Origin of the sequence: Alteraurantiacibacter lauratis (assembly GCF_037154155.1) — a bacterium.
GTDB lineage: Bacteria > Pseudomonadota > Alphaproteobacteria > Sphingomonadales > Sphingomonadaceae > Alteraurantiacibacter > Alteraurantiacibacter lauratis.
Genome location: NZ_JBANRN010000011.1, coordinates 1 through 55,531 on the forward strand (window position 1 = coordinate 1; position 55,531 = coordinate 55,531).

Here is a 55,531-nt window from a genome sequence, read left to right on the forward strand (position 1 = left end):
GTCTCCTGCTTCAGCGGAGACACTCTGAATCAATACACGCACTGAATTTCAAGAGGCTGATTGGGTTTAGACCCTAGAGGAGTTTCTTAGCCCTTGAGACTCGTCCTGAACCAGAGTGTCATGTAGATCTGCGAGCAGATCAGAGAAAATATCTCTGCTTCTTACGGCAGGTATGTAATGAAATCGGATTTTATTCAGAAACCTGCCCATCGTTGTACTTGGGATATCTTCTGAATAGCTGTCTTGAGGTTTGTCCTCGTATCTATTCCATGTGCGCTTGAGCGCAAATTGAGGAGGAAGGGATCGCCATCCTAGAAAATTATTGAAATGGACTTTTATCCAGATGGTCATGCGGCCCTTGGCAGATCGAGCCTCATTTTCACGATCACGATTTAGGTCTCTCAAAAATTCAAAATCGCTATGAGGTTCGACCTCATCATTGAAAAAAAGATTTAGAGCTTTGAGGAGATTCGATTTACCTGAGTCATTTGATCCAGTGATTACATTTACATCTTGACAATTCGTCAAAGATATTGAGTAAATTGATCGAAAATAATTTATATCTACCCGATCAATGATCTGCATCTGAATTCCTCCGCGTGTGAACGACAATCTTCGTGGTTTGATATGTGCTGTTGGTCAAGGGGATGGGGTTTGTTACCCCCTTTCCTACACCCCCCAATCCATACCTCTCTCGCAGCCAAACCCCTTTGCGCTGCGAGGCCATCCATGTCCGTTTCCCCCTATTCCCTCCCCGTCACGCCGGTCGCTTCCCAAGAGCATGTCACCTTTCACCGCGCCTGGGTGGGCCATGTCGACGCTGGCCGCATCGGCGCTGCGATAAACCGGCCTGCCGCTCCGCTGCTTGAGGCCGAGACGCCCGCATCCAACCCCCTTACGCCTGCCGAGGATACGCTCACCCGCGTTGCGCGGATGGAGATCGCGGTTTTGGGGCGGCTTTCGCCTGCGGTGCGCGCTCTGGTGGAGGAGCGGGCGCAGGCGGCGCGGATGGCGGCGCGGCGCGCGGAGCAGGTGGCCATGCTGCGGCAGGCAGCGGCGGCAGGGTAGGGGCTGCTCCCTCACTTGGCCCTCAAGCGCCCCTACCGCCCGCTCGATAACCCCCCCCTAACTGCTGTCCCTGCGGGACGTCTGCGACTCCCCCGCACGGGGAGGGGGACTTGGTGGTGCCTCACTCCCTCTGTGCCTCTGCGCCCCTGTGAGCGCCCACTCCCGAAAAAAGGATCACCCTCCATGCCGACCGAATCCGAAACCCCCGCCACCAAACTCCCCGCCAAGGCCCGGCCTGTGCGCCGCAACGAATGGACACGCGGCAAGATGGTGACTTTCCTGCGCGAACTGGCCGCCACGCAGAGCGTCTCACACGCCGCGCGCGCGGTGGGGATGAGCCGGGCGAGCGCCTATGCCTTGCGCAACCGGCTGAAGAAGACGCCGTTTGACCTCGGCTGGGAAGTCGCGCTGGAAATGGGCTTTGGCCAATTGGCGCAGGCGGTGATGGACCGCGCGCTGAACGGGGTGGAGGAGCAGCGCTTCTACCACGGCGAGCTGGTGGGCACGGTGCGCCGGTTCGACAATCGGCTGGCGCAATGGGTGCTGGCCAATCCGTGGCGTGTGGGGCGCAACCAGATGGCGCGCGAATACACCTCCGATGCGTTCGAACGGCTGCTGGAGCGGATCGAGAGCGCGGGTCTTGCGTGGGAACCGGAGGAGCCGGTGCCGGGGCGCGAGGTCGATCTGTTTGCCGACCGCGACGCGGCGGAGGAGGCCGAGGCGCGCTTTGCCCGGTCAGAAAGCTGGTATGCCGCGCAGGCGGAGGAGGAAATGAAGCGCGGCAGCCGTGGATGATTGTGGCGCATGATTGTTGCGCGAAGGTGTAAGAAGATTTTTGCTTTTTCGCTGTGTCGTCTGTGCGGGAATTGCTGAAAAAGGGGATGAAAATCAGCCGGTTACACCTTGTTGCGAAGTGGACGCAGAGTCCAGCGTGTCAAGGTCGTGTTGGATTTGGGGGAGGGCGGGAAGGGCGATCAGTCTTCCAGCAGCTCCAGCTCCACCGTGCCGTGGCCTGCGCGGACAAGGCCCAGCTCCTCGGCGGCGGCGCGGCTGACATCGATCAGGCGGCCACGCGTGAACGGTCCGCGGTCGGTGATGCGCACCACGACAGAGGCGCCGTTGGCGGGGTTGGTCACCCGCACGCGCGAGCCGAAGGGCAGGGTGCGGTGCGCGGCGGTGAGCGCGCGGTTGTCGAAGCGCTCCCCGCTGGCGGTGCGCTGGCCGTGGAACCGGTCGGCGTAGAAGCTGGCAATGCCAGAGCCGAGCGGGGTGCCGAGCGGGGTGGCGGCGGGGGCTTCGGCAACGGGCAGGTCAGCTTGCGGGATGGCGAGGGCTGCCTGCTCGGAGGGCTGGAAGGTCGGGCCATGCTCCGCCGTGGTGGGCTGGCTGGCGGCGACAGGCACAGCCATCGCGCTGGCAGCGACCGCATCGGGCGCGGTCTGCGCCCGGCCCGCATCGGCCAGCGTCAGGCCCAGCGCCAAGCTGGCGGCAAGGCCAAGGGCGATGCGCGTGATCGCGCGGCCACTGGCAAGGGAGGGTTTGAGGCCCGTCATGGGGGTGCCTTTAGGCGGCGGAGGTGCAGGATGCCATAAGGCGCGCTTCATCCTGCCCCTTTCCGGCCACAATTGGCCGCATTCCGGGGGAGAATCGGGGCTGTGTGTTGGGCTTCGACAAGGGAGAGTGCCGAAACGGAAATGGGGCCGGCATTGCTGCCGACCCCACTCTCACCGGCGTGTGGGCCTCGCTGCTGCGAAACACTTCACGCCCGGCCTTCGCGGCTTGGCAAGCCATGCCGCATCATCGCCCGGCGCTCGCGCCGGTGCCGGATTGACCTTTAGGCCGGGTATGGTCGGCGGACCTTTCCCTTGCCCTTGGGGCTCTCCGCGACCGGTGCCTTGCGGTCCTGCCACCTTGGCGTGGCCTTCACCCTGGCGGTGGTGGCCTTTGCATCGGGGGCCGGGGCTTCAACTCCGGTCGTTGTCAAGGGTAAGCGCGGTTACGAAGCTTGCAGAATGCCGGTATGTCCCTCTCAGGCGCATCCCTGCTGTCCTACAGGCGCCGCAATGTGCTTTGCCCTTGTCTCGTCAGCTGTTGCGGGCGCCGGTTCCTTCCGATTGCCGGAGCAATCTTTCGGTCGGCGTACCGTTTCGGCTTCCGATATGTGGAGAATGCGCCTGCGATCTGAGTCGAGCAAGGTGGCAGCGTTGCACTTATCCACTTTTGCCAAAATGGCCAGTGGACAAGGGTGGATAAGTCAACGCTTCACCGCAAGGCAGGGCAATTCAGCGCTTGCGGTCGCGGCTGGCGAGCAGCCGCAGGCGCAAGGCGTTCAGCTTGATGAAGCCCGCCGCATCCTTCTGGTCATAGGCGCCGGCATCGTCTTCGAAGGTGACATGCGCCTCGGAATACAGCGAATGGGGCGACTTGCGGCCGACCACGCTGGCAAGGCCCTTGTAAAGCTTCAGGCGCACCGTTCCGGTGACCTTGGCTTGGCTGTGGTCGATCGCGGCCTGCAGCATCTCGCGCTCCGGGCTGAACCAGAAGCCGTTGTAGATGAGTTCGGCATAGCGCGGCATCAGCTCGTCCTTGAGATGGGCGGCGCCGCGGTCGAGCGTGATCTGTTCGATGCCGCGATGGGCGCGGGCATAGATCTCGCCGCCGGGGGTCTCGTACATCCCCCGGCTCTTCATGCCGACGAAGCGATTCTCGACAAGGTCCAGCCGGCCAATGCCGTGCTTGCGGCCAAGGTCGTTGAGGGCAGCCAGCAGGGTCGCCGGACTCATCGCCTCGCCGTTCAGCGCCACGCCATCGCCGCGTTCAAATTCGATGGTGATGTATTCGGGCTGGTCTGGCGCGTCTTCCGGGTTGACCGTGCGCGAGTAGACATAGTCGGGTGTCTCTTCCCACGGATCTTCCAGCACCTTGCCTTCGGACGAGGTGTGGAGCAGGTTCGCATCGGTGGAGAAGGGGCTTTCGCCGCGCTTGTCTTTGGGCACCATGATCTGGTGCGCTTCGGCCCAGGCGATCAGCGCGGTGCGGCTGGTCAGATCCCATTCGCGCCACGGGGCGATCACCTTGATATCGGGATCGAGCGCATAGGCCGACAGTTCGAAGCGCACCTGATCGTTGCCTTTGCCGGTTGCGCCGTGGGCAATGGCATCGGCGCCGGTTGCGTGCGCGATTTCGACCAGCCGTTTGGAGATCAGCGGGCGGGCGATGGAGGTGCCCAGCAAGTAGTCGCCTTCATAGCGGGCATTGGCGCGCATCATCGGAAAGACGAAGTCGCGCACGAACTCCTCGCGCAGGTCTTCGATGAAGATGTGCTCATCCGGAATGCCCATCGCGCGCGCCTTGGTGCGGGCGGGTTCAATCTCCTCGCCCTGGCCCAGATCGGCGGTGAAGGTCACGACCTCCAACCCGCGCTCCACGGAGAGCCACTTGGCGATGACGCTGGTGTCGAGGCCGCCGGAATAGGCAAGGACAACACGCTTGATATCGGACATGGCAGCAGGCACTCCGCTAGGGTATCAACAGTCGGGCGGGCGGCTAGCAGGCGCAAGCCTCGCGTGCAACGGTTGCTAGCAGTGCGAAAGCAGACTTGCCTCCGACTCCTCGATGTAGCCCCGCGTCAGCGGCAAGGCATGACGGTTCCTCACATATTGGATCTGGTAATTGCACATCGCGCCGCATTCAAAACTGGTTGCGGCTCCCGCCAGATAGAAGGTCCAGAGCCGGAAGAACCGCTCGTCGAACAGCGCCACGATCTCGTCGCGATGGGCCAGCGTCCGGGTATACCAGTGACGGATGGTCTTGGCGTAATGCAGCCGCAGCATCTCCACATCGGCCGCGATCAGCCGCACTTTCTCGCTCGCCGCCACGGTTTCCGACAGCGCCGGGATATAGCCGCCGGGGAAGATCCACTTGTCGGTGAACGCATCGGTGCGCCCCGGCCCGCCCATCCGGCCAATCGTGTGGAGCAGCATCACGCCGTCATCCTTGAGCATCGTGGCGCAGGCGCGGAAGAAGGTTTCGAACTGCGGCACGCCGACATGCTCGAACATGCCGACCGACACGATCCGGTCGTATTGCACTTCGCGGGCGGCCAGATCGCGGTAATCGACCAGCTCGAAAGTGACCTTGTCGGCCACACCTGCCGCTGTCGCCCTCTCGTGGGCGAGGGCGAGCTGTTCCTGCGACAGCGTAATACCGTGCACGGTCACGCCGGCGCGGCTCGCCAGGAAAATCGCCATCCCGCCCCAGCCACAGCCAATATCGAGCACGCGAAGGCCCGGCTCCAGCTTCAGCTTGGCGGCGATATGCGCCAGCTTGGCCTCCTGCGCCTGCTCCAGCGTCATGTTGTCGCGCGGGAAGTAGGCACAGGAATATTGCATGTGATCGGCATCGAGCATCAGCCGGTAAAGCGCATTGCCGATATCATAGTGGTGCGCGACATTGCGACGCGACGAACCTGGCTTGTTCACCGCACGGATCGCGGCCTTCACCTTGCCGGTCAGCGCGCGCAAGGGGCTGGGCGGGGCGAGGCGGCCCTTCTTCTCCCACGGGTTGTTGGCCCGCACGAGCGACAGGAAATCCATGATGTCGCCGCCCTCCACGCTGAAGCGGCCATCCATATAGGCCTCCCCCAGGCCCAGCCGCGGATCGAGCAGCACATCGCGCGCGACGCGGGTATCGGCAAGGCGCAAGGCAAGGTCAGGAAAGCCCGGTGTAGGTGTGCCATGCGTGGTGCTGGTGCCACTGGCATGGTGCAGCGTGATTGTGCCCTGGGTGAGCAGGCGGGCAACGAGCTTGTCGAGCAGCTTTTCGGACGAAGTCATCCTGCCAGCCTAGGGCAGAGCGCGGTGGGTTTCTACCCGCATACTGAGCGGCGAGCTGATCGCACCATGGGGGTGTCTGGTCGATTGGTCCTCTCACCATTGCAGCAGCGCGGCCTGTATGCGTTCAGCACTGGTGGCCTGTTGAACGGGCAGCCACCGGCATTCTCGCACTTGCAGCATTGCCCATGCACTGCTAATCGCCGCGCCATTCCACCGGACCCGGCCAAGCCGGGTGGCTCGGCCCGGCGCCTATCCCCGGGACAACCTTTCCTGACCGGCATTCATGCATCACATCGTTATCGCCGCGCCGTTCCGGCGCCGATACGGGCAGGCCGGTCGTGCATTGTGCAGTCAGGTTTTTTGCATGTTCGATCTTTCCGTGCTGCGGCGCGAATGGTTTTCCAATCCCCGGCGGGACATCCTTGCCGGGATCGTTGTGGCGCTGGCGTTGATTCCCGAGGCGATTGGCTTCTCGATCATCGCGGGGGTCGATCCGCGCGTGGGGCTGTATGCCTCATTCTCTATCGCTGTGATTATATCGCTGGTGGGTGGGCGGCCCGGCATGATTTCAGCCGCGACGGCTGCCATTGCTGTCCTTATTCTGCCTCTCGTGCGCGATCACGGGGTTGAGTACCTTTTTGCCGCCACCGTGTTGATGGGCTTGATCCAGTTAATCGCAGGCTTCCTGCGGCTCCATCTGCTGATGCAATATGTCTCGCGCTCGGTTATCACCGGCTTTGTCAACGCGCTGGCGATCCTGATCTTCATGGCGCAATTACCTGAATTGATTGGCGTCCCGGTGCTGACCTATGCGCTGGTCGCCGGCGGCCTCGCGATCATTTATCTGTTTCCCTACCTGACACGGGCTGTGCCTTCGCCATTGGTCGCGATCGCCGTGCTGACGGCGTTGGCCTTCTATGCCGGGTTCGATGTGCGCACGGTGGGCGATATGGGGCAATTGCCGGACTCGCTGCCCAGCTTTCTGATCCCCGACGTCCCCTTCACGCTGGAAACCTTGCAGATTATCCTGCCCTATTCGGCAACGATGGCGGCCGTCGGCCTGCTCGAATCGATGATGACCGCACAGATCGTGGACGACTTGACCGACACGCCTTCAAACAAGCAGCGCGAGATGAAGGGGCAGGGGATTGCCAATTTCGTTACAGGCTTCTTCGGCGGCATGGGCGGCTGCGCGATGATCGGGCAATCGGTTATCAACGTGAAATCGGGCGGCGAGACGCGCCTGTCGACCTTTGTGTCGGGCGTTTTCTTGCTGTTCCTTATTGTCGTCTTGGGGCCAGTCGTGGCCATTATTCCGATGGCGGCGCTGGTGGCGGTGATGGTCATGGTGTCGATCGGCACTTTCTCGTGGCGCTCGATCCGCGACATCCGCCATCATCCGTGGCAGTCCTCGGTGGTGATGATTGCGACGGTGATCATCACAGTCTGGACGCACGACCTGGCGCAAGGCGTGGGTGCAGGGGTGATCTTGTCCGGCCTGTTCTTTGCCAGCAAGGTCAAGCGCATCTTCAGCGTGGAATCGCAGCTGTCGCAGGATGGGCTGACGCGCCACTACCGCGTATCGGGGCAGGTGTTCTTCGCCAGTTCAGAAAGCTTTGTGGATGCCTTCGATTTCAAGGAAGTGCTCGACCGGGTGGTGATCGACGTGTCCCAAGCGCATTTCTGGGATATTTCGGCGGTCGGAACGCTCGACAAGGCGATTATGAAATTCCGGCGCGAAGGCACCGACGTCAAGGTGGTCGGCCTCAACGAAGCCAGCGCCTCCATGATTGATCGCTATGCCCTACACGACAAGCCGGGCGCCCAAGAGCAGCTTGGCGCGCATTGAGAGGAGCAAGCCAATGGAACACGTCCTCGCCTGTATCGACGCATCGAGCTACGCTGACAGCGTCTGTGATCTGGCCGCCTGGGCTTCGAAGCGCCTCGCCATGCCGGTTGAACTTCTCCATGTGGTCCAGCGCAGCGATGCGGTGGCCGCGCGCGGCGACCTATCCGGGGCTATTGGCCTCGGGGTCAAATCCAGCCTGATGGAGGAACTCGTCAATCTGGAAGCGGCGGACGCACGGCTCAAGATCGAAAGGGGCCGCCTTTTGCTGGCAGCGGGCGAAAAGCGACTGCGCGAGAAGGGCGCCTTCGATGTGCGCACCTTGCACCGCCACGGTGGTATCGTCGAAACCATTCTTGAGCGCGAGCAAGATGCGCGAGTTGTCGTGATCGGCAAGCGCGGCGCCGGCCATGAATATGCGACCGGCCATATCGGATCGAAACTGGAACGGGTGGTACGCGGCAGCGCCAAGCCGGTGCTGGTCGCCCCGCGCGAATATGCCGAGCCGCGCCGCATCGTCTTTGCCTATGACGCCAGCCCCGCTGCGCAGCGGGCGCTTGGCCGCCTGGTGGAATCGCCGTTGTTTGCGGCAATTCCTGTTAACATCGTGATGGCTGACAGCGACAACGAGGCCCACCGACGCGCGCTGAGCGACGCCGCCGCGCAGCTGGACGACGGGCGTGAGGTCACGATGACGCTGGAAAGCGGCAAACCCGAAAACATCATCACTCGCGTTGTCGGGCAGACCCAGGGGGCGATGCTGGTAATGGGCGCTTATGGCCACTCACCCATCCGCACGCTGATAGTTGGCAGCACGACCACCGCCATGATCCGCACAACGCACGTGCCGGTGCTGCTGGTGCGCTGACATGGCGATCGATTGTGCCGCGTTTCGCGAACTGTTGGAGCGCAGGCTCGCAGAGATCGCGGAGGAGGATCGCCTGAGTGCGGGCGATCGCGGCCCGGTCGCCCTCGATCAGGAGAGCGTCGGCCGACTTTCACGGATCGACGCCATGCAAATGCAGGCGATGGCGCTTGCCCAGCAACGCCGTCGCGCAACCGAGCGCATTGCCATTCATTCAGCCCTTGAGCGAATTGAAGGCGGCGAATTTGGCTTTTGCCTGTCCTGCGGAGACGCAATTGCCGAAGCGCGGCTGCGGCTCAATCCGACTGTGGTTAAATGCCTGGGGTGCGCTTCGAGCCCCGATTAAGCCAGACCTGCTGCTCTATTCCGCCGCCTGTTTCAGCGCGGGGTCAAGGTGCCAGACGGGCGGTTCCTCCGCCGCGCGCAGGCGGGCGCTTTCCTCGTAGACATATTCGCCCGTCATTGGGATTGCGGCGCGATCCTTCACATACTGGATCTGCCAATTGACCAGCGTGCCGTTGCGGAAAGACTGCTCCGCCCCCGCCAGATAGAACAGCCACATCTTGTAGAACTGTTCGTCATACATTTCGGTGATTTCCTCGCGGTGCATCACGGTGCGCTTGTACCATTCTTCCAGCGTGTAGGAGTAGTGGAAGCGCATCGCCTCCACATCCATCACTTGCCAGCCATAGCGTTCGGACTGGGTCACCAGCTCGCTCAGCGCCGGGATATAGCCGCCGGGGAAGATGTATTTTCGCGTCCAGGCATCGGTAAAGCCGGGAGGGCCAGCACGCCCGCAGCAATGGCTGAACATCACCCCATCAGGGGCGAGCAGCTTGTTCGTGTGCTCGAAGAATTGCGGATAATGCGGCGTGCCCACATGTTCCAGCAGGCCGACCGAGCTGATCCGGTCGAACGTGCCTTCGACATCGCGGTAATCCATCAGCGCGAACTTGACCTTGTCGTCCACCCCGGCGGCTTTCGCGCGTTCCTTGCAGAAGGCGATCTGATCGGGCGCCAGCGCCACGCCCAGCACTTCGCAGCCGTAATGCTTGTTGAGGTAGAGCGCAAAGCCGCCCCAGCCGCAGCCGATATCGAGCACGCGCATCGGCCGGTCCATTTCGCGCGCCTTCTGCATATACAGCTTGGCCGCCATATGCGCCTTCTTGTCGCGCTGCGCCTGTTCCAGGCTGGTCTTGGCCGGGTCCGCATCGCGGTAATAGGCCATGGTGTATTGCCGGTCCTCGTCGAGGAACAGCTCGTACAGGCGGCGGGTGAGGTTATAGGTATGTTCGGCGTTTTTGCGCGCCTTGCCTTTCAGATTGATCGAATCCGCCTTGGCTGCGGCCTTCTGAATCAGGCGCTTTACCGGCCCCTGCGGTTGCAACGCCTTGTCCCCGATCGCCTTGGACTGGGCGGTGACGAACAGGATCATGTCGCGGATATCGTGCGGCGGCTCCACTTCCAGCCAGCCCCACATGAATGCCTCGCCAGCGCCCACCTGCGGATAGCGGGCGATGTGGTTGGCGGCTTTAGAATTGGTCAGACGGATGCGAATGGGCGCGTCGCCGCTTTCCGCAGTGCCGCCGCCGGGGCCATATTGGTAGACCTTGCCATCATGGTCGGTGATGATCAGCTGCCCTGCGCGGATCAGCTTGCGCAGCATCTTGTCCAAAAGCCACATGGCCGGTTCCGTCTCCCTCCTGTTGGTTCCGGCTGCAAGGTTTGCAGGGTGACGGGAACGAGTCAATGCAGGGGCGGGTGCGGGTGCCGGTCAGATTCCTGCATACCATTGGTAGCCGTTGTGATCCTCCCAATAGCCGCCTTTGCCAAGTCCGATGCCGTCGAGACTGGCGACCAATTCGATGCCGGTCAGATATTTGGGATGCTTGTAACCCAATTGCCGTTCGATCCGCATACGCAGGGGCGCGCCATTGCGTTCAGGAAGCGGCCGGCCATTCAACAGATGCGCGATAATTGTCTGCGGGTGCATGGCATCATCCATGTCGCAGCTTTCGTAATAGGGGCCGCTGCGCAGGGCATCGGCGCAGCGAAAGACGGCAAAGCGCGCCCCGGACTTCACGCCTGCCAGTGCGAGGACTTCGGACAATTGCGGCCCGGTCCATTCGCCGATCGCGCTCCACCCCTCTACACAATCGTGCCGGGTGATCTGCGTGCGCTGCGGCAGGGCGCGCAGATCGTCGAGCGAGAGCGACAGCGGGGTTTCGACAAGGCCCGTTATGGCAAGACGCCAATCGACAAAGCCGGTGTCGCGTGCGGCGTTGTATTCGGGCGTGCCGACTTGGGTTGTGCCATTGCCGCGAAAGAAAGGGCTGATATCGGCGCTGGTGTATTCGGGCGCCATGGTAATCCGGCCCATGCCAAGTGCGCGATGGATGCCGCGGTGCCAGTTTTCCGCTCCGTCCACCAGCGCACCGAACAGGCGGCTTTCGTCCACCTTGTTGCACCCGGCGAGGAAGGCCGCGCCCGCCGCGACCAGAAAGTTACGCCGCCGCATCGTCTTGCCCTCCGAAAATCATGTCGCGCAAGTGTTTTGCGGGGCCGGACAGCAGCACCAGCGCCACATGCAGCAGCAGGAACGCCATCAGCGCCCATGCGCAGATAAAGTGGATCGACCGCGCACTCTGCCGCCCGCCGAATATGTCGAGCAGCCACGGTGCCGCCGCGTTCATGCCGGGGCTGATTGCCATGCCGGTGAAGATCATCAGCGGAAGGAGCAGGAAGATCACCTTGGAATAGGCGACCTTTTGCAAGAAATTGAAATTGGCCCCGGCGTGATCGAATTGCAGGCGCAGATGGGCGGCAATGTCTGCGCGAATATTGGTAATCCGCCATTCCGAAATGCGCGTGAACAGGTCGCGCACGAAATGCCCGTTTGCCAGCGACACCGCCATGTAAAGCGTCAGGTTCAGCGCGAACACCCAGGCGAACAGCACGTGCCAGTCGCGCGCAATCGCCAGGCTGTAGTAATCGGGAATCGTCATCCATCCCGGAAAGCGCGGCACCGCCAGCCAGGCCTGATCGGGCGAAAATCCCCACTTGCCCCAATAAAGATAGCGGTGCGCGTTCGAGATGTTCAGGCCGGACATGAACAGGATCACCACGCTGGCAAGGTTCACCCAGTGCCAGATGCGCGTTGCAAGCGCGTGCCGCTTGCGCGGTTTCCGGCCGGTCGAGGCATTTTCGTCTTCGGAAACAGCGGCTTGATCCCGAATTGCAGATGCATCCGTGGCCATTTCAACCCCTTCTGGCCTTTTCAGCGGCAGCCCGATAGCGGCACGCACCGCCAACTATACTTATTCATGCCGCGAAGATAAGCTGGCAGATGCGAATAAAACCTATTCGATGGGCGCATCAATGATCGCCGAATGGATGCAAACCTTTGTGGCCGTGGCCGAAGCCGGCAGTTTCTCCGCCGCAGCCCACAGCCTGGGCGTGACGCAATCGACCGTGTCCAAGCAGGTGGCCGCGCTCGAAAGCCATCTCGAAGCCCGCCTTTTCCAGCGCACTACCCGGTCGCTGACGCTGACCGAGGAAGGGCAGAGATTCTACGATGCTGCCAAACAGGCGCTGGCGGCGATTGACGAGGCCAAGGCGCTGATCAGCGCTGCGCCGCAGGCCAAGGGACTCGTGCACGTGACCTGTCCGCAATCCCTGGCGGAGCGCAAGGTGGCGGCGATGGTCAAGCAGTTCCTCGATTGCCACCCCGGCATTTCCGTCGAACTGGTCATTTCCGACCGGGCGCTCAATCTTGTGTCCGACAATCTGGATATGGGCATCCGCGTAGGGCAATTGGTGGATTCGCAATTGATCGCGCGGCGTATCGGCGTGGCCCGGCGGATGCTGGCCGCATCGCCGGACTATCTGGCGCGTGCGGGGGTGCCTGTTATCCCGGCTGACCTGAAAGATCATGATTGTGTGCTGTTTTCGTTGCTGGGCGCAGGCAATGAATGGCACTTCACCGGCGGGCGCAGCGTTCGCGTGAACGGGCGCCTGCGCGCCAATTGCCCCAGCACGCTGCGCGCCGCCGCGCTGGCGGGGGCGGGCATTGTGCAAAGCGCACGCTGGCTGTTCGAGGACGATCTTGCGACAGGTCGCTTGCTGCCGGTCCTGCCGGATTTTGAACCTGAACCCATGCCCATCCATGCCGTGCTTCCCAGCGGGCACCATATCTCGGCTCGCACACGGTAATTTCTGGATTTCCTCGCTGCGTGCTTTGCGCAAGACCCCCTGTGCCGGCCCGGTTGATCCGGAAAGCGATCATTTCCCGCCCGTATCAGCCCGCACCGGCATCTCCCGACCGGGCCAGATACAGCACATCGCGCGGCTGCGACAGCAGGTGCTGGCCGGAATCGATGTAGAGTGCCTGTCCGCTTGCGAGCGGAGCGGTAGCGAGGAACAGCGCGGCATTGGCAATTTCGTCCGCGCCGGTGCGGCGGGCGAGCGGGTTCATGCGATGCGAAATCTCGGCTTCCGCGTCGGTCTGGTCATGGCTGGGCAGGATCGCGCCGGGAGCAAGGCGATATACCCTGTCCGCGCCCCTGCACGACATCCCCAGCATGACCGCGGCCGCATCGGCGGCGTGCTTGCTCATCGTATAGCTGAAGAAGTCCGGATTGGGATTGCGCAGCTTCTGGTCGGTTAGCTGAATCACGCGCCGACCCGCCTTGCTGCGTGCCTGGGCAAGAAAGGCCTGCGCCATGCGCACCGGGGTAACCGCGTTCACCGCCATCGCTTCGGCATTCACAAGCGGGTCGAGCGCGTCGAAGCGGTCTTCGGCAAAGGTGGAGGCGTTGTTCACCAGCACGCGCCAATCGGGCAGGCGGGCGGCTAGCGCCTCCACCATCGCCACTGCCGCATCGCCATCGGCCAGATCGCATTGCACCGTCTCGGCCGAAGGAAGCGCCCGTGCCAGCCCCTTTGCCGCTGCACCCGACGCGCGGTAATGCAGCACCACATGCCAGCCCGCCTCGCCAAAGGCACGGGCGATGGCAGCCCCCAATCGGTGGGCAGCGCCGGTGACCAATACCGATTTTTCGTGGGGCTCCAGAGACATATGTCTTTCCGTCATAGCCTCCAGACACGCGCTGGCGACAGCTCAACCAAATTTCGGACAAAGTCATTGTGCGATGACTGACCCGGCAATAGGATAGGGCAAAAGGGCGGCGCGACCATACAGTCTTTGTGTGGCGGCGCGGCTTTGGGGAGAAAGGGACTTTCATCATGAAGCTTTTGCCGTTGGTGTCCGCTGTGGCGGCGCTGGCCCTGTGCAACCTGTCTGCAGCCGCACCGGCGCTGGCGCAGAATGCAGCCCCGCCGCCGCCGACACGCCCGGCCATGGCCCCGCCATTTCAGGGCGGGCCGCTTGCCGAAGGGCCGTGGGATTTGGCCACGCAGCATGGGCCAATCCGCGCCGAAGTGGTCGCGCGCGGCCTTGCCAATCCGTGGGGCTTCGTCTTCACGCCCGATGGCGACATGCTGGTCACCGAACGGCCCGGCCGCCTGCGCGTGATCCGGGATGGCGTGCTCGATCCCAATCCGATTGGCGGCCTGCCCGCAATGTATACGCTGGGCATTGCGGGCCTAAACGACATTGCGCTGCATCCCGATTTTGCCAGCAACCGGCTGATCTATTTTGCCTATTCGGGCAATAATCCGGCGAACGAGAATGAACAGGCGCTGATGGTCGCCCGTGCGCGCTGGGATGGCGGAGCGAGCCTGACCGGCTGGGAAATAATTTTTACCGCCGCGCCGTGGTATGGCGCGATGACGCAGCCTGAGCGGTGCTGCGGGCAGGGCCCGGCCTTTGGCAGCTTTGGCGGGCGCATCCTGTTCGATGCCGATGGCTATCTGTTCATTACCAGCGGGGATCGCAATTACGGCGAATTGGTGACCGATACGGCCAGCCATTTCGGCAAGATCCTGCGGCTGAACGATGATGGAAGCGTTCCGCCAGGCAATCCGTGGGTGGGGCGTGAGGGCCATGCGCCCGAAGTGTGGTCAACCGGCCACCGCAACCCGCTCGGCCTCACCATCAACCCCTTCACCGGCGAGATGTGGGAAAGCGAATTCGGCCCGCGCGGCGGGGACGAAGTCAACCGCATCATGCGCGGGGGCGATTACGGCTGGATGGCCGTGACGCAGGGCTTCCATTACAACGGGCAGCAACAGGAAGCGATTCGCGGCGTGGCGGGAAAGGTTGATCCGGTGCTTGCCTTCGGCCCGCCCTCGCTCAATCCCGGCAACCTTACCTTCTACAGCGGCGATCTGTTCCCAGAATGGCGCGGCGATATGTTCCTCGCCAGCTTTACCCAAGGCGTGCTGCGCTATGAAACCGATGCGACCGGGCATCCGATCGGGCGGCCGGAACATCTGCTGCGCGAACTGGGCCAGCGCTGGCGCGATGTGCGCACGGGGCCGGACGGTGCGCTCTATCTGCTCACCGATCAGGCTGATGGCGCGGTCATCCGGGTGACGCCGGGGGGCTGAGCTTCCCGCTCAGTCTATCCTTGTGCTTTCGGGCACATTCGCGCGCAGTTCCTCCAGCCATACGGTGGCTACCGCGTCGCTGGGCGCGCGCCAGTCCCCGCGCGGGGACAGCGCGCCGCCGCCCGACACTTTGGGCCCGTTGGGGATCGCGCTGCGCTTGAACTGCGTGGTCTGGAAGAAGCGCCAGAGGAATTTCTCCAGCCAGTGCCGGATCGTCGGCAGGTCATATTCGGTGCGCGCGTTTTCGGGGAAGAAGGGCGGCCATTCACCTGCCGCCGCATCGCGCCAGGCGTGCCAGGCAAGGAACGCGACCTTGGACGGCTTCTGGCCCCAGCGCATGATGTGGTGCAGGAAAAAGTCGTTGAGCGCATAGGGGCCAACCGTGCCTTCAGTGCTCTGTACCGCGCCGTCTGCGCCCACCGGCACCAGTTCGGGGCTGATTTCGGTATCGACGATGGCTTGCAGCACTTCGTCGGTATCGTGGCTGAACTGTTCGGACCGGATCGCCCAGCGAATGAGGTGCTGGATCAGCGTCTTGGGAACGCCGGCATTCACCGCGTAATGGCTCATATGGTCGCCCACGCCATAGGTGCACCAGCCCAGCGCCAATTCGGACAGGTCGCCCGTGCCGATCACAAAGCCCTTGTGCTGGCTGGCAAGGCGGAACAGGTAATCGGTGCGAAGGCCCGCCTGCACATTCTCGAAAGTCAGGTCATATACCGGCTCGCCATCAGCAAAGGCGTGGCCGATATCGCGCAGCATCAGCGTGGCGGCGGGGCGGATATCGATTTCCTCGGCCGTGATGCCAAAGGCCTGCATCAGCTTCCACGCATTGCCCCTGGTGTGATCGGTCGTGCCGAATCCGGGCATGGTGTAACCACGGATCATCGTGCGCGGCAGGCCCAGCCGGTCGCAGCATTTGGCCGCCACGATCAGCGCGTGGGTGGAATCGAGCCCGCCCGATATGCCGATCACCAGGCTTTCGGGCCGCGTTGCTTCCATCCGGCGCATCAGTCCGTCGACCTGGATGTTGAAGCCTTCGTAACAATCCTCGTCCAGCTTGTGCAGCCGGTCGGGCACGAAGGGGAAGCGCGCGAGCGGGCGGATCAGGCCGATATCGCCACGCGCCGGATGGTGGATCAGCGGCACGGTGCGGAACCGGTCAGCCGGACGGCCTGCGGCCTCTATCGCATCGTCAAAGGTCTTGTTGCGGATGCGGTCGCCCATGATCGCGGTGCAATCTACATCGGCCACCGCCAGTTCGGGGTGCAGGGCAAAGCGTTCGCTTTCAGCCAGCAGGGTGCCCATTTCATAGATGAAGCCTTGCCCGTCCCACGCATGGTCGGTGGTGCTCTCGCCGTGCCCGGCGGCGGAATAGACATAGGCGCAAGAGGTGCGCGCCGAATGGCTGCGCGCCAGCAGGTGCCGCTTGTCCGCCTTGCCGATGACGATGTTCGAGGCGGACAGATTGGCGCAGACCGTGGCGCCTGCCAGCGTGCCTTCGATCGAGGGCGGGGCAGGGCTCCACATGTCCTCGCAAATCTCGATATGCAGGCGAAAATCGGCAATCGCGCTGCTTTGAAAGATCAGGTCGGTGCCGAAGGGAAAGCTGCGACCTGCCGCCTGCATCATCGCGCCCCTGACATGGCGGCCGTGCGCGAACCAGCGCTTTTCATAGAATTCGCGGTAATTGGGGAGGTAACTTTTGGGCACTGCGCCCGCAATTTCGCCCGCGGCGATCACAATCGCGCAATTGTACAGCTGCCCCTGCGCCATCAGCGGCGCGCCGATCACCAGAATCGGCGTCAGATCGCGGCTCGCCTCAGCAATGTCGGCCAGCGCGCTGTGCACCATTTCCAGAAAGGCGGTCTGCATCACCAGATCATCGAGGATGTAAGAGGTGAGGCACATTTCCGGATAGACGAGCAGATCGACATGGGCGTCGTGCGCCCGGCGCGCCTCGGCCAGGATCGCGTCGCGGTTGAAGGCGATATCGGCCGTGCGCACATCAGGCGTGCTGGTCGCGACGCGGACAAAGCCGTGCGTGTGCGCTGCGAAAAAGGGGTGCGTGGCGGTCTGTTCGGCGGCGGTGTTCATCGCGGGATCGTCATCCAGAAAGGGGGGAGTGGCGGGCGGGGCGGGCTCCAGCCAGTCGGCCGGATCGCAAATGCCCAATTCGGCAAGGCGGCGTTGAACAGGCGGGCGGGGGATCTTGCCTTTGACTTCCCAGCCATAGACAGTGCGGCTGGGCCAGCCATCGGGCGCGCCGTAGACCGCGCCAAATTCCTCCGCTGAAAGGGGGGGCACCTGACGCTCGCGCCAGGCGCGGATTTTCTGACCAGCCTTGTGCATGGACAGCAAGGTATCCCAAAAGGATACTTGGCACAAGCAATCAATCGCGCTTGCCTTGCCGATGGCGCGGGCGCAGATCGGCGGCGATGACTGCCCCTTGGCCCCGCAGCTTTGCCCCGCTTCGCCACGGCGCCTTCGCGCTGATGATGGGCGGCGTGCTGCTGACCAATCTGGGCCATTCGGTGCAAGGCGTTGGCGCAGCCTGGCACCTGACCGCCAGCGGCGCACCTGCGGATGTTGTGGCGCTGGTGCAGACCGCGCTCAACCTGCCGATCCTGCTGTTGGCGCTGCCCGCCGGCGCGTGGGCGGATATGTATGACAAGCGGCGCATCATCATCGGTGCCCATCTCACCATGCTGGCGGGATGCGCCTTGTTGATCGCCTTGACAGGCCTGGGCATGGCGAGCGCAGCCCCGGTGATCGTGCTGACCGGAGCAATCGCCTGCGCAGCAGCCTGTTTTGGCCCGGCAATGGGCGCGTCGATCCGCAGCGCCGTTCCGGCAGGAGAGCTTGCGGTGGCTGTGGCGCTCAACATCCTGATATTCAACGCCGCGCGCGCCATTGGCCCCGCGCTGGGCGGCGGAATCGTGAGCGCGGGCGGGGCGCAGACGGCCTTTGTCGGGGCGGCAGTCTTTTATGCCACCGCCTTGGCGATCTACACCAAATGGCGCGGCGCTTCCCCTCCGCCCGAAGCGCGGCTCAGGCTGGCGGCGATGATCACACAGGGGCTGCGCGCCGCCGCGCTATCGCGCGAGCTTCGCACGATCCTGTCTCGCGCCTTTCTGTTCACCCTTGCGGGCGCTGCCGCCTGGGCGCTGATGCCGCTGGTGTCGGCGCAGATGCTGGGGCGGGGCGCATCGACCTATGGCCTGCTTCTCGGCGCACTGGGGCTGGGTGCGGTGATCGGCGCAGCCAGCGCGACATGGCTGCGCCAACGCCTGAGCGCCGAAGCGATCACCGGCGGCGCAGGTCTTGTTTACGGGGCAGCTTGCCTTGGCGTCGCCGCCGCGCCCGGCCTTGTCCCCATGCTGGCGTTGCTGGTGGTGGCGGGCGCGGGCTGGGTGCAGGCGTTGTCGGGCTTTTCGGTGTCGAGCCAGCTGTGGGCGCCGCGCCACGCCGTGGGCCGCATCGTCGCCATGGCGAGCGCGCTGACCTTTGGCGGTCTGGCGCTGGGGAGCTGGCTGTGGGGCCATGTCGCGCAGGATTTCGGCGTCGCGACCGCATTGGCCGCATCGGGTGCGGCGATGCTGCTTCTGCCGCTGCTCGGCCGGGTGCTGCCCATGCCCGCGCATGAACAGGATTAGGCCGCCGCGCGATTCCCGCCGATGGGCAGCTTGGCCCGAACAGTCGCCTTCGCCAGATCCAACCCATAGAGCTTGGCGGCATTGCCGCCGACAATCCCGCGCACCTGATCGGCTTGCATATGGCCCATATGCTCGGCGATCTTGGCAACCGAATTGGGCCAGATCGAATCGGGATGCGGATAGTCGCTGGCCCACAGCAGGTTTTCCGGGCCCCAGAAATCGGTCAGCGCCATCGTCGTCGCGCTTTGCTGGAAGGTGCCGTAAACCTGCCGCTTGAACAATTCGGACGGCTTCATCTGGTGCGGGATGCCGCCCTTGTCGTCCCAGTAGTCGGCGCATTCCCACAGGCGGTGGTGACGGTAATCCAGCTCCTCCACCACCCACGGAACCCAGCCTGCGCCGCATTCGGCAATCACGATTTTCAGGCCCGGATGCTTTTCCAGGATGCCCCAGGCGAACAGGTCGACGAACGGGTCGAGGAACTGTTCGATGAACATCTTGGCGTGGAGGAAGGTCGCGCCGGGCGATCCCTTGTACTTGTCGAACGCCTTGGTCACGCCGGGGAATACGGTGACATGGAAGGACAGGACAATCCCGCATTCTTCCAGCAAACGCCACAGCCGGTTCCAGCGTGCATCTTCCAACCGAGGTTCGCACACCGCGATTTGGAGGTTCGCCTGCCGGCATTTGCCGCCCTTCGCCAGCCTTTCCAGCTCGGCCAGCGCCGCTTCGGGATGCGGGGGCAGCATGGCCACGCCCAGCAGGCGGTCGGGCGCGGCGGTGCAAAAATCCTCATACAGCCAGTCGTTATAGGCGGCATAGCAGGCGCGCATGAATGCCTCGTCCGGCGTAACGATGGAGGTGACCGGGCCGAAGATCACATGCGCCCACACCTGGTCGCGGTCCATATCGGCAAGTCGCAGATGCGGGTGGCCGGCGCGCAGTTCGGAAAGGTCCTCGATCCCACCGCGATCATAGGCGGTATGGATCGGCTTCGGCCCCTTGAAGGGCAAGGGGCGGCCCGACCAGAAGCCCCAGCTTTGCCCGTCCGCCATCCACAGCGCGCTGCCGTTTTCCTGTTCCACCGGGCGCGGGGTGCGCTCGCCCCAGCTGGATGCCATGCGCTGCGTCCACACATCGGCGGGCAGCATGTTGAGGTCGAGATGGTCGTCGCAGGAAACCAGCGCGGTTTCGATCATGGGGCTCTCCCGGATGGCAGAAAGGGGCGCTGCGGCCCGTTGACTTTGTCCATAACGAATCGGGCAGGGATTGGCCATGCCTTACAAAGGCTGTTGTGCCCCAAACAACAATGCCGCCCTTCCGCTGCCAGGAAGGACGGCATCGCTTGTCCCGCGAAGGGGGAGCGGGACGGTGGCTGTCGCGCCATCCGGGTATTTGTGCCCCGGAATTGCAGCGATTTTGTGGCCTTTGGGGGCAGATTTGCCCGCGCGGTCGCACTTTGCCTTAGCGGCAGCGCGCTTCACCGCGATCGATCTCGCGTCCCAGCAGGCCGCCCAGCGCTGCGCCGAGAATCGTGCCCGTGGCGCGTTCGCCGCGCGTGTCAATTGCCCGGCCGACCAGCGCGCCGCCGGCCGCACCCACGATCAGGCCGGTGGTGCCGTTGCTGCGCTGGCAGTAATAGCGGCCGTCATTCCCGCGCCAGACGCGGTCCTGCCGGGTGATGCGGCGCGGCTCGATGTAACGGCCGCGGTCGTCGTAGATGCGGCGGTTGTCGCGGCGGTAATCGCGGCGATCGGCGACATGGTAATACTGCGCCTGCGGATGGTTGTCGCGATAACCGTGCGCCGGGGCCCAGCTGGGCGGACCAGCCATGGCAGGCGCAGCCGGAATCGCCAGCATCGCGGCGGCGAATGTGAGAATGGTCTTGCGCATTGTTCGGTCCTTTCGTTTCCGTCTGGATATGAGTGGCAATGACCGTTCTCGTTCATTGTTCCCCAACCGGGGATGAACGGATTGTTGTCTTTTCAAAGGCAGGACAGGCCGTTGTGTGGGCGCGACGAAGCGTCAGCGGCCTGCCAGAATATCTGCGACCTGCCCGCGCAACTTGTCTGCCAGCGCAGGCACGGCGACGATGGCGCGCAGCGTGTCGGCGCGGTCCTGTCGCGGGTGGCCCCAGATGGCGCCAAAGCAGCGTGCAACTGTCATGCTGCCCTGTCCCTGCTCGACGAGATGCAGCACATCGCCCGCTTGCGCCGTGCCTTCTTCCAGCACGCGAAAATACCAGCCACACCGTGCGGTCTGCACGATCCGGCGCACCATTTTGGGGTCGCCAAAGCGGTGAGCAATCTTCCAGCAGGGCTGGCGCGGCTGGCTCACCTCGATCAGCGCGGTGCCAAGGCGGAAACGGTCGCCGATATGCACCTGCATTTCGTCCTGTCCGTGGACGGCGATATTGCTGCCAAAGCTGCCGGGTTCGGCCAGCAGGGGATGATCGCCCAGCTCGCCGCGCCAGAAGGCCATGTGGTCGAGGGGGTAGAGATGCAGCGCCATGTCCGGCCCGCCATGATGCTTGCGGTCGGCCTGCGCATCGCCTGCAACACCTGTCTGCGTGATCCGCACCGGGCCAGCCAGCGGCTGTTTGGCAATCGCGCTCGCCTCCTCGCCGCGAAAGGGAACCGGCTGCCCGGCACAGATCGCGCGGACGACAGGGTTCATGCGGGATCCTTCTGCATCGTCACCGCCATCCAGTCGCGCAGCACCTTGTCGAGCCCGCCATCCTGATAGGTGCGCGCCTCCACGATTCGCCAGCCGGGCACGGCGAGGTATGCTGCGCGCAAGGCGTCTGCGGTTGGGAAATTGTAGAGGCGGCCGAACATGTCGCGCGCGTCGCCCTCTCCCAGCTTGAAATTCGCAAAGTGCCAGCCGCCGGGCTTCAGCGCACGGGCAATGCGCGCCAGAACATCGGGCAGGCCTGCGCCCGGCTGGTGGTGGATTGAGGCATGGCACCACACGGCGTCATATTCGGCCTCGGCCTCCAGCTCGTCAAAGGTCATCACCGCAACCGGCATATCCAACCGTTCCTGCGCGCGCCGGGCCATGCTGGCAGAACCATCGGTGGGCACCACCGCAAAGCCCCGCCGGATCATATGCTCGGCATCGCGCCCTGCGCCGCATCCCAGTTCCAGTATCCGGGCACCGGGCAAGAGCCTGTTCAAGAAGGTATCGAGATCGCGCGAGGGTCCGTCGCGCCCGCTGATCGTGTAGCGCGGGGCTTCCCGGTTGTAGAAGGCGAGGGTATCGGGGTCGCTCATGCTGCCGCAGGATGAAGCCTGCGCGGGGCAGGTGCAAGCAGCTTAGGACAAGCGCGCAATGAAACTCGATCTGGTGGATGTGTTCGGCAGTGGCCCGCTTGGCGGCAATCCGCTGGCGGTGGTCCATGGCGCGGACGCTTTGGGCGATGCGGCCATGCTGCGGCTGACGCAGTGGCTTGGCTTTTCGGAAACCACCTTTCTCCTGCCGCCCTCCGATCCGGCGGCCGATTACCGCGTGCGCATCTTCTACCCAGCAGGTGAATTGCCCTTTGCCGGGCATCCGACTTTGGGAAGCGCCTTTGCGTGGCTGATGGCAGGAGGGCAGACTCGGCGCGAGGGTATGGTAGTGCAGCAATGCGGGGCCGGACTGGTTGAGGTGCGGGTGGATGGAAACACTCTCGCCTTCGCGGCACCGCCTTTCACCCGATACGGCCCGTTGGCATCCGACGAATTGGCCGCAGCAGCACAGATTGCCGGGGTCGAAACGGGCAACGTGGTGGAGGCTGTTCACATCGCCAACGGGCCCAACTGGCAATTGCTGCGGCTCGCCTCGGCCGAGGAATTGCTAGTCGCCAAGCCCGCCGCACGCGCACCGGCAGGCACCGATATCGGCCTTGCCGCACCGGGCGCGCCGGGATCGGGGGTGGATTGGGAGGTGCGGGCCTTCTTCGCCAATCAACACGGGCAGGTGGTCGAAGATCCGGTAACCGGCAGTTTCAACGCGGGTCTGGCGATGCACTTGTTTGCCAGCGGACTGACTCAAGGCCGCTATGTCGCGGGGCAAGGGCGGATGACCGGCGCGGACGGGCGGGTGCTGTGTGAACAGGACGCCAGCGGGAAGGTATGGATCGGCGGCCGATGCCGCATGGTCGCCGCAGGCGCGCAATTATCCTAAAGCGGCCTGCTTTTCCTCGGCCAGCCGGTCCAGCTCGGCGCGGCTTTTGCGTTCGGCGGTGGTCTTTAGCTGCCCGCATGCCGCATCGATGTCGCGCCCGCGTGGGGTGCGCACGGGCGCGGAAATGCCCGCTTCGAACACGATATCGGAAAAGCGCTTTATCCGTTCGGGGGTCGAACATTCATAGGGTGCGCCGGGCCAGGGGTTGAACGGGATAAGATTGACCTTGGCGGGCAGCTTGTATTTGCGGATCAGGCGGACCAGTTCGCGCGCGTCTTCGTCGCTGTCGTTCTTGTCCTTCAGCATCACATATTCAAAGGTGATGCGCCGCGCGTTGGAGGCACCCGGATAGGCGGCGCAGGCGGCGAGCAGTTCCTCGATGCCGTATTTGCGGTTGATCGGCACGATCTCGTCGCGGATTTCCTTGGTCACCGCGTGCAGCGACACGGCAAGATTGACGCCGATTTCCTCGCCGCAGCGCGCCATCATCGGCACAACGCCGCTGGTGGACAAGGTGATGCGCCGCTTGGATAGGGCAAGGCCATCGCCGTCCATCACCAGTTGCAGCGCGCCTTTCACATTGTCGAAATTGTAGAGCGGCTCGCCCATGCCCATCATCACGATATTGGTGAGCAGGCGGCCATCGGAGGTGTATTCCGCCTCGCTCTCCTCATCGGGCATGTCCATCCGACCGCGCGGCCATTCGCCCAGCGCGTCGCGCGCCAGCATCACCTGGCCCACAATTTCGCCCGGCGTCAGATTGCGGACAAGCCGCATCGTGCCCGTGTGGCAGAACCGGCAATTGAGCGTGCAGCCAACCTGGCTGGAGACGCACAAAGTGCCACGATCGGCATCGGGGATGAACACCATCTCGTAATCATGGCCATCATCGGTGCGCAGCAGCCATTTGCGCGTGCCATCGACCGAATCCTGCGCCTCGACAATCTGCGGGCGGCCAATCACAAAGCGTTCGGCCAGCCACGGGCGCATGGGTTTGGCGATATCGGTCATCGCCTCGAAATCGGTCACGCCGCGGTGATACAGCCAGTGGAACACCTGCTTGGCACGCAGCTTGGCAGCCCTTGCATCCAGCCCGGCGGCTTCGAACAGTTCGGCGATGCGCTTTTTCGGCAGGCCGATAAGGTCAATGCGGCCATCTTCGCGCGGCGTGATATCGCGCGCGACGGGAACCGGATCGATCTGTCCGGGGATCGGCATGAGGGCGGTGTCTGTCATGATTGCGGCGGCCTATAGCGTAAAGGCAGAGGCTTATCCAGAGCGGGCGCAGCCGACCGTGGCCGCGTCGATAGCGGTAGCCGCACCTGCCAGCACATAGCGGTCAGTGAACAGCCGCCCCTGCCGGTCGCGCCCGCTCACCGTCATGCTGCCCGCTGAACGCATCGCCGCCACGATGCGCGCATCCATCTGCCGGTCGGCGGCAAAGACATCGCGGCCTTGTCCCGCAAGTTGAAACCGCTCACCACTCACCACCAGTCGCGCCCCGTCTTGCCCGGCGATGGCACGCGAAAGGCGGATATGGACCTGCCCGCGCACCTGCCGGTCGGGCCAATGGCTGACGGTGGCAAACCCCGCCGCAGATGCGCTTCCCTCGGCCTGCGCAATGGCATAGCAGCGTGGCACCTGCGGATCGCGAAACGCGCCCCATTGGCCGAATACGCCAAGGCTGTCACGCGCCAGAACCGGCGCAGAGAGGAGGCAGGACCCGATCACGGGAAGGGCGAGGCGGCGCAGGTTCAATCCTGCTCTCCGATAAAATCGATCCATGCCACCACATCATTGTCCGTCGCCAGGAACAGGCCCGCCTGCACCTCTTGCGGTTGCTGCTCGGCCCAACGCACGGCTTCCGACAGGGGGCCATAGAACAGCGTCTGCGCGCCGCCGCCTTCAGCCTCGCTGTCGAGGAAATACAGGCGCACGCTCGCCTCGGCATAGGTGCCGCGCATCAGTCGCGCTCCCGCTTCGCGCTGTCGAGTAGCGCGGCAGCGCGCTTTGCATCCGCCTGCCGCGCCGCTTTCGCGGCTTTGCCTTCGCCGTAAGCCGCACGGTTGCCATCCGCAATGCGAGCCTTGTCGGCGCGGGCCTTTGCCTTGCGGGCGAGGCGCAGATTGACCACTTCGGCCATCAGGCGGACACCCTTTCAGGATAGGTGATGGCGATCACTTCCCATTCCTTCTCCCCACCCGGCAGGCGCACCGTGCGCACATCGCCCACGCTGGCGCCGCGCAATGCGCGTGCAATCGGCGCGCTCCACCCGATGCGACCGGCGCTGGCATCCTGTTCGTGGTCGCCCACAATGGTCAGGGTGCGCTCCTGATCGTCCTCGTCGGCAATGGTGACGACCGCGCCAAAGAACACCCGGCTTTTGTCCGGCTGCTGCGCGGGATCGACCACCTTGGCGTGCTTCATCACCTTGGCGAGAAAAGCCAGCTCCCGGTCAATCTCGCGCATCCGTTTGCGCCCATAAAGGTAATCGCCGTTCTCGCTGCGGTCACCATTGCCCGCCGCCCAGCTGACGATTTCGACAATTGCCGGGCGTTCGGTGCCCAGCAAATGGTCATACCGCGCTTTAAGCGCCGCCAGCCCTGCGGGCGTGATCGGGTTGGTTTGCCCCCTGTCCATGCCGGATCAACGCAGAAACTGGCTGATCCGGCGGCTGCGGTTGTTCGATTGATCGGGATAGAGATGCTCATACACCACCGCGTTTTCCAGCACGCGGTGGACGTAGGTGCGCGTTTCGGAAAAGCCGATCTTCTCGATCCATTCGACCCAGCTGATCGCGCCGGTGCGCGGATCGCCGTTTTCGCGCAGCCAGCGGTTCACATTGCCCGGCCCGGCATTATAGGCGGCTGCCGCCAGCGGATAGGAGCCATTATAGGTGCGCAGCAGCCGTTCGATATGGTTCGATCCGATCTGCATCGAATAGGTCGGATCGTCGATCAGCCGGCTTGCGGAATAGGAGAGGTTCGCGCGGCGCGATTCTTCCTGCGCGGTGGCGGGCATGAACTGCATCAGGCCCCGCGCGCCGGCATGGCTGATCGCGTTCTGGGCGAATTGGCTTTCCTGCCGCGCGATCGCGTGGATCATCGTGAAATAGGTGCCGGGCGGATGTTGCAGGCGGGGGAATCCGATCGCGGTGAAGCCGTCCAGCCCGTCTGCCCCGGCGGCATCGGCCAGGTTCACCGCCAGGTCGCGGCGGCCGATCTCGCGCGCCAGCTCGGCCACCAGCAGGTGGCCTTCCACGCCTTCGGCCTGTTCGGCAATCGCGCGGTAGAAGCGAATGCCCACGCTCCACGGCGCATCGCGCGCCACTTCGGATACGGCGCGGGTAATCGGCTGGGCGCGGAAGGCGGCGCGCGCCTCCTCCGAGATTTCGGCCTGCGGCATGGCGGCAAAGCTCGGCATGGGGCGGCCCAGCGCTTCCAGCGCCAACTGGCCATAGAACCGGTCGGCATATTGCGCCGCCATTTCGTAATACCGGTTGGCCCCTGCCGTATCGCCGGCGCGCGCCGCGGCGTGGCCTGCCCACCAGAAGCCCTTGGAGCGCGTCTGCGGCGTGCGTGCGGCCGCGCCATAACGGTAGAACAGCGGCGCAGCGGCGGCGGCATCGCCCTGTTCCCACAAGGCCTTGGTGCCGCCCAGCCACATCAACGAGGTGTAATCGTCGCGCAAGCGGAACGAGCCTTGCGAAATGTCTTCGTCCGGCGCGAAGGCATCGTCAACGCTGGCCGCGATGCGCACGGCATTGCGGTTGTCGGCCAACCGCGCCACGGCGAGGAGTTCGCCTATCCAGGCGGCAGGATCGCGCGGGCGCGCAGCCAGCGGCGCGCGGTTGGCCAGCATCGCAATCGCTTCGCCCTGCCGGCCCTTCTGCCGCAATTCGCGGCTGCGGTTGTAGAGGTATCCGGGATCGGTCAGCGCAGCCGGATCGCCTGTCGCCCCGTCACCGCCCTGCAGGATCGACAGCCTGGCCTGAAACACCGGCCGCCGTGCCTCGCTGGTGCGTGCGATTTGGCGCGCGGCAGCAGCAGCATCGCGTTGCCACAGCAAGGCGTCCATCCGCACATCGTGATCATCCTGCGTGAAATTCGCCCCGTAAGTTGCCGCGATCGTGGCCTCTGCCACTTCGCTCATTTCCCCGCCGCGCCAAGCCTCGTGCGCCAGCGCAGCCGCGCCTGCCGCATCGCGCCCGGCCAGGGCCAGCGCGTAATGCGCGCGCGCGAAATTGCCGAGCGGGGGGAAACGGTCGAAATAGGCCAGCACGGCCTCATTGCTCACGAATTCGCGCGTCAGCCGCTGTTCGGCGCGGGTGCGCAGCGTGATTTCATCGGGAAAACCGGGATTGGCGAGGAGGAAGCTGGAATAGCGTTCGAACGGCAACTGCGCATTGCGATCTTCGTATAGTGCCTGCCAGCGATTGATCTCCCCCGCCATCGGCCCCGGCCCCTGCGCCACCAGGCTGGCGCGGGCATTGTCCCATTCGGCCGCATCCTGCGCGCCTGCTGCTGCGGGCAGCGCGACTGCGCCAGCCAGGACAAGAACGGGTGCAAAAGCAAGGAAAGAGGCACGAGTCATGCTGGACATTCTGGCGGCCTCCTCCTTATCAGGCCCTGAACGCGGTGGGCGGCAATCGCACCGGCCCGCCATGAGTCCCGTTTTTGCCGGGACATTGCAAGAGGTATGACCATGTTCTCAGGCTCGATTCCCGCTTTGGCGACTCCTTTTCGCGACGGAGCGTTTGACGAGGAAGCCTTCCGCCGTTTTGTCGACTGGCAGATCGAAAACGGTTCCTCCGCACTGGTGCCCTGCGGCACGACGGGCGAATCCGCCACGATCGACAATGATGAACATCACGCGATCATCCGCGCTTGCGCCGAACAGGCTGCCGGCCGCGTGCCGGTGATTGCCGGCGCGGGCAGCAACGATACGCAAACCGCGCTGTGGCACATCAAGGAAGCGCAGATTGCCGGGGCGGATGCGGTGCTGCTGGTTGCGCCTTATTATAACAGGCCCAGTCAGGCGGGGCTGCTGGCGCATTACAGCTATCTGGCCGAACGCAGCGAATTGCCCATCGTGCTCTATAACGTGCCCGGCCGCACGGTGACTGATCTTCTGCCCGATACGGTGATCGAACTGCACCGCCGTTTCCCGGACAAGATCGTCAGCATCAAGGATGCGAGCGGCGATCTGAGCCGCGTGGTCACGCACCGCATGGGGGCGGGGCCGGATTTCAACCAATTGTCGGGCGATGATCCCTTGGCGCTGGCGGGCTATGTCTTGGGGCAGCGCGGCTGCATCTCTGTCACCGCCAATGTCGCGCCGCGCCTGTGCGCCGATTTCCACGCCGCCGCATTGGCGGGCGATTACGATACCGCGCGCGCGCTGAATGAACGGCTCTATCCGCTGCACCGCGCGATGTTCGCCGATGCCAGCCCCGCGCCGGCCAAATATGCGCTCAGCCGCCTGCACGACTGGTTTTCGCCCGAAGTGCGCTTGCCTTTGGTCGCCTGTTCGGATGCGGCGAAGGCGGCGGTGGACGCGGCGATGGAAGCGCTGGGGCTGGTCTAGTCACCGCGATTTGCATTTGCGCGCAGAACGCCTACATCGCCCGCCACCATGGCCCGTCCCAAACCCGTCACCTTCGACAAGAAGAAGATCGTCGCCGAGAACCGCAAGGCGCGGTTCAATTACACGATCGAGGATGTGTTCGAAGCGGGGCTCGCGCTGACTGGCACCGAGGTGAAGTCCTTGCGCGGCGGCGAAGGCACGATTGCCGAAAGCTATGCCGAGGTGCGCGACGGGCAGGTGTGGCTGATCAATGCCAACATCCCCGAATTCAGCCACGGCAACCGGTTCAACCATGAACCGAAGCGGATGCGCAAACTGCTGCTCCACGCGCGCGAGATCGACAAGATGGTCGGCGCGGTGGAGCGCAAGGGCATGACGCTGGTGCCGCTGTCGGTTTATTTCAACTCGCGCGGGCGGGCCAAGGTGGAGCTGGCGCTGGCCAAGGGCAAGCAGACGCATGACAAGCGCGCCGCGATAAAGGAGCGCGACTGGAAGCGCGACAAGGCGCGCCTGATGCGCGAAAAGTCCTGAAGCCTGCAAATCTGCCGGAACGATGCAGGCGGCAAAATCACTCTGGCCGCTGTTAAGCGCCTGTTCGTCGTTCTGACGCTATTCGTCACTATATTGGCTGCGCAAAAGGTGTATGGCACGGCCGCGAGGTGGCAACAGCGTTAATGGCGACAGGCAAGCTCAAGACATGGCTGAAGGGCCAGCGGCCGAAGATGCCGACGCGCGAGGAGATGGTGCGCAACAAATATCTTGCGCCCATCGCTCACCGCTTTGGTCATTCGGAACTGTGGCGTTTCACCCGTCGCTCGGTGCCGCGCGGGGTGGCGCTGGGCCTGTTTGCCGGGTTTATCATTCCGCTGGGGCAGATTTTTCTTGCCGCCTTTCTGGCGCTGCCGTTGCGGGCCAATGTGCCGGTGGCAGCGCTCATCACCTTTGTGACCAACCCCTTCACCCTGCCTTTCTGGCTGGTGATTGCCAACAAGGTCGGACGCTTCATGCTCAAACTGGATGCGGCGGCGGGCGGCACCGCCACGGCAGAGATTTCCAGCGGAAGGTGGAGCGATTTCGGCTGGTTTCAGGTGCTGGAAGGCGTGGGCGCCACCGCATTCGGCTTTGTCGTGCTGTCTATCGTCAGCGCAGCTCTCGGCTACTTCCTGTCCGGCGTGCTGTGGCGTTTTCTGGTGGCGCGCAAATGGACCAGGCGACCGGGCCGGACGAAAGTGCTAAAGCCCGCTGAATGAGCGGCTGGCAGCGAATGCACAATCACCAAAGGGCGGCGCGATGAACGGCCCGAAATCCGCAAACCGCGCGCGGCCTCGCTCCAGCGTGCTGACCGATTCGCTGTCGGTTGCCGCTGCCGTGCTTGCCAGCATTGCCGCGATTCAACTCGTCAGCGGCAGTTCGGTAGTGACGCTGGCCTTTGCCGGCGGGTTGACCGTGCTGGGGCTGATCGTCTTTGCCGCCTCGCGCTTTCAGGCGGCGCCATCGGCGCAGATTGAACCGGCACTGCCAGATTGGACCGTGACGGTCGCTGCGATCGAGCAACCGGGCGTGGCAGTGGCGATTACGGACAGGGCGAATCGACTCGTCTGCGCCAATGCCGCCTATGAGAGCTGGTTCGGCTCCGCCTTTGCGCCGCCGCGCCTGCCGGTCGATGCGCCATCTGCCGAACTGCTGGCGCGCATGGCGCGCGCGGCCTGGCGCGACGGCAGCAGCGGCGAGGTCACCACGCTGACGGCCGAGGACCGGTCGTGGACAGCCGAAGCGGTGCGCAGCGGCCGCGCGGATGATTACCTGATCTGGCGCTTTACCGCGATCCTGCGCCACGAACCGCTGGTGGCGATCACGCGACAGGTGACTGGCGCCTTTGGCCGGATGCTGAGCGCTGCGGGGATCGCGGCCGCGCTTGTAGGGGCCGATGGCGCGGTCCGGGCGGCTAATCCTGCCTTTGCGCGGCGCGCGGGCGGCGACGAGACCGCCAGTATGGTGGGCATGGACTTTGCCGCACTGCTGCTGACGGATGAACGCGACCGTATCTTTTACGCTCGCGAAGGGCGAAAGGGGGCCGCGCAAACGCTTATCCACGTGCCCTTGGCCGATCCGCAGGAATTCGCACCCGGCAGCGAGGCCGCGACGCAGGAGCCGGTTCTGATGCTGCTGTTCGACGCCGGAACCGCGCTGGGTGGGTTGGCCGGTGACAGGGGCGGGCAGGCGCCGCAGCTCGAAGCCTTGCTCGAACAGTTGCCGCTCGGCCTCGCCATGACTGACCGCGACGGACATTTCCTGTTCGCAAACCCGGCCTTCATGCGCGCCGCTGGGATCGAGGGGCGCCCGCTGCCGCCTTACCCGTCCGATCTGGTGATCGCGCGCGACAAGACGGCCATGTCCGACGCGGTGCGCCGTTTCGGGCAAGGCCCGGCCAGCAGCGGCGATATCGCCGTGCGCCTGCGCAGCGAACCGGACGAGCCTGTCAGCCTCGGCCTTGCCGGAGTGCGCGGGCTGGGCGAGGCGGCGGTGCTGCTGAGCCTGGCCGACACCAGCGAGGAAACGCGTCTCAGGCGGCAGGTCGCGCAGGCGACCAAGATGCAGGCCGTGGGGCAATTGGCCGGCGGCGTGGCGCATGATTTCAACAATGTGCTCACTGCCATCATCGGCTATTGCGACCTGATGCTGCTGCGCCATACGCCGGGCGACAGCGATTACGACGATATCCAGCAGATCAAGGCCAATTCGAACCGCGCCGCCAGCCTGACGCGGCAATTGCTGGCCTTCAGCCGCCAGCAGACGCTGCAGCCCGAAACGCTGCAACTGCCCGATATCCTGTCGGAAGTGTCGCAGTTGCTCAAGCGGCTGCTGGGTGCGAAAATCACGCTGAAAGTGCATCACGATCGCAATCTGGGCCCGGTGCGCGCCGATCCGCGCCAGTTGGAGCAGGTTATCATCAATCTGGCGGTGAATGCGCGCGATGCTATACAGGCCAAGGGCGGCGGCGAGAGCGCGACCGGGACGCTTACCTTCAGCACGCGCCGGGTCGAAGCGCAGGATATCCGCCGCATGGGCAGCGAGATCGTGCCTGCTGGCGATTACACCGTGCTGGTGGCCGAGGATACCGGCGGCGGCATTCCGCCTGCGGTGATGAGCAAGATTTTCGAGCCGTTCTTCACCACCAAGGAGCTGGGCAAGGGCACCGGCCTTGGCCTGTCCACCGTATACGGCATCGTCAAGCAATCGGGCGGCTTCATCTTTGCCAGCAACGCCAAGGCGCCCGACGGGCAGGTGAAGGGCGCGCGCTTCACGATCTACCTGCCGGTACACAATGTGACCGAGGATGAACTGGCGAAGGCAGAGGCCGAGGAGGCGGCTCGCGATTGGTCGGGCGGCGGGCGCATCCTGCTGGTCGAGGACGAGGACATGGTGCGCGCGGTAGCCGAACGCGCATTGGCGCGGCAGGGATACGACATCGTGACCGCCAGCGATGGCGACGAGGGGCTGGAACTGGTGCGCGGCGGCGAGAAGTTCGATCTGGTGGTCAGCGATGTCGTGATGCCCGCGATGGATGGCCCCGCAATGGCGCGCGAGATCCGCAAATTGCAGCCGCGCCTGCCGATCCTGTTCATGTCCGGCTATGCCGAGGAGCAGCTGCGCAACCAGATTGATATCGAGGCAATGCATTTCATGCCCAAGCCCTTCAGCGTGCAGCAGATCGCCGACAAGGTCGCAGGTATTCTGGCAGGCAAGGCGCGCGGCGGCTGACTCCGTCGGGATGAGGGAGGCACGGCTGTTCATCTGCCAGTCAGTCAGATGCCTCGATAGCATGCGACACAGGCGCTAAAGGGTTGAGGGGAAATGGGATTATGATGCTTCGAAAGCTGGCCCTTGCCGCAGTGGCAACCGGCGCACTGGCGGCCCACGCCGCCGCGCAGGACGCGAACCTTGCCGATCCCGCGGATGAGCAGACCGCGCAGGGCGATGTCGCGGTGACGATCTACAATAACGGGCAGAGCCTTGTGCAGGATGTTCGGCAATTGAACATTGCGGCTGGCCGTTCGGTCGTGCCTTTCCCCGATGTGTCGGCCATGATCCGCCCCGAAACGCTCAGCTTCAACGCCGCCAATGCCGGCATTGTGGAGCAGAACTTCGATTTCGATCTGCTCACGCCGCAAAAGCTGATGGAAAAGGCGGTGGGGCAGGAAGTCACGATTATCCGTACGAATCCGGCGACCGGCGCGGAAACCACGCAGCGGGCCGAAGTGCTCTCGGTCATGGGCGGGGTCGTCATCCGCGTGAACGGGCGGATCGAGGTGCTGCGCGATGATGGCCTTCCTGTGCGGGTGATCTTTGACCGGATTCCGGCCAATCTGCGCGCGCGGCCCACGCTTTCGGTCACGCTCGACAGCACGCGCAGTGGCACGCGTCCGGCTTCGATCCGCTATCTGACCGAAGGGTTGAGCTGGTCGGCCGACTATGTTGCGCTGTTCAACGAACAGAGCGGCGCGGTGGACATGCAGGGTTGGGTAACGCTGACCAACACCACCGGCACCACATTCCACCAGGCGAACACGCTGCTGGTCGCGGGCAATCCCAACCGCGGCTTCGCGCAGCCATCCTATTCGTCGCAGCCCCGGCGCGACATGGTGCGCCCCGGCACCGAGACGCCGGAGCGCGAGCGGCTGGGCGATTTCTACCTCTATCCCATTGCCGGGCGCACCACGATTGCCAACAACCAGACCAAGCAGGTCAGCTTTCTCGATGTGCAGGGCGTGCCCGCGCGGCGCGTTTACAGCCGCGCAGTGGGCTGGCTGGCGAGCGATAGCGGCCCGGTCAATGCGTCTGCCGCGATCAGCTTTTCGACAAGCCGGGAAGGCGGGCTGGGCGATGCGCTCCCCGCAGGCACGGTGCGCTTTTACCAGCGCGATGCGCAGGGCAATCCGCAATTCGTGGGTGAGAACGGCATTGGCCATACGCCCATGGGCAGCCTGCTTTCGCTTCGCACTGGTGACGCCTTCGATGTGTTCGTGCAGGCCGAGGTGGAAAGCCGCAACCGCATCACTGCGGCAGAATATGAACGCAGCGCCCGTTTCCGCGTCATCACCGATGGCGAAGCGACCCGCGAGGTCGAGGTCGAGCGCGTGGTCGAATATTACCAGACGACGATGCGCTACACTTTCACCAATGCCAAACCCGAAGCGGTCGAGGTGGAACTGACGCAGGGCGGCCTCGATTACGGCTGGTGGGCGCGCGATTTTCGCGTGACGGCCGAAGATGTGCCGGGCGAGCAGATCAATGCCGGCAACCGCCTCTACCGCGTCAGCGTGCCCGCCAATGGCAGCCGCGTGGTGCGCGTCACCTATCAGACGAAGTATTGAGGCGGAGGGTAGGGCGGTGCGCCGCATCCTCCCGCTGCTGTTGGCCGGGATAGCCCTTTCGGCGCAGCCCGCGACCGCGCAGCAGCGCGTTGCCGTGGACGCCTCCGCCCCGCAGGCGCTGGCGGTAACCGTTTACCGCGATCCGAACCGGGGCGAAGGGCAGGCGATGGATCGCGACTGGCCGCAAGGCTTCGCGATGATTTCGGAAACGCGGCAAGTCACGCTGCCGCCGGGCGAATCGACCATCCGCTTTACCGGCGTAGCTGAAGGGATGGTCGCCGTCTCCGCCATCGTCACCGGCCTGCCCGGCGGCACGATCGAGAAGAACCGGAATGCCGACCTGCTCAGCCCCGCTGCCTTGGTCGACGGGACGCTGGGCAACCGCGTGCGCGTGACGCGAACCAATCCCGCCACGGGCGAGGAGCGCGCGGAAAGCGCAGTGATCCGCACCCGCGCGGATGGCGGGCTGGTGCTGCAAACCGATGCCGGCTTCGAAGCGGTGCGCTGCGCCGGTGTGCCCGAACGCCTGTCTTTCGACGCGGCACCTGCGGGCCTGTCTGCGCAGCCGGTGTTCTCGATCGACACGCGTGACGAGGCGGGCGGAACCTATACCGTGACGCTCACCTATCTTGCCTGGGGGTTCGACTGGCAGGCCAACTATGTCGCCACCTTGCAGGAGGGGCGGGGCAGCAACGACGTGCACCTGCGCTTGGTGAGCTGGCTCACGATTCTCAACGACAACGGCCAGAGCTTTGAAAATGCGGAGCTTATGGCCGTAGCAGGCACGCTGAATGTCGTGAGCGATTTTGAGGAGCTGAGCGATCCGCCAGAGGCGCGGCGTTTGGCGCTTACCTGCTATCCGCTGGGCAGCACGGCGGCAGGATCGCCTGTGCCATCCTATGACAAGGGCGGCTGGGGTGCGGTTCCGCCGCCGCAAATGGCTGCCCCGATGATGATGCGGATGGAAGCGGTGACCATTGACAGCATCACGGCGCAGGACATCGGGTGGCTCGCTACAGAGGAGCAGTTGGGAGATCTGAAACTCTACCGCGTTCCTGAACGGCTCACCGTGGCGGCACAGGGGCTGAAGCAGATTGCCTTCCTCGATCGGGATGCGGTGCGGGGGCGCTATGTCTACGAAGTCTCCTGTACGCCATGGGGCGAGATGAGCGAGTTTGGCGACACGCTGATCCTGTTTTCGACCGTGAATGATCGCGAACACGGCCTTGGCGTGGCGCTGCCATCCGGCCCGCTGGCGCTTTTCGAACCCGGCCCGGCGGGCGAATTGCTGGTGGGGCAGGAAAACCTACGCGATTATGCCAGCGGGCAGGATGTGGAATTCTCGGTCGGCTCCTCCGCGCAGGTCATGCACCAGTGCGAACGGCTGACTGCGCATGATCCGGGTGACGCCAAGGGCGGCTGGACGCGGATGCGCGCCACGCTCACCAATGCCAATCCGCATTCTGTGACGGTGCGGGTGGCGGCGGGCTTCCCTTCGGACTGGGCCTTCCGCCGGTTCGGCAGTGCGTTGAAGGATGGGCAGCGAATCACCGAAGTGACCGTTCCGGCAAACGGACGGCGCGAAGTGACCTGGGACGTGCGCCCCGCCACCGCACAATAACGCCGATTTCTGCCCTTTTGCGGTTGTCATGCGGAATTTTCGTTCTCCCCTTGTTCTTATGGAACAAAGCAGATACAACGCATTCCAGTTGGAAAGTTGATCGCAACTCTTGTTAACCGGAAGGGGGCCGTGTCATGGCTGCAAGTCTGAAACTGGTAGAGGAATCCAAGGTGGACCGTCAGAAGGCTCTCGACGCAGCTCTCGCGCAGATTGACCGCGCATTTGGCAAGGGTTCGGCCATGCGGCTGGGCCAGAAGGAAGCGATGCAGGTGGAAGCGATTTCTACCGGCTCGCTGGGCCTCGATATTGCGCTGGGTGTGGGCGGCCTGCCCAAGGGCCGCGTGATCGAGGTCTATGGCCCCGAAAGCTCCGGCAAGACCACGCTGGCACTGCATGTGATTGCCGAAGCGCAGAAGGCGGGCGGTACCGCGGCCTTCGTCGATGCCGAACACGCGCTCGATCCGGTCTATGCCAAGAAGCTGGGCGTCAATATTGACGAACTGATCGTCTCGCAGCCCGATACCGGCGAACAGGCGCTGGAAATTACCGACACGCTGGTGCGTTCCAACGCCATCGATGTGCTGGTGGTCGATTCGGTTGCCGCGCTGGTGCCCCGTGCCGAGATCGAAGGCGAAATGGGCGACAGCCATGTCGGCCTGCAGGCCCGCCTGATGAGCCAGAGCCTGCGCAAGCTGACCGGCTCGATCAGCCGTTCCAAGTGCATGGTGATCTTCATCAACCAGCTGCGCATGAAGATCGGCGTGATGTACGGCAATCCGGAAACCACCACCGGCGGCAATGCGCTCAAGTTCTACGCCTCGGTTCGGCTCGACATTCGCCGCACCGGCCAGATCAAGGACCGCGACGATATTATCGGCAACACGACTCGTGTGAAGGTGGTGAAGAACAAGGTCGCGCCGCCGTTCAAGCAGGTCGAATTCGACATCATGTATGGCGAAGGCATCTCCAAGATCGGCGAGATTCTCGATCTCGGCGTGAAGGCGGGTCTGGTGGAGAAGTCCGGCTCGTGGTTCAGCTATGATTCGATCCGGATCGGGCAGGGCCGCGAAAATGCCAAGCAGTTCCTGAGGGATAATCCCGAAGTCTGCGAACGTCTGGAAGCCGCTATCCGCACCCGCACCGACAAGGTGGCCGAAGAAATGATGACCGGCCCCGATGCCGAGGATGACGCATTGGAGGATTGATTTTGGACGCCGGGCTTTTCGGCGTTGGCAAACGGAAAGGGCCGGTGTTCCTCGCGGAGTGCCGGCCTTTTGCATGGTAACAGGCTTTCCCGGCGCGCTTGCGGCGACCTCGCTTGGCCCCTATTTCCCAAACCTATAACGGCAAACCAGCAAGGGGCGGGGATGGACAAGAGCGATTGGCAAGGCGGGCAGGGGCAGACCTGGGCTGCGGAATGGCGGCGCACCGACCGCAGCTTCACTGCCGTCACCGAAAAGCTGCTTCAGCGCCTTCGCGGTCTGGCCTTTGCGCAGGTGCTGGATATCGGATGCGGCGCGGGCGAATTGGCGCTGGCGGTGGCGCGGGCGCGTGCCCCGGCGCGCGTCATCGGCGTCGATATCTCGCCCCATCTCGTCGCTACCGCACGCGATCGCGGTGCCAACCTTGCCAATGCCGCGTTCGAATTGGCCGACGCCGCGCAGTGGGAGGCGCCGCAAGGCTTTGCCCCGCAATTGCTGATATCCCGCCACGGGGTCATGTTTTTCGAAGATCCCGTGGCCGCATTCGGCCATCTGGCGGCGCTTGCGGACAGCGGCGCACATCTGCTGTTTTCGTGCTTCCGCTCTCCGGCAGAGAACCCCTTCTTTACTGATGTCGCGCGCCTGTTGCCGCAACCTTTGCCACCGGCGCCGCCCGAAGCGCCCGGCCCCTTTGCCTTTGCCGACCGGGCGCGCGTGGCCTCCATTCTCCAAGGCTCCGGGTGGGAGGCGGTTGCCATCGATCCGTTCGATTTTCCCATGATTGTCGGCGCGGGCGACGATCCTGTCAGCGATGCGGTCGACTACTTCGCCAGTATCGGCCCCGCAGCCAAGGCGGCGCAGGCCATGACGGACGAGGAACGCGCCGCCTTCTTCGAGCGGGTGGGCCAGCTTGCCCGCGCCAACCTTGCCGATGGGCTCGTCGCCATGCCGGCTGCGGGGTGGATCGTTTCGGCGCGCAAGGCCTGAGCCGCTGCGGAGCCAGAAAGCGCCACTCATGCAACCGCCCGATTACAGAGCGCATCTTAATCCGCTTGTCCCGCGCGCGCGCACAAACTAATCGCAACTGCCATGCAATCCACCAACGACATCCGCCGGGCCTTTCTCGATTATTTCGCGGCCAACGATCACCAGGTCATGCCTTCGGCTCCGCTGGTGCCGTATAATGACCCGACGCTCATGTTCGTGAATGCGGGCATGGTGCCGTTCAAGAACGTGTTCACGGGGCTGGAAACCCCGCCTGCTCCGCGCGCGGCCAGCAGCCAGAAATGCGTGCGCGCCGGCGGCAAGCACAACGATCTGGACAATGTCGGTTATACCGCGCGGCACCTGACGCTGTTCGAAATGCTCGGCAATTTCAGCTTCGGCGACTATTTCAAGGAACGCGCGATCGAGCTTGCCTGGGGCATGGTGACCAAGGAACTGGGCCTCGACAAGGATCGTCTGTGCGTCACCGTCTATCACACCGATGACGAGGCGGCTGGCTTCTGGAAGAAGATCGCCGGTCTGCCCGAAGACCGCATCATCCGCATCGCCACGAAGGACAATTTCTGGGCCATGGGCGCGGATGGCCCGTGCGGCCCGTGTTCGGAAATCTTCTGGGATCACGGTCCCGCAATTGCCGGTGGCCCTCCGGGTTCGCCCGATGAGGATGGCGACCGCTTCGTCGAGATCTGGAACCTCGTCTTCATGCAGCATGTGCAGGAAGCCGACCAGATCGTTGGCGATCTGCCGCGCCCCAGCATCGATACGGGCATGGGGCTGGAACGCATCGCCACGGTGATGCAGGGTGTGCATTCGGTGTTCGAGACAGACACCTTCCGCGCGCTGATCGCTGCGAGCGAGGACAAGAGCGGCGCCAAGGCCGAGGGGGACAAGGCCGCCAGCCACCGCGTTATTGCCGATCATCTGCGCTCGACCAGCTTCCTGATTGCCGACGGCGTGCTGCCCAGCAATGAAGGCCGCGGCTATGTCCTGCGCCGGATCATGCGCCGCGCCATGCGCCACGCGCACCTGCTGGGCGCGGCCGAGCCGCTGATGCACCGCCTGGTGCCCGCGCTGGTGCAGGAAATGGGGCAGGCCTATCCGGAATTGCCGCGCGCCCAAGCCCTGATCGAGGAAGTGCTGGAGCGCGAGGAAACCCGCTTCCGCCAGACGCTCGACAAGGGCCTCAGGCTGCTGGACGAGGAAACCGCCAGCCTTGGCGAAGGCGACAGCCTGCCGGGCCAGACCGCGTTCAAGCTCTACGACACCTACGGCTTCCCTTATGACCTGACCGAAGACGCGCTGCGTGCGCGCGGCATTGGCGTGGACAAGGCCGGGTTCGACGCCGCCATGGCGCAGCAGAAGGCCGCCGCCCGCGCCGCGTGGAAGGGCAGCGGCGCGTCGGCCGACAGCGAAGTGTGGTTCGACATTGCCGAACGCGAAGGCGCGACCGAATTTACAGGTTATGCCAGCACCGAAGGCGAAGGCCGCGTGGTGGCGCTGGTTGTCGATGGCAAGGAAGTGGCCCGCGCCGACAGCGGGCAGGATGTGGTCGTCATCACCAACCAGACGCCGTTTTACGGTGAAAGCGGCGGGCAGACCGGCGATACCGGGCGCATTACGGGTGACAAGCGCCTGGAATTGGAGGTGGTGGACACATCCAAGCCGCTCGGCCGTCTGCATGCGCATCACGGCCGGATCACGCACGGATCGGTGGAAGTGGGCGACACAGTGCACCTGAAGGTCGATGCCGAACGGCGCGACCGCATCCGCGCCAACCATTCCGCCACGCACTTGCTGCACGCGGCGCTGCGCAACCGGCTGGGCGATCATGTGACGCAGAAGGGCAGTCTTGTCGCGGATGATCGGCTGCGGTTTGATTTCAGCCATCCCAAGCCTCTGACAGCGGAGGATATTGCCGCAATCGAGGCCGAGGTGAACGCCGAAATCCGCCACAATGCCGAAGTCACCACCCGTTTGATGAGCCCCGACGACGCGATTGCCGCAGGTGCGATGGCGCTGTTTGGCGAGAAATACGGCGAGGAAGTGCGCGTGCTGAGCATGGGCCGCAGCAATGCCGGGGGCACCGGGCGGCATTATTCGGTCGAACTGTGCGGCGGCACCCATGTGCGCGCCACAGGCGATATCGGCCTGCTGCGGATCGTGTCCGAAAGCGCGGTGTCGAGCGGGGTGCGCCGGATCGAGGCGCTGACGGGTGAGGCTGCGCGGCAGTGGGTCGTAGGGCGCGAGGAAACGCTGAAGGCGGTAGCCGCCACGCTGCGCACCGCGCCTGACGAGGTGCTTGAACGCGTCGCCGCGCTGGTGGACGAACGGCGCAATCTGGAGCGTGAACTGGCCGAGGCGAAAAAGGCGCTGGCGCTGGGCGGCGGTGGCGGCGCGGCCCCGGCGGCGGACGAGGAAGTCGGCGGAGTGAAATTCTCCGGACAGGTGCTCCATGGGCTCGATCCCAAGGAACTGCGCGGGCTTCTCGACCAGGCGAAGAAGCGCATGGGCAGCGGGGTTGCCGCAATTTGCGCGGTGAACGAAGGCAAGGCGGCCTTTGCTGCTGCGGTTACCGAAGATCTGACATCGCGCTTTTCCGCTGTCGATCTTGTGCGTGCGGGTGTGGAAGCGCTGGGCGGCAAGGGCGGCGGCGGCCGACCCGATATGGCGCAGGGCGGCGGACCCGATGGTGACAAGGCGGAAGCCGCGATTGCAGCCGCGAAGGCCTTGCTGGCGTGAGGCGATGGGCGGCTCTCGCCGTGATGGCGGGGGCGGTCTTGGGCGGATTTGCCCCTGCGGTTGAAGCGCAGGACATCGCGGCGTCCGCGCCGCGCATTTCCCGTCCGCCGCCGCCTCCACCGGCTGCCCCGCCATCGCTGCTGTTCACGGAAGACCGGTTCGATGTCACCGGCGCAGGGTTACTTGATCTGGGTAATCTTGACGCGGTGCTAAGTCCCTTCGCCAGTAATTTTGGTGATGGGCTGGACGGGTTGCCGCTGGAATTGACAGTCGACGCCACAGGCGCGGTGACAGCCTGCACGGCAGGATGCTCTTCTCTCCTGGAGGCGGCTGGGCAGGCGCTGTGCGCGCATGCTCTGGCACATGGCCGCTTCGTGCAAAATCCGCTGCTGGCGCTGGATTACACGGCCGCGACCTATCGCCTGATCGTGCGTTACCAAAGCGACCGCGCCCAGTCGGGACGACGCAGCTTCTATGTCAGCACCGGCTTTCCTTATCAGGGCATGGCGGTGCGGTTTGGGTTTTTCCCACTGCCGCCGGCGGAAGAGAGCCTGCGCGTAGCCGATGTGGCATTGGCTGGAATGGAATATCCGCTTGCTGCCCTGCGCGAAGGGTTGGAGGGCCGGGCCGCGGTGCTGGTGACCTTCCGGGAAAGCGGGCGGGTGGCAAGCTGTCGCCCGATGTTCTCCAGCAATACGGCGCGCCTTGCCTATGAAACCTGCTTTTAAGTGCGCCGCGTGGCCCGGTTGAACAGCCCGCCCGACAACCGCCCCTTTGTATTCGCCACGCGGTGGTTGCTGGCGGAATAGCTCCCTAGCGTTTCATCCCCGAAGCGCGTCGGGTATCGCCTTCGCTGCCGCGCGGCGTGTTGTCCATATCGCGGCGGTCGCGGCCCTTATCCGGGCCGGCGTCTGCCACTTCGCGCAAATCAGCCTTGGTCTTGGCCGGCTGATCTTCAGGCTTGGCGGGGTTGGTCATGTTGCATCTCCTTCCTCCAACCAATGCGCAAGACGAGCAATAGTGCCCGGCCAAAGCCCGCGTTTACACCTCTGGCTTGGCTGACAGGCTGCGCAGGCGCGGCTTTTCGTCCAGGCCGCCTTCGCGCATGATCCGCTCGCGCATTTCGTCCCGCTTTTCGTGGATGCTGGCGATCACCGGGCCCATAGCCACGCCCAGTTCGGTAAGCGCAGCTTCGGACAATTGCAGGCTGCTTTCCAGCGTTTCGGGCACGGCAACGCTCGCCCCGTTGCGATAGAGTTCGGCGGCGTGCACACTGTCGCGCGCACGGGCGATGATGGGCAGATCCGGGTTGGCGGCACGCAGGCGGCGCACGATGCGCTGGGCCAGAACGTGTTCGTCCATGGTCAGGATCACGGCGGGGCAGCCCGGCATCACCAACCGGTCGAGCACATCGCCGCGTGCGGCATTGGCAAACAGCGCCTTGTATCCTTCGCGCCGCGCCTTCTCCACCATGTCGGGATCCGAATCGATCGCGACATAGGCCTGTCCGTGGCGATCGAGCATCTGCGCCACCAGCCGGCCCACGCGACCAAGACCGATCACGATCACGCGCGGAATATCGTCCTTCTCCCCCGTTTCATCGGGAGGCGGGGCCGGCTCCACCCGGCGGCCCATCATATTGCCCAGTTTGGCCAGCAGCGGGGTAACGGTGAGGCCGATTGCGGTGACGATCTGCCAGAATTGCGCGGTGGCCGCATCCACCAGCATCGCCTGCGTGGCGGCGGCGAGTACGATCAGCGTGGTTTCCGATGGGCTGGCCATCATGATGCCGGTTTCGGTGGCGGTGCCGCGCCGCGCGCCCATCAGCCGCAGCAGCACCCCCGTCACGGTGGCCTTCAGCAACAGGACGCCGATCACCGCGCCGGTAATGGCCCACAGATTGGCCCAAATGTTGCCCAGATCGATCCCCATTCCGATGGTGATGAGGAACACGCCCAGTGCCAGACCCTTGAAGGGGGCAATGATGCCTTCGACCTCGGTATGGTATTCGGTTTCCGCGATCAGCAGGCCCGCGACCAGCGCACCGACAATCGGCGAAAGACCCACCGCCGTAGTGGCAAGGCTGGCCCCGATAACTACCAGCAGGCTGGCGGCAAGGAAGAGCTCCGGGCTTTTGGTGCGCGCGGCAAGCGCAAACAGGCGTGGCAGCGCATAGCGCCCGCCGACCATCATCACTGCGATCACCAGTGCGCCTTGCCACAGGGTGTCGAACAGGCCGGTCCAGCCATCCGCCTGGGCATAGGGGGCAAGCGCGGCGAGGACGAAGATGATCGGCACGATCATGATATCCTCGAACAACAGCATCGACAGCGCCGCGCGGCCGACCGGCGTGGTCGTGCCGGCGATTGGCAGCACCAGCGCGGTTGAGGAAAAGGCCAGCGCCAGCCCCAGCGCTAGCGCGCCGGTGGGGGACATTCCGGTCAGGTTGAGGATCGCAGCCAGCAACCCGCCGATCACGATCAGTTCCAGCGCGCCCAGACCGAATACCAGCCGCCGTAAATCCCACAGGCGGTTGAAGCTGAGTTCCAGCCCGATCGTGAACAGCAGCAGCACAATGCCAAATTCGGCAAAGGGAGTGAGGCTTTCGGCATCGGTAATGGTGACGTGGGCCAGCCAGGGCTGCGCATCGACCAGCCGCCCCAGCCCATAGGGCCCCACCAGCAGGCCGACCATGATGAAGCCGATGATCGGGGTGATCCGGAACCGGGCGAACAGCGGAATGATAATCCCGGCCGCGCCCAGAATCACGAGGGCATCGGCCATAAGGGGCGAAATCGGGGCTGCGTGCATGGGCAAGGTATGTCAGAGCCTTGCGCGCGGCGGCAATCCCGTTTGTTGCGCAATGCACATTTAGCCCGGCGCCCCGAAACGGTGCCTGAATCAGAACGGGGCCGGCGTCGATGCCAGCCCCGTCCGAAATCATCGATATGACCCTGCGATCAGCCGAGGCCTTGCGCGGCCATTTCCTCCTCCAGCGCAACGCGGATGGCTTCGAAGAACTGCTCGGTCGTCATCCAAGCCTGATCGGGGCCGATCAGCAAGGCCAGATCCTTGGTCATCTTGCCGTCTTCCACGCACTTGATGCAGACCCGTTCCAGCGTTTCGGCAAAGGCCACCACATCGGGCGTGTTGTCGAAACGGCCGCGATAGATCAGGCCGCGCGTCCAGGCGAAGATGCTGGCGATGGGGTTGGTGCTGGTCGCTTTGCCCTGCTGGTGTTGGCGGTAATGGCGGGTGACGGTGCCGTGCGCGGCTTCGGCTTCCACGGTCTTGCCATCGGGCGTCATCAGCACCGATGTCATCAGGCCGAGGCTGCCGAAACCCTGTGCAACCACGTCCGACTGCACATCGCCGTCGTAATTCTTGCACGCCCACACGAACTTGCCGCTCCACTTGAGCGCGGAGGCGACCATGTCGTCGATCAGGCGGTGTTCGTAGATGATGCCCAGTTCCTCGAACTTCTCCTTGAAGCCTTCGGTGTTGAACACTTCCTCGAACAGGTCCTTGAAGCGGCCGTCATAGGCCTTGATGATCGTGTTCTTGGTCGACAGGTAAACCGGCCAGCCGCGGTCGATGCCGTAATTGAAGCTGGCGCGGGCGAAATCGCGGATCGATTCGTCGAGATTGTACATCGACATGGCCACGCCCGGCGCCTTGAACTGATAGACTTCGCGGTCGATGACCTGCCCGTCTTCCCCTTCAAAGACGAGGCGCAGCGTGCCTGCACCCGGCACCTTGAAATCGGTGGCGCGGTACTGGTCGCCAAAGGCGTGGCGGCCCACCACGATCGGGTGCGTCCAGCCGGGCACGAGGCGCGGCACGTTGGAAATCACGATCGGTTCGCGGAAGATCGTGCCGCCCAGAATGTTGCGGATCGTGCCGTTGGGGCTCTTCCACATCTGCTTGAGGCCGAATTCGGCCACGCGCGCCTCGTCCGGGGTGATGGTGGCGCATTTCACGCCCACGCCATACTGCTTGATCGCATTGGCGGCATCGATGGTGATCTGGTCGTCGGTCTCGTCGCGCTTTTGCACCGAGAGGTCGAAATACTTCAGGTCGACGTCGAGATAGGGAAGGATCAGCCGCTCGCGAATCCATTCCCAGATGATCCGCGTCATTTCGTCGCCATCGATTTCGACAATCGGATTCAATACTTTGATCTTGGCCATCCCGGCGTTCCTTTGGCTGAGTGGTTACCCTCTGCAAGGGCTTGCCGGGGTCTTAGCAGGGGAACGGTCAGGTGCAAGAGAGCGGCGGATTCGATTCGGACATGGCAATGCGCATGCTGTCCATCAGCAGCACGGCAAAGGCGGGGAGGGCGCGGAGCAGAGCCATTCCGGCATGATGGCCCAGCGGGCTTTCCGCAAGGCTGCGGGCAAGGCGCGCCACGCGCACCGGGCGGGCGGCGGCGCGGGCAAAGGCCCGCTGAAACACGGGTGCGGCCATCCCTGCCATCCAGCACGCTGTAGCGATGCGCAATTCCCGCGCGGTCGGCCATCCGCCGGAATAGGGCGCGCTGGTACGGATCGGCGATCTGCGTTTCGGCCCAGACGCGTTAATGCCCCTCGATCAGACCGGATGGCAGCGCCGTGGCGAGCGCTTCAATGCACGGGATGGGGCGCGAAACTGCCATGCTGGCAGCATAGCAGGCCGCAATGGCAGCGATAGTTCCTAAAGGGCGGTAGTTTCGTGCGGATCCGGCGTGAAAGCGGCTGGCGTCAGCTGCGGGAAAGGAGGCCGGTGGTGGGCGTAGCAAGGATTGAACTTGCGACCCCTACGATGTCAACATAGTGCTCTACCACTGAGCTATACGCCCGCACCATCCGGCTTGGCCTTGCAGAGTGATCCGCCAGGCAGGGGCGCCAGATAGCGCCGCGACCCGCTCCTTGCAAGTCCCTTGGCAGCCGTTCAGACGCGGACGGCGGCCGCGTCTTCGAATATGCGTTCCACTTCCAGCACGAGGTCGCGCAGGTGGAAGGGCTTGGACAGCATCTTGGCGTGCGGCGCATCGCGGCTGGCGCGCAGTGTGACGGCGGCAAAGCCGGTGATGAACATCACCTTGGTGGAGGGGCTGATCTCGTTGCAATGCTGCGCCAGTTCGATCCCGTCCATTTCGGGCATCACGATATCCGACAGCAGCAGATCGAAGATTTCGGTCTTGAGATGGGGCAGCGCTTCCTCACCGCTGGACACGGCGACAACCGAATAGCCTGCATTTTCCAGCGCGCGAGTGATGTAGCCGCGCATGGCCGCATCATCTTCGGCCAGCAGGATTCGGATCATGGAGTGCCCCCTTTATTGGTTTGCTTGGGCTTGCCCTAAACCAGAAAGGCGTAAATTTCTCGTGCCGATTTCGCAGTGGCCCCGTTTGAAACACCAATCTTTGACTTCGTGCACGCTTGCGGCCAGCAAGGGCACATGAAGCGCAGCACAGGGCAGGACGCAGATCCGAGTCGAACATTGAACCGCGCCGGCAACCGGGCGGAAAGCCAAACGGGGGGGGCGGCCCAGCGGGGCGGATATGTCCCCGGCCTGCCGGGTACGCCTGCCTTCACGCTGACCAATGCCTCAGCCCCCGCCATTCCCGTGTTGATCAGCGTGCCTCATGCGGGACGCGTCTACCCCGCCGAGCTGCTTTCCGCGCTGCGCCATCCCGCCGATGCTCCGCTGCGGCTGGAGGATCGGCTGGTGGACCAGATCGCCGTGCGCCTTGCCGATGCGACCGGGGCCGCGCTGCTGGTGGCTCATGCACCGCGCGCGATGATCGATCTGAACCGCGCGCCTGACGATATGGACTGGGACATGGTGGCGAGTGGGGGCGCGCGCCCCTTTGCGCGAATGGGCGCCGGGCGGCGCGCACGCACTGGGCTGGGTCTGGTGCCGCGCCGTTTGGCCGGATTGGGGGAGCTTTGGCACGAACGGCTCCCGCGTGAGGAGCTGGAAGCGCGGATAAGCGCGGTGCACACGCCCTATCACGCCGCGCTGGCGCATACGCTCGAAGCTCTACGTGACACCTGGGGCGCCGCGCTGTTGCTGGATCTCCACTCGATGCCACCGCTCGGCCCCAAAACCGGGGCCGAGGCAGCGGCGGATTTTGTCGTGGGCGACAGGTTTGGTGCATCCTGCGCAGCGCATCTCAGCCAAGCGGCGCTGCGGTATCTGGACCAAGCGGGCTGGCGGGCGGCGCACAACAGGCCTTATGCCGGCGGATATGTGCTGGATCGTCACGCTGCGCCGCAAAGAGGCATCCATGCCATGCAGGTGGAAATCTGCCGCGCGGTCTATCTCGATGCGCAATTGCAGGAATTGGGCGAGGGCATCGATGCGGTAGCCGCTTCGCTGTCTGCCATGGTGCTGCGCATGGCAGCCGAACTTGTCCCCATGCCGCGCGGATTTGCGCAAGCGGCGGAATAGCCGAAAAAATGCCGCCTCGCGCTTTACGGCACGAGGCGGCCAAGGTTCAGGGAGGAAGTGCACGAGATGTGCACTTGCCCGGCAAGCCATGAGGGGAGCCTGCCCGGCAATTGATAGGTAGGCAAAACCTTAACCGGTTTCAAGACCCGCAGCCTTGCCCTCTCACCCGCATACGAAAAAGGCCGCTCCGGCTGCCCGGAACGGCCTTCCGTTATTGGATATTGCTTGCTTACGCCTGCGCGGGGGCCGCGTTGAACATCTCGGCCGGGGCCGGGCCCTTGCCCTGCGCGCCCTGCTTGGCGAAAATTTCGCGCATCAGGTCAAGCGACAGCAGATGCGAATAGAGCAACGGCAACAGACCGCTCTCGTTCCACTTGCGAAGCTGGTCGCCGCGCAGTTCGCGCAGCTTTTCCTGGTTCACCATCTTGAAGCCGCGATAGACGAAGGGCTGGCCGCTGCCGTCCAGACGATTGATCGCGACTTCGCCGTCCATCAGCAGATCGGCCTTGGCGAGTTCATCCATGAAGGTGCGCGTCTTGAGCCCGGCTTCCTCGAACTTCTGGCAGAAATCGAGCAATTGCTGCGTGTGCTGGCTCGGCTGGCCATCGGCGGTGAACAGCGGCTGACCTTCGTCGAAGGGGCCAACCAGATTGCTGGTGGGATCAAAGCACAACGACAGATTGTCGGTGTTCTGCTCCAGCTTGACCAGCAGGAAGGGGTAGCGGCGGATATAGGCCGGGACATAGGCCGCTTCGATCGGCGCGCCTTCATCGTCGAAAAAGACGTTCACCCCTTCGTTCAGGCCCATCAGCGCCAGCGGCACCGGGTTGTCGCCGGTGGAGAACACGATGGGGAAATGGCGCTGCGCCTGCGGGAATTCTTCCACGGTCAGGGGAATGGCGTTGACGCCGGCGACCCAGCTCGCCTTGTCTACCGAAATGGCCTTCCAGGTGCCGTGCTCGGTGCTGTTGAGCGGGGCAAGGTCGTTATACATGATGGGCAAACCGGGTTTCGGCGCGCTGGCCATTCTTCATCCCTCCAAAACAGGTCGTCTTTGTGATCGGAGGCCGAAAGTGCCGCCGTGCTGCGCGGGGGCTTTAGTGGCTGGCGGGCGCGGGCGCAAGCGGCACCAGCTTGCCCGGATTGAGCAGCCCTTGCGGGTCGAGCGCCTGCTTTACATTGCGCAGGATGGCCAAATGCACCGGATCAGCCAGCCGCGCCAGTTCGCCCACCTTCATCTGGCCGATGCCGTGTTCGGCGCTGATCGACCCGCCCCACTCAGTGACCAGATCGTGCACGAAGTGGCTGATTTCCTTGCCTTGGGTGGCTTCCCATTCGCCGCGCTGCGCCCCAGCCGGGGCAAGCACGTGGTAATGCACATTGCCATCGCCCAAATGGCCGAATGCGACCGCGGTGCAGCCGGGAAAGCGGGCCTCGACCTGCGGCAGCGTTTCGGCCACGAAATCGGCCATTTTGGCCACCGGCACCGAGATATCATGCTGCATTGCCGGGCCGATGGCGCGTTCGGCTGGCGCAATTTCGTCGCGCAGTGCCCAGAATTCCTCGGCCTGCGCCTCGTTCATGGCGATGGCGGCGTCCTCCACCAGCCCCGCTTCGAATGCGCTTTCCAGCAAGGCCTGCGCGCGGTCGGCCAGCGTGGCCGCGCTGGCGCTGTCTGCCACCAGTTCGATCAGCGCGTTCCAATCATGCGCCTGCGCCAGCGGGGCGCGGGCGCGGGGATTGTGGGCGAGCACGGCATTCAGCGAATGGCGCGGCATGACCTCGAAACCTTCCAGCGCCTCGCCCGCCATCTTCTCGGCATGGATCAGCAGGCGGCGTGCGGTGCGCACATCGGGCAATCCCGCCCACATCACCACCCGGTCGGCCAAGGCGGGCAGCAGCCGCAAGGTGGCAGCGGTCACAATGCCCAGCGTGCCTTCCGAACCGATCAGCAACTGCTTGAGGTCAAAACCGCGATTGTCCTTCTTGAGCGGAACCAGCGCATCGAACACCGACCCGTCGGCCAGCACTGCCTCCAGCCCCAGCACCTGCGCGCGCATCGATCCGTGGCGCAGCACCTGCGTTCCGCCGGCATTGGTGGCAATCAGCCCGCCGATCGTGGCCGATCCCTTGCCGCCCAGCGTCAGCGGGAAGCGCAGGCCGTGCGGCGCGACCGCTTCGTGCAGCGTCTGCAGGATAACGCCTGCTTCGCACACCGCTTCGCGGGCATCGGGATCGAGCCGGGTGATGCGGTTCATCCGCCTGAGCGACAGCACCAGCGCGTCGCCGCTGGCATCGGGCGTGGCCCCGCCCGACATTCCCGAATTCCCGCCCTGCGGCACGATCGGTACGCCATATTCGCGCGCCAGCTTGACCAGGGCCGCAACTTCCGCCGTCGAGGCAGGCGAGGCCATGCCAATGGCCCGACCGGTGTAGCGCCCGCGCCAATCGGTCAGCCAGGGATCGACCAGTTCGGGATCGGTAGTGAAGCCGCGTTCGCCCAGAAGGCTGCGGGCAGCGGCACAAAAATCGTCATTCCTGCTCATGGCCTGCGCTCATGCCAGCACGCCTGCGCGCTTGCAAAGGGCAATTGGGCGGTATTGCGGCAAACCGCGCCGGGGTTAAGGCGCTATTCAACCTGCGCCGCTATGGCTGGGTCATCCGCCGGTCATGAGGGTCTGGCGGAACTGCGAGCACTGCGACTGTGAAAACTCGGCTACAGACAACCCTTTTGGGAACCGCGCTTGCGCTCGGCCTGGTGGCGGGCGGCGGGCCCCTGATGGCGCGCGAGGGGAGGGGCGGCCCCGTGCTTTCGCTCGACGGCATTGCCACGCCGCCTTTGCGCGTGCTGGAAGATGCCCGCGAACCTTCCCCGCTCGGTCAGGTGCGTATCCAGCAGCGCGTGATCGTGCGCATTGCCCCCAGCACACGGGCAGAGGAGGAGCGCTTTGCCGCGCTTCGGGCGCGCCAGTCCACGCCAACCCCCCAATCGCCACCCTACCGCGAAGTGCCGCATGACGGATGCGTGCGGGTGGACAATATCGTGGGCGTTCAGCCAACACGCGACAACCGCCTGCTGCTGTTCATGGAAAACCGCAATGTGCTGGCGGCGGAACTGGATCGGGCCTGCGCGGCGCAGGCCTTCTATTCGGGCTTCTATGTCGAGCGGGCCAGCGATGGTCGTCTGTGCGTGCGGCGCGACCATCTGCAATCGCGCGCGGGCGCGTCCTGTGCGATGGAGCAGTTGACCCGGCTGGTTCCCGCGGGCGAGTAAAGGGCGCGCACCGCCACCTTTCCTTGACTTTTTCGCCGTGCAGTGCAAGGGGCGCGGCGAGTTGTGGCAAGCCTTTCACGGGCTCCATTCACCGCCCAGCCACAAGCCGGGCCCTTTACCGGACATACAACCGCCTATGACATTTGCCGATCTCGGCCTTTCCGAAGAATTGCTGCGGGCCGTCTCTGACGCCGGCTATACCGAGCCGACCGCAATCCAGGCCGAGGCGATCCCCCAAGTGCTGATGATGCGCGACCTGATCGCCATCGCGCAGACCGGCACCGGCAAGACGGCCAGCTTCGTGCTGCCGATGATCGACATTCTCGCCAATGGCCGCCGCCGTGCGCGGATGCCGCGCAGCCTCATTCTGGAGCCGACGCGCGAACTGGCGATGCAGGTGGCCGAGAATTTCGAGAAATACGGGAAGAACCACGACCTCAAGATGGCGCTGCTGATCGGCGGCGTGCAGATGGGCGATCAGGTGAAGGCGCTGGAATCGGGCGTCGATGTGCTTATCGCCACGCCGGGCCGGTTGATGGACCTTTTCGAACGCGGCAAAATCCTGTTGACGGGCTGCGATCTGCTGGTGATCGACGAAGCGGACCGGATGCTCGACATGGGTTTCATCCCCGATATCGAGTTCATCTGCGAAAAGCTGCCCGCGCAGCGCCAGACGCTGCTGTTTTCGGCCACGATGCCGCCACCGATCAAGAAGCTGGCGGACAAGTTCCTGTCCAATCCCAAGCAGCTGGAAGTGGCCCGCGCCGCCAGCCGGAACGAGAATATCGCCCAGTTCAAGGTGGAAATCAGCGCGAAGAAGAAGTTCGACGCGCTCAAATACCTCCTCGAAGTCGACAATGTGCAGACCGCGATCATCTTCGCCAACCGCAAGACCACGGTGCGCGAGCTGAACCAGAAGCTGCGCCGCGCGGGCTTCAAGAGCGGCGAGATCCACGGCGACATGGACCAGTCCAGCCGCATTGCCGAGCTTGACCTGTTCAAGAAAGGCGAGATCAACATCCTCGTCGCCAGCGATGTCGCCGCGCGCGGGCTGGACATCAAGGGCGTGTCCCACGTGTTCAACTACGACACGCCGTGGCACCCGGACGACTATGTCCACCGCGTAGGACGCACGGGCCGCGCCGGGGCCAAGGGCCGCGCCATCACGCTGGTCAGCCCGGCCGATGCCGAGGCGATGGAAAATGTCGAGAAGCTGACCAAGTTCAAGGTGCCGCCCTTCGACTGGAGCGCGGTCGTTCCTGCCGATGCTCCCGCCGAGGAGCCGCGCGAGGAACGTCCAAAGCGTGAACGCCGCCCCCGGCGCGAAGAGCGCGACAAGGTGGCGGAAGGGGCCGAGGAGCGTGAGGAAGCCCCGCAGCGCCGCGATCGCCGGCCAGAGCGTGCCGAACGCGCCCCGCGGGAGGATCGCCGCCCGCGTTACGAGGACAACGATCCGCCAACCAAGCCGGGCGAATGGAACGGCCCGCTGCCGGGGTTCCTCACGGTCGGTTTCGACTAATACCTTGGCGCGCAAGCATCCCAAGGGCGGCCCATGGGTTGACGCGTCCGATCCGGAACAGGAGGACGCCGCGCCGAAGGAACCCTGCTGGCTGTGCGGCAGACCTTTGGGTGAGACGACCGTGTGGCATCATCCCGTGCCCAAAAGCCGGGGCGGGCGCGATGTGGTGCCGATGCACCCGATCTGCCAGCAGACGGTGATTGCCAATTTCACCAATTCGGAATTGCAGCGCGCCGGGATGGATGCATCCGTGCTGCGGGATAATCCGGCGGTGAGGAAGTTCGTCGACTGGGTGGCGAACAAGGACCCTGACTTCACCGCGACGATCACGAAAAAGAAGCGCTAAGCCAGCCTTACGAAGCTGTCGATCACGCGCTTGGTGCCTGCCAGTTCAAAGGCGATTTCCAGCTTGTTGCCTTCCTGCGCCACCACTTCGCCGTAACCGAACTTGTCGTGAAACACGCGCGCGCCGACCGCAATGTCGGTGCGCGGTTTGGCGGCGAAGCTGGCTGCGCTGCGGGTGTTTTCCGTTACACGCGTGGGCTTGGTCTCGTAACCTGTCGAAAGCGCGCGCTGCCAGCCGGGGCCGCGGCTCGATGACCGGTCGGGCCGGTCACGCGCGACATGGGCGAAGGGGTCTTCGCTCTCGCTCCAATTCGCGCGCCACAGGCTGGCCCCGCCGGTCAGCGTGGTTTCGACGCTGATCGTCTCGTCGGGCAATTCCTCGATAAAGCGGCTGGGGATCGAACTGGTCCACTGGCCGTAAATGCGGCGGTTGGCCGCGTGCAAAATGGTGCAGCGCCGCCGCGCGCGGGTGATGCCGACATAGGCGAGGCGGCGCTCCTCCTCCAGACTGGCAAGGCCCCCTTCGTCGAGCGCGCGCTGGCTGGGGAACACGCCTTCCTCCCATCCGGGCAGGAAGACATGGTTGAATTCCAGCCCCTTGGCCGCGTGCATCGTCATGATGGTCACCTTCTCGCCTTCATTGGCGTTTTCGTTGTCCATCACCAGCGCCACATGCTCCAGAAAATCGGGCAGGGTGGCGTAATCCTCCATCGCGCGGGCGAGTTCGACGAGGTTGTCCGCGCGGCCTGCGCTTTCGGCGCTGCGATCGGCCTTCAGCATTGCGTCATAGCCGCTTTCAACGAGCACGGTGCGCAGCAATTCGGACGGGCTGACGCTCTCGCTCATCTGCCGCCAGCGCAGGAAATCGGCCATCAGCGCGCCGATCGTGTTGCGCGCGCGCGCGGGCAATTCGTCGCTGTCGGCCAAGTCGAGCGCGGCAGCGGCGAGCGGCATACCGGTGCGGCGCGCATGGCGGTGCATCGCTTCGAGCGCTTTTGCGCCCAAACCGCGCTTGGGCTGGTTGTAGATACGCTCAAACGCCAGATCGTCCGCCGGCTGGGCAATCACGCGCAAGTAAGCGAGGGCATCGCGAATCTCGGCGCGTTCGTAGAAGCGGAAGCCGCCAACGATGCGGTAATTGAGGCCGATCTGGATGAAGCGGTCCTCGAACTCGCGCGTCTGGTATTGCGCGCGCACCAGTATGGCGATTTCATCGAGCGGGGCGCCTTCGCGTTCGAGCCGTTCGATCTCCTCCCCCACGCGGCGCGCTTCTTCGGGCGCGTCCCATACGCCGATCACGCGCACTTTCTCGCCCGCATTGAGCTCGGTCCACAAGGTCTTGCCCAGCCGCTGGCTGTTCGCCGCGATCAGGCCCGATGCGGCGGCAAGGATCTGCGGGGTGGAGCGGTAATTCTGTTCCAGCCGGATCACTTTTGCGCCCGGAAAATCCTTTTCAAACCGCAGGATATTGGCGACTTCTGCGCCGCGCCAGGAATAGATCGACTGGTCATCATCGCCCACCACGCAGATGTTCTTGCGATTCTGCGCCAGCAGTCGCAGCCACAGATACTGCACGGCATTGGTGTCCTGATATTCGTCCACCATCATATATTTGAAGCGGCTCTGATACTGCTCCAGCACCTCCCGATGGGAACGGAAGATGTTGAGCATATGCAGCAGCAGATCGCCAAAATCGCAGGCGTTCAAGGCCTTCAGCCGATCCTGATACAAGCGATACATCTGCTGCCCGCGCCCGTTGGCATAGGCTTCGTTATCGATGGGCGTCAGATCACCGGGGTTGAGGCCGCGATTCTTCCACCCGTCGATCAGCCCCGCCAATTGCCGCGGCGGCCAGCGCTTGTCGTCCAGCCCCTGATCCTGAATCAGCGCCTTCAGCACGCGCAACTGGTCATCGGTGTCGATAATGGTGAAATTGGATTGCAGGCCAACCCGTTCGGCATGGCGGCGCAGCATCTTGGCACAGATCGCGTGGAATGTGCCCAGCCACGGCATCCCTTCCACCGCATCGCCAATCAACTGGCCCACCCGCGCCCGCATTTCGCGCGCGGCCTTGTTGGTGAACGTGACGCAGAGGATCTCGCTCGGCCAGGCGCGCCGTTCGCGGATCAGATGTGCGAGGCGGTGGGTCAGCGCGGCAGTCTTGCCCGTTCCCGCGCCCGCCAGCATCAGCACCGGGCCTTCGGTCGTCAGCACGGCTTCGCGTTGCGGCGGGTTCAGCCGGGCGAGCCAATCGGGAGCGGCGGCAGCGGGGAGGGGGTGATCGGTCACTAGCGAACAGTTAGGGAACAAAATGTGCGGGCGCAAGCCAGGTGGATCACTCCGCTGTCGGCCGCATCAGATGTAGCCGCGCTTTGCCCACGGCCCGCGTGGTATCGAGCGTGAAGCGCTTGAGGTTCACCTCCTCGCCGGGGCCGGTTTCAAGGCTGATCCAGCTGTGCGGGCCAATCCAGCCCAGCCGCGCCAGCTTGTCGAGTGCAACTTGCCCCGCGCCGGTGCCATAGGGCGGGTCGAGCAAGAGGAGATCGAGCGGCTCCTTCGCCGGGCCAAGCTGCATCACCGATTGCGCGCGCACATCGCAGCGGGATGCGGCCTGCAAGGCGGCGATATTGGTGCGCAGCGCGCGGATCGCAGCGGCGTCCTGCTCCACAAACAGGCAACTTGCCGCGCCCCGCGACAGCGCCTCCAGCCCCAGCGCGCCGGATCCTGCAAACAGGTCGGCCACTTTCAGCCCTTCCAGATCGCCGAGCCGTGACACCAGCATCGAAAACAAGGTCTCGCGCACCCGGTCCGCCGTGGGGCGGGTGGCATCACCCTGTGGCGCACGCAAGGGGCGGCGCTTCCACTCGCCGGCGATGATTCTCATTTGGCTGCCTTCAGCGTGGCGCGAAAGCGATCAATCGCTTCCTTTTTCAGTTCCGCCGCTTGGCCGCGCGGCAAATCGCCCAGTTCGAACGGGCCGTAAGCAGTGCGCAAGAGGCGGCTGACCTGCAGGCCCAGATGTTCGAGCACACGGCGCACCTCGCGGTTCTTGCCTTCGGTCAAGCGTAATTCGATCCATTGGTTGCGGCCCGTGCGCCGTTCAAGATTTGCGTCGATCTTGCCATAGCGCACCCCGTCGATGGTAATGCCGTGGATCAATTCCTCCAGCTGTGCTTGGCTGATCTCGCCAAAAGTGCGCGCGCGGTAAGTGCGCTCAATCCCGCTGGACGGCAGTTCCATCGCGCGTTTCAACTCGCCATCATTGGTGAGCAGCAGCAGCCCTTCGGTGTTGAGATCGAGGCGGCCTACCGGCATCACCCGCGGCGTGCCCGGCGGAAGCGCGTTGCGCAAAGCGGTGTAGATGGTGGGGCGGCCGGAATAATCGCGTTCCGCCGTCAGCAGGCCTGCAGGCTTGTGAAAGGCGAACAGGCGCGTGCGTTCGGGCGGGGCGACCGGCTTGTCGTCCACCGTCACGCCGCGCAG

General features: G+C 64.2%; 52 protein-coding genes, 1 tRNA gene and 1 other annotated feature (1 of these 54 cut by a window edge). Of the genes, 23 read left to right on the forward strand and 30 right to left on the reverse strand.

All coding sequences use genetic code 11. From position 1 onward, the window contains the following. Positions 1–66 precede the first annotated feature (66 nt). Entirely contained in the window at positions 67–585 is a 519-nt protein-coding gene (locus WFP39_RS15240) for an AAA family ATPase (RefSeq protein WP_377923277.1), read from the reverse strand. A 144-nt stretch (positions 586–729) separates the two neighbouring features. Here WFP39_RS15240 and WFP39_RS10655 point away from each other — a divergent pair, with 144 nt between their 5' ends. Next, on the forward strand, positions 730–1,068 hold the full coding sequence (locus tag WFP39_RS10655) for a hypothetical protein (RefSeq protein ID WP_336919548.1): 339 nt from the start codon (positions 730–732) through the stop codon (positions 1,066–1,068). 183 nt (positions 1,069–1,251) lie between these two features. Next, entirely contained in the window at positions 1,252–1,863 is a 612-nt protein-coding gene (locus WFP39_RS10660; protein WP_336919550.1) for a hypothetical protein, read from the forward strand. Positions 1,864–2,042: 179 nt separating this feature from the next. Here the strand turns inward: WFP39_RS10660 and WFP39_RS10665 are convergent, their stop codons facing one another. The 3 genes from WFP39_RS10665 to WFP39_RS10675 all read right to left on the reverse strand — a co-directional run bounded on the left by WFP39_RS10665 (position 2,043) and on the right by WFP39_RS10675 (position 5,903). Further along, positions 2,043–2,621: a septal ring lytic transglycosylase RlpA family protein gene (locus WFP39_RS10665; RefSeq protein ID WP_336919552.1), complete on the reverse strand. Its 579-nt coding sequence runs from the start codon at positions 2,619–2,621 to the stop codon at positions 2,043–2,045. 729 nt (positions 2,622–3,350) lie between these two features. Further along, the gene (locus WFP39_RS10670) at positions 3,351–4,571 is read right to left on the reverse strand and encodes an argininosuccinate synthase (protein ID WP_336919553.1); all 1,221 of its coding nucleotides are present in this window, start codon (positions 4,569–4,571) and stop codon (positions 3,351–3,353) included. Between the two features lie 75 nt (positions 4,572–4,646). After that, complete coding sequence (locus tag WFP39_RS10675; RefSeq protein ID WP_336919555.1) at positions 4,647–5,903, reverse strand: cyclopropane-fatty-acyl-phospholipid synthase family protein; 1,257 nt, start codon at positions 5,901–5,903, stop codon at positions 4,647–4,649. A gap of 212 nt (positions 5,904–6,115) precedes the next feature. After that, positions 6,116–6,169 (forward strand) — a sequence feature (sul1 is cis-regulatory element that is thought to sense ions involved in sulfur or methionine metabolism; They are found in Alphaproteobacteria). Between the two features lie 98 nt (positions 6,170–6,267). On the opposite strand from WFP39_RS10675, the gene WFP39_RS10680 reads away from it, so the two are divergent. From WFP39_RS10680 to WFP39_RS10690, 3 genes are read left to right on the forward strand one after another with little or no spacing between them, the layout of a single operon-like run. Beyond that, positions 6,268–7,752: a SulP family inorganic anion transporter gene (locus WFP39_RS10680; RefSeq protein ID WP_336919557.1), complete on the forward strand. Its 1,485-nt coding sequence runs from the start codon at positions 6,268–6,270 to the stop codon at positions 7,750–7,752. Between the two features lie 13 nt (positions 7,753–7,765). Then, the gene (locus WFP39_RS10685) at positions 7,766–8,617 is read left to right on the forward strand and encodes a universal stress protein (protein WP_336919558.1); all 852 of its coding nucleotides are present in this window, start codon (positions 7,766–7,768) and stop codon (positions 8,615–8,617) included. Between the two features lies 1 nt (position 8,618). Further along, positions 8,619–8,960 (forward strand): TraR/DksA family transcriptional regulator, encoded by a 342-nt coding sequence (locus WFP39_RS10690; RefSeq protein WP_336919560.1) that lies wholly within the window; start codon positions 8,619–8,621, stop codon positions 8,958–8,960. A 15-nt stretch (positions 8,961–8,975) separates the two neighbouring features. Here the strand turns inward: WFP39_RS10690 and WFP39_RS10695 are convergent, their stop codons facing one another. From WFP39_RS10695 to WFP39_RS10705, 3 genes are all read right to left on the reverse strand, one after another. Beyond that, positions 8,976–10,298 (reverse strand): cyclopropane-fatty-acyl-phospholipid synthase family protein, encoded by a 1,323-nt coding sequence (locus WFP39_RS10695; protein ID WP_336919562.1) that lies wholly within the window; start codon positions 10,296–10,298, stop codon positions 8,976–8,978. A gap of 90 nt (positions 10,299–10,388) precedes the next feature. Continuing rightward, complete coding sequence (locus WFP39_RS10700) at positions 10,389–11,132, reverse strand: molybdopterin-dependent oxidoreductase (RefSeq protein ID WP_336919563.1); 744 nt, start codon at positions 11,130–11,132, stop codon at positions 10,389–10,391. After that, positions 11,119–11,871: a cytochrome b/b6 domain-containing protein gene (locus tag WFP39_RS10705; protein WP_336919564.1), complete on the reverse strand. Its 753-nt coding sequence runs from the start codon at positions 11,869–11,871 to the stop codon at positions 11,119–11,121. The genes WFP39_RS10700 and WFP39_RS10705 overlap by 14 nt, the downstream gene beginning before the upstream one ends. A gap of 121 nt (positions 11,872–11,992) precedes the next feature. Here WFP39_RS10705 and WFP39_RS10710 point away from each other — a divergent pair, with 121 nt between their 5' ends. Continuing rightward, positions 11,993–12,826, forward strand: coding sequence for a LysR family transcriptional regulator (locus WFP39_RS10710; protein WP_336919565.1), 834 nt, complete (start codon positions 11,993–11,995; stop codon positions 12,824–12,826). Positions 12,827–12,911: 85 nt separating this feature from the next. On the opposite strand, the gene WFP39_RS10715 is transcribed toward WFP39_RS10710, so the two are convergent. Further along, on the reverse strand, positions 12,912–13,691 hold the full coding sequence (locus WFP39_RS10715) for an SDR family oxidoreductase (protein WP_336919566.1): 780 nt from the start codon (positions 13,689–13,691) through the stop codon (positions 12,912–12,914). Between the two features lie 167 nt (positions 13,692–13,858). Here WFP39_RS10715 and WFP39_RS10720 point away from each other — a divergent pair, with 167 nt between their 5' ends. Then, positions 13,859–15,124 (forward strand): PQQ-dependent sugar dehydrogenase, encoded by a 1,266-nt coding sequence (locus WFP39_RS10720; protein ID WP_336919567.1) that lies wholly within the window; start codon positions 13,859–13,861, stop codon positions 15,122–15,124. A 9-nt stretch (positions 15,125–15,133) separates the two neighbouring features. Here the strand turns inward: WFP39_RS10720 and WFP39_RS10725 are convergent, their stop codons facing one another. Continuing rightward, entirely contained in the window at positions 15,134–17,221 is a 2,088-nt protein-coding gene (locus WFP39_RS10725; protein ID WP_336919694.1) for an NAD(+) synthase, read from the reverse strand. A 341-nt stretch (positions 17,222–17,562) separates the two neighbouring features. Between WFP39_RS10725 and WFP39_RS10730 the strand changes: the two genes are divergently transcribed. After that, the gene (locus tag WFP39_RS10730; RefSeq protein WP_336919568.1) at positions 17,563–18,780 is read left to right on the forward strand and encodes an MFS transporter; all 1,218 of its coding nucleotides are present in this window, start codon (positions 17,563–17,565) and stop codon (positions 18,778–18,780) included. On the opposite strand, the gene WFP39_RS10735 is transcribed toward WFP39_RS10730, so the two are convergent. From WFP39_RS10735 to WFP39_RS10750, 4 genes are all read right to left on the reverse strand, one after another. Then, positions 18,777–19,979: an amidohydrolase family protein gene (locus WFP39_RS10735; RefSeq protein WP_336919570.1), complete on the reverse strand. Its 1,203-nt coding sequence runs from the start codon at positions 19,977–19,979 to the stop codon at positions 18,777–18,779. The two genes, WFP39_RS10730 and WFP39_RS10735, sit on opposite strands and share 4 nt — an antisense overlap. A 265-nt stretch (positions 19,980–20,244) precedes the next feature. Further along, positions 20,245–20,673, reverse strand: coding sequence for a glycine zipper 2TM domain-containing protein (locus WFP39_RS10740; protein WP_336919571.1), 429 nt, complete (start codon positions 20,671–20,673; stop codon positions 20,245–20,247). A gap of 132 nt (positions 20,674–20,805) precedes the next feature. Beyond that, positions 20,806–21,456 (reverse strand): MOSC domain-containing protein, encoded by a 651-nt coding sequence (locus WFP39_RS10745; protein ID WP_336919572.1) that lies wholly within the window; start codon positions 21,454–21,456, stop codon positions 20,806–20,808. Continuing rightward, positions 21,453–22,052 (reverse strand): class I SAM-dependent methyltransferase, encoded by a 600-nt coding sequence (locus tag WFP39_RS10750; RefSeq protein ID WP_336919574.1) that lies wholly within the window; start codon positions 22,050–22,052, stop codon positions 21,453–21,455. The genes WFP39_RS10745 and WFP39_RS10750 overlap by 4 nt, the downstream gene beginning before the upstream one ends. Before the next feature lie 58 nt (positions 22,053–22,110). Between WFP39_RS10750 and WFP39_RS10755 the strand changes: the two genes are divergently transcribed. Next, a complete protein-coding gene (locus WFP39_RS10755) occupies positions 22,111–22,947 on the forward strand; it encodes a PhzF family phenazine biosynthesis protein (RefSeq protein ID WP_336919576.1) in 837 nt (278 codons plus the stop codon). Here WFP39_RS10755 and rlmN read toward each other — a convergent pair. The 6 genes from rlmN to WFP39_RS10785 are packed head-to-tail and all read right to left on the reverse strand — an operon-like array spanning position 22,939 to position 27,549. Further along, positions 22,939–24,183 (reverse strand): dual-specificity RNA methyltransferase RlmN, encoded by a 1,245-nt coding sequence (gene rlmN, locus WFP39_RS10760; RefSeq protein ID WP_336919578.1) that lies wholly within the window; start codon positions 24,181–24,183, stop codon positions 22,939–22,941. The two genes, WFP39_RS10755 and rlmN, sit on opposite strands and share 9 nt — an antisense overlap. Positions 24,184–24,216: 33 nt before the next feature. Next, positions 24,217–24,678, reverse strand: coding sequence for a hypothetical protein (locus WFP39_RS10765; RefSeq protein ID WP_336919580.1), 462 nt, complete (start codon positions 24,676–24,678; stop codon positions 24,217–24,219). Positions 24,679–24,701: 23 nt separating this feature from the next. Then, positions 24,702–24,911 carry a hypothetical protein gene (locus WFP39_RS10770; protein ID WP_336919581.1) on the reverse strand — a complete coding sequence of 70 codons (210 nt, stop codon included), beginning with the start codon at positions 24,909–24,911 and terminating at the stop codon, positions 24,702–24,704. After that, entirely contained in the window at positions 24,911–25,090 is a 180-nt protein-coding gene (locus WFP39_RS10775; RefSeq protein ID WP_336919582.1) for a DUF4169 family protein, read from the reverse strand. Before WFP39_RS10775 ends, WFP39_RS10770 begins: the two co-directional genes overlap by 1 nt. Continuing rightward, positions 25,090–25,587 carry a transcription elongation factor GreB gene (gene greB / locus WFP39_RS10780; RefSeq protein ID WP_336919583.1) on the reverse strand — a complete coding sequence of 166 codons (498 nt, stop codon included), beginning with the start codon at positions 25,585–25,587 and terminating at the stop codon, positions 25,090–25,092. Before greB ends, WFP39_RS10775 begins: the two co-directional genes overlap by 1 nt. Positions 25,588–25,593: 6 nt before the next feature. Next, positions 25,594–27,549, reverse strand: a complete 1,956-nt coding sequence (locus WFP39_RS10785) for a lytic transglycosylase domain-containing protein (RefSeq protein WP_336919585.1) — start codon at positions 27,547–27,549, stop codon at positions 25,594–25,596. Between the two features lie 102 nt (positions 27,550–27,651). On the opposite strand from WFP39_RS10785, the gene dapA reads away from it, so the two are divergent. The 10 genes from dapA to WFP39_RS10835 all read left to right on the forward strand — a co-directional run bounded on the left by dapA (position 27,652) and on the right by WFP39_RS10835 (position 41,203). Continuing rightward, a complete protein-coding gene (gene dapA / locus WFP39_RS10790; RefSeq protein WP_336919695.1) occupies positions 27,652–28,533 on the forward strand; it encodes a 4-hydroxy-tetrahydrodipicolinate synthase in 882 nt (293 codons plus the stop codon). A gap of 48 nt (positions 28,534–28,581) precedes the next feature. Next, a complete protein-coding gene (smpB, locus tag WFP39_RS10795) occupies positions 28,582–29,064 on the forward strand; it encodes an SsrA-binding protein SmpB (protein ID WP_336919587.1) in 483 nt (160 codons plus the stop codon). Positions 29,065–29,207: 143 nt separating this feature from the next. Next, positions 29,208–29,783, forward strand: coding sequence for a DUF2062 domain-containing protein (locus tag WFP39_RS10800; protein ID WP_336919589.1), 576 nt, complete (start codon positions 29,208–29,210; stop codon positions 29,781–29,783). A gap of 40 nt (positions 29,784–29,823) precedes the next feature. Further along, entirely contained in the window at positions 29,824–32,295 is a 2,472-nt protein-coding gene (locus WFP39_RS10805) for a hybrid sensor histidine kinase/response regulator (RefSeq protein ID WP_336919590.1), read from the forward strand. Between the two features lie 101 nt (positions 32,296–32,396). Beyond that, positions 32,397–33,908, forward strand: a complete 1,512-nt coding sequence (locus WFP39_RS10810; protein ID WP_336919591.1) for a DUF4139 domain-containing protein — start codon at positions 32,397–32,399, stop codon at positions 33,906–33,908. Between the two features lie 16 nt (positions 33,909–33,924). Then, on the forward strand, positions 33,925–35,529 hold the full coding sequence (locus tag WFP39_RS10815; protein WP_336919592.1) for a DUF4139 domain-containing protein: 1,605 nt from the start codon (positions 33,925–33,927) through the stop codon (positions 35,527–35,529). A gap of 134 nt (positions 35,530–35,663) precedes the next feature. Next, on the forward strand, positions 35,664–36,734 hold the full coding sequence (recA, locus tag WFP39_RS10820; RefSeq protein WP_336919593.1) for a recombinase RecA: 1,071 nt from the start codon (positions 35,664–35,666) through the stop codon (positions 36,732–36,734). 162 nt (positions 36,735–36,896) lie between these two features. After that, positions 36,897–37,718, forward strand: coding sequence for a class I SAM-dependent methyltransferase (locus WFP39_RS10825; protein WP_336919594.1), 822 nt, complete (start codon positions 36,897–36,899; stop codon positions 37,716–37,718). A gap of 102 nt (positions 37,719–37,820) precedes the next feature. After that, positions 37,821–40,475, forward strand: a complete 2,655-nt coding sequence (gene alaS / locus WFP39_RS10830) for an alanine--tRNA ligase (protein ID WP_336919595.1) — start codon at positions 37,821–37,823, stop codon at positions 40,473–40,475. Between the two features lie 23 nt (positions 40,476–40,498). Beyond that, on the forward strand, positions 40,499–41,203 hold the full coding sequence (locus tag WFP39_RS10835; protein ID WP_336919596.1) for an energy transducer TonB: 705 nt from the start codon (positions 40,499–40,501) through the stop codon (positions 41,201–41,203). 85 nt (positions 41,204–41,288) lie between these two features. On the opposite strand, the gene WFP39_RS10840 is transcribed toward WFP39_RS10835, so the two are convergent. The 6 genes from WFP39_RS10840 to cpdR form a co-directional block, all read right to left on the reverse strand. Then, on the reverse strand, positions 41,289–41,453 hold the full coding sequence (locus WFP39_RS10840; RefSeq protein ID WP_336919598.1) for a hypothetical protein: 165 nt from the start codon (positions 41,451–41,453) through the stop codon (positions 41,289–41,291). 63 nt (positions 41,454–41,516) lie between these two features. After that, a complete protein-coding gene (locus WFP39_RS10845) occupies positions 41,517–43,286 on the reverse strand; it encodes a cation:proton antiporter domain-containing protein (RefSeq protein ID WP_336919599.1) in 1,770 nt (589 codons plus the stop codon). A 149-nt stretch (positions 43,287–43,435) separates the two neighbouring features. Beyond that, positions 43,436–44,665, reverse strand: coding sequence for an NADP-dependent isocitrate dehydrogenase (locus WFP39_RS10850; RefSeq protein WP_336919600.1), 1,230 nt, complete (start codon positions 44,663–44,665; stop codon positions 43,436–43,438). A 67-nt stretch (positions 44,666–44,732) separates the two neighbouring features. Beyond that, the gene (locus WFP39_RS10855; RefSeq protein ID WP_336919601.1) at positions 44,733–44,951 is read right to left on the reverse strand and encodes a hypothetical protein; all 219 of its coding nucleotides are present in this window, start codon (positions 44,949–44,951) and stop codon (positions 44,733–44,735) included. A 286-nt stretch (positions 44,952–45,237) separates the two neighbouring features. Continuing rightward, positions 45,238–45,312: transfer RNA gene (locus WFP39_RS10860), tRNA-Val, on the reverse strand. Between the two features lie 92 nt (positions 45,313–45,404). Further along, complete coding sequence (gene cpdR / locus WFP39_RS10865; protein WP_336919602.1) at positions 45,405–45,779, reverse strand: cell cycle two-component system response regulator CpdR; 375 nt, start codon at positions 45,777–45,779, stop codon at positions 45,405–45,407. Positions 45,780–45,914: 135 nt separating this feature from the next. On the opposite strand from cpdR, the gene WFP39_RS10870 reads away from it, so the two are divergent. After that, positions 45,915–46,910 (forward strand): N-formylglutamate amidohydrolase, encoded by a 996-nt coding sequence (locus WFP39_RS10870; RefSeq protein WP_336919603.1) that lies wholly within the window; start codon positions 45,915–45,917, stop codon positions 46,908–46,910. Between the two features lie 229 nt (positions 46,911–47,139). On the opposite strand, the gene WFP39_RS10875 is transcribed toward WFP39_RS10870, so the two are convergent. Both WFP39_RS10875 and WFP39_RS10880 read right to left on the reverse strand, forming a co-directional pair. Continuing rightward, positions 47,140–47,937 carry a SapC family protein gene (locus tag WFP39_RS10875; RefSeq protein WP_336919604.1) on the reverse strand — a complete coding sequence of 266 codons (798 nt, stop codon included), beginning with the start codon at positions 47,935–47,937 and terminating at the stop codon, positions 47,140–47,142. Between the two features lie 70 nt (positions 47,938–48,007). Further along, a complete protein-coding gene (locus WFP39_RS10880) occupies positions 48,008–49,456 on the reverse strand; it encodes an FAD-binding oxidoreductase (protein WP_336919605.1) in 1,449 nt (482 codons plus the stop codon). 233 nt (positions 49,457–49,689) lie between these two features. Here WFP39_RS10880 and WFP39_RS10885 point away from each other — a divergent pair, with 233 nt between their 5' ends. The 3 genes from WFP39_RS10885 to WFP39_RS10895 all read left to right on the forward strand — a co-directional run bounded on the left by WFP39_RS10885 (position 49,690) and on the right by WFP39_RS10895 (position 52,049). Then, a complete protein-coding gene (locus WFP39_RS10885) occupies positions 49,690–50,184 on the forward strand; it encodes a hypothetical protein (protein ID WP_336919606.1) in 495 nt (164 codons plus the stop codon). Between the two features lie 136 nt (positions 50,185–50,320). Next, positions 50,321–51,703, forward strand: a complete 1,383-nt coding sequence (locus WFP39_RS10890) for a DEAD/DEAH box helicase (protein ID WP_336919608.1) — start codon at positions 50,321–50,323, stop codon at positions 51,701–51,703. A 4-nt stretch (positions 51,704–51,707) separates the two neighbouring features. After that, complete coding sequence (locus WFP39_RS10895; RefSeq protein WP_336919609.1) at positions 51,708–52,049, forward strand: hypothetical protein; 342 nt, start codon at positions 51,708–51,710, stop codon at positions 52,047–52,049. Here the strand turns inward: WFP39_RS10895 and WFP39_RS10900 are convergent. The 3 genes in view from WFP39_RS10900 to WFP39_RS10910 are tightly spaced (at most 46 nt apart) and all read right to left on the reverse strand, a layout consistent with a single transcriptional unit that may run on beyond the window. Further along, entirely contained in the window at positions 52,046–54,337 is a 2,292-nt protein-coding gene (locus tag WFP39_RS10900) for an ATP-dependent helicase (RefSeq protein WP_336919610.1), read from the reverse strand. The two genes, WFP39_RS10895 and WFP39_RS10900, sit on opposite strands and share 4 nt — an antisense overlap. Before the next feature lie 46 nt (positions 54,338–54,383). Continuing rightward, the gene (gene rsmD / locus WFP39_RS10905; protein ID WP_336919611.1) at positions 54,384–54,932 is read right to left on the reverse strand and encodes a 16S rRNA (guanine(966)-N(2))-methyltransferase RsmD; all 549 of its coding nucleotides are present in this window, start codon (positions 54,930–54,932) and stop codon (positions 54,384–54,386) included. Further along, a protein-coding gene (locus tag WFP39_RS10910; RefSeq protein ID WP_336919612.1) for a pseudouridine synthase crosses the window boundary here: on the reverse strand, positions 54,929–55,531 show its 3' portion. 171 nt of this gene lie beyond the right edge of the window; the window shows 603 of its 774 coding nt (coding positions 172–774); its start codon lies off the right edge, out of view — the gene reads right to left on this strand; it ends in the stop codon at positions 54,929–54,931. Before WFP39_RS10910 ends, rsmD begins: the two co-directional genes overlap by 4 nt.

Coding starts and splice junctions, on each gene's coding strand:
- WFP39_RS15240 (WP_377923277.1), bottom strand. CDS start 585: ATGCAGATCATTGATCGGGTAGATATAAATTATTTTCGATCAATTTAC.
- WFP39_RS10655 (WP_336919548.1), top strand. CDS start 730: ATGTCCGTTTCCCCCTATTCCCTCCCCGTCACGCCGGTCGCTTCCCAA.
- WFP39_RS10660 (WP_336919550.1), top strand. CDS start 1,252: ATGCCGACCGAATCCGAAACCCCCGCCACCAAACTCCCCGCCAAGGCC.
- WFP39_RS10665 (WP_336919552.1), bottom strand. CDS start 2,621: ATGACGGGCCTCAAACCCTCCCTTGCCAGTGGCCGCGCGATCACGCGC.
- WFP39_RS10670 (WP_336919553.1), bottom strand. CDS start 4,571: ATGTCCGATATCAAGCGTGTTGTCCTTGCCTATTCCGGCGGCCTCGAC.
- WFP39_RS10675 (WP_336919555.1), bottom strand. CDS start 5,903: ATGACTTCGTCCGAAAAGCTGCTCGACAAGCTCGTTGCCCGCCTGCTC.
- WFP39_RS10680 (WP_336919557.1), top strand. CDS start 6,268: ATGTTCGATCTTTCCGTGCTGCGGCGCGAATGGTTTTCCAATCCCCGG.
- WFP39_RS10685 (WP_336919558.1), top strand. CDS start 7,766: ATGGAACACGTCCTCGCCTGTATCGACGCATCGAGCTACGCTGACAGC.
- WFP39_RS10690 (WP_336919560.1), top strand. CDS start 8,619: ATGGCGATCGATTGTGCCGCGTTTCGCGAACTGTTGGAGCGCAGGCTC.
- WFP39_RS10695 (WP_336919562.1), bottom strand. CDS start 10,298: ATGTGGCTTTTGGACAAGATGCTGCGCAAGCTGATCCGCGCAGGGCAG.
- WFP39_RS10700 (WP_336919563.1), bottom strand. CDS start 11,132: ATGCGGCGGCGTAACTTTCTGGTCGCGGCGGGCGCGGCCTTCCTCGCC.
- WFP39_RS10705 (WP_336919564.1), bottom strand. CDS start 11,871: ATGGCCACGGATGCATCTGCAATTCGGGATCAAGCCGCTGTTTCCGAA.
- WFP39_RS10710 (WP_336919565.1), top strand. CDS start 11,993: ATGATCGCCGAATGGATGCAAACCTTTGTGGCCGTGGCCGAAGCCGGC.
- WFP39_RS10715 (WP_336919566.1), bottom strand. CDS start 13,691: ATGTCTCTGGAGCCCCACGAAAAATCGGTATTGGTCACCGGCGCTGCC.
- WFP39_RS10720 (WP_336919567.1), top strand. CDS start 13,859: ATGAAGCTTTTGCCGTTGGTGTCCGCTGTGGCGGCGCTGGCCCTGTGC.
- WFP39_RS10725 (WP_336919694.1), bottom strand. CDS start 17,221: ATGAACACCGCCGCCGAACAGACCGCCACGCACCCCTTTTTCGCAGCG.
- WFP39_RS10730 (WP_336919568.1), top strand. CDS start 17,563: ATGACTGCCCCTTGGCCCCGCAGCTTTGCCCCGCTTCGCCACGGCGCC.
- WFP39_RS10735 (WP_336919570.1), bottom strand. CDS start 19,979: ATGATCGAAACCGCGCTGGTTTCCTGCGACGACCATCTCGACCTCAAC.
- WFP39_RS10740 (WP_336919571.1), bottom strand. CDS start 20,673: ATGCGCAAGACCATTCTCACATTCGCCGCCGCGATGCTGGCGATTCCG.
- WFP39_RS10745 (WP_336919572.1), bottom strand. CDS start 21,456: ATGAACCCTGTCGTCCGCGCGATCTGTGCCGGGCAGCCGGTTCCCTTT.
- WFP39_RS10750 (WP_336919574.1), bottom strand. CDS start 22,052: ATGAGCGACCCCGATACCCTCGCCTTCTACAACCGGGAAGCCCCGCGC.
- WFP39_RS10755 (WP_336919576.1), top strand. CDS start 22,111: ATGAAACTCGATCTGGTGGATGTGTTCGGCAGTGGCCCGCTTGGCGGC.
- rlmN (WP_336919578.1), bottom strand. CDS start 24,183: ATGACAGACACCGCCCTCATGCCGATCCCCGGACAGATCGATCCGGTT.
- WFP39_RS10770 (WP_336919581.1), bottom strand. CDS start 24,911: ATGCGCGGCACCTATGCCGAGGCGAGCGTGCGCCTGTATTTCCTCGAC.
- WFP39_RS10775 (WP_336919582.1), bottom strand. CDS start 25,090: ATGGCCGAAGTGGTCAATCTGCGCCTCGCCCGCAAGGCAAAGGCCCGC.
- greB (WP_336919583.1), bottom strand. CDS start 25,587: ATGGACAGGGGGCAAACCAACCCGATCACGCCCGCAGGGCTGGCGGCG.
- WFP39_RS10785 (WP_336919585.1), bottom strand. CDS start 27,549: ATGTCCAGCATGACTCGTGCCTCTTTCCTTGCTTTTGCACCCGTTCTT.
- dapA (WP_336919695.1), top strand. CDS start 27,652: ATGTTCTCAGGCTCGATTCCCGCTTTGGCGACTCCTTTTCGCGACGGA.
- smpB (WP_336919587.1), top strand. CDS start 28,582: ATGGCCCGTCCCAAACCCGTCACCTTCGACAAGAAGAAGATCGTCGCC.
- WFP39_RS10800 (WP_336919589.1), top strand. CDS start 29,208: ATGGCGACAGGCAAGCTCAAGACATGGCTGAAGGGCCAGCGGCCGAAG.
- WFP39_RS10805 (WP_336919590.1), top strand. CDS start 29,824: ATGAACGGCCCGAAATCCGCAAACCGCGCGCGGCCTCGCTCCAGCGTG.
- WFP39_RS10810 (WP_336919591.1), top strand. CDS start 32,397: ATGATGCTTCGAAAGCTGGCCCTTGCCGCAGTGGCAACCGGCGCACTG.
- recA (WP_336919593.1), top strand. CDS start 35,664: ATGGCTGCAAGTCTGAAACTGGTAGAGGAATCCAAGGTGGACCGTCAG.
- WFP39_RS10825 (WP_336919594.1), top strand. CDS start 36,897: ATGGACAAGAGCGATTGGCAAGGCGGGCAGGGGCAGACCTGGGCTGCG.
- alaS (WP_336919595.1), top strand. CDS start 37,821: ATGCAATCCACCAACGACATCCGCCGGGCCTTTCTCGATTATTTCGCG.
- WFP39_RS10835 (WP_336919596.1), top strand. CDS start 40,499: ATGGCGGGGGCGGTCTTGGGCGGATTTGCCCCTGCGGTTGAAGCGCAG.
- WFP39_RS10840 (WP_336919598.1), bottom strand. CDS start 41,453: ATGACCAACCCCGCCAAGCCTGAAGATCAGCCGGCCAAGACCAAGGCT.
- WFP39_RS10845 (WP_336919599.1), bottom strand. CDS start 43,286: ATGCACGCAGCCCCGATTTCGCCCCTTATGGCCGATGCCCTCGTGATT.
- WFP39_RS10850 (WP_336919600.1), bottom strand. CDS start 44,665: ATGGCCAAGATCAAAGTATTGAATCCGATTGTCGAAATCGATGGCGAC.
- WFP39_RS10855 (WP_336919601.1), bottom strand. CDS start 44,951: ATGGCAGGGATGGCCGCACCCGTGTTTCAGCGGGCCTTTGCCCGCGCC.
- cpdR (WP_336919602.1), bottom strand. CDS start 45,779: ATGATCCGAATCCTGCTGGCCGAAGATGATGCGGCCATGCGCGGCTAC.
- WFP39_RS10870 (WP_336919603.1), top strand. CDS start 45,915: ATGAAGCGCAGCACAGGGCAGGACGCAGATCCGAGTCGAACATTGAAC.
- WFP39_RS10875 (WP_336919604.1), bottom strand. CDS start 47,937: ATGGCCAGCGCGCCGAAACCCGGTTTGCCCATCATGTATAACGACCTT.
- WFP39_RS10880 (WP_336919605.1), bottom strand. CDS start 49,456: ATGAGCAGGAATGACGATTTTTGTGCCGCTGCCCGCAGCCTTCTGGGC.
- WFP39_RS10885 (WP_336919606.1), top strand. CDS start 49,690: ATGGCGCGCGAGGGGAGGGGCGGCCCCGTGCTTTCGCTCGACGGCATT.
- WFP39_RS10890 (WP_336919608.1), top strand. CDS start 50,321: ATGACATTTGCCGATCTCGGCCTTTCCGAAGAATTGCTGCGGGCCGTC.
- rsmD (WP_336919611.1), bottom strand. CDS start 54,932: ATGAGAATCATCGCCGGCGAGTGGAAGCGCCGCCCCTTGCGTGCGCCA.